This window comes from Paenibacillus favisporus, from assembly GCF_040545415.1.
GTDB classification, from domain to species: Bacteria; Bacillota; Bacilli; order Paenibacillales; family Paenibacillaceae; genus Paenibacillus_AQ; species Paenibacillus_AQ favisporus.
Genome location: NZ_JBEPLV010000002.1, coordinates 807,401 through 865,071, shown reverse-complemented (window position 1 = coordinate 865,071; position 57,671 = coordinate 807,401). Strand labels below are relative to the sequence as shown.

Below are 57,671 nucleotides of genomic sequence, written 5' to 3'. Positions count from 1 at the left end.
GAAAAGAAGACAATTCGGCGTCTTTCATGCCGGACACGTCGGCGTCCTCGATGCGTACCGTTCCTTCGGTGGGACGGTCGATGGTCGCCAGAACGTTAAGCAGGGTCGTTTTCCCCGATCCGGACGGCCCCATGATGCCGACGAATTCGCCCTCGCACACGCGTAGGTCGATTCCTTTCAACACTTGCTGAGCACTGCCCTTGCTCCCGTATGACTTGCGCAAATCCTGGGCGTGCAGCATCGTTTTTGGCGAAAAAGTTGTATTCATATTGAACCTCCACTTCAGCTATGGCCTTATTGTACCCGTCCCTTGACCGGGTTGTCGCACGTTTTAGGTGACAAGGAGCGCCCCCAGCATGACAATTTCGTCACATTGAAGCCCCTTCGTTACTTTGCGGCATTGCTTATGCATATCCATTTACGAACAAAAAGGCCGGGTTTATCCCCGGCCGGCCTCCAAACTATTTACCTGTACCTTTCTTTCTGGACCTTCTCATACGCATTAGCTGCCGTAAAAATCAGGCGCATCGCTGTTCCTTTTCCGGGAGCGGATTCCGCCTCAAGGGTCAATCCGATCCGGTCGCCAACGACCCGCGCCAGATATAATCCAAGGCCCGTTGCGGCGTTGTGGAGCCTGCCATTGCCTCCGGTAAAGCCTTTGTCAAAAATCCGGGGCAGATCGTGTGCCGGAATGCCGGGTCCCTCGTCCTTTATGACCAGCACGACGTTGCCGGCTGGCATTCTCTCCGAAGCAATCCAAATGGTGCCCCCCTCCGGGCTGTATTTCACGGCGTTAATCAGGATTTGGCGGATCATAAACCTGCACCACTTGCTGTCGGTGGTTACCTGCGCTTCGTCCCCCTCGAACTCGACAGCCAGGTTTTTGGCCATGCACCACGAGGCCAGTTCACGTACCTCCTTAGCCGCCAGCCGCTGAATCACCGTTTCTTCCGGAACGTAGTCCGATTCCAACGAAGGCAGGCGCGTAATATACAGCTGCCGGTCAACAAGGAGGTGCAGGCGCAGCCATTCAGCTTCAACGGTACGCATGGCCGGATCCCGGGGATGCGCATCGATGGCCAGCTTCATGGCCGTCAGGGGTGCTTTCACTTCATGGATCCATGAAGCCGTCATATCGTTTTGGACGAGCCATGTTTTTTTTAGATCGGAGATTTTTCGTTTATAATGCAGATCCGCCGCACGCAGCACTTCGTCGACGGTCTCGTCCCGGACATATTCAGGCCTGGGCAGCGCCTCCAGCCAATCATCCTGCATATCGCGGGCAAGCGCGTCAAGCTGCGAGGTATATTTCGTTTCTCTCAAGTAGCGCCAAATGAAGAACCCGATAAATGCCAGCAGGAACAGCAGGTTCAAATACACGAACGAGCTTCCCTGTATGGAAATTCCCCGATCCAGGAATATCAGCAGGTCGGTCACTCCCAGCAGCATCACAATGAAAAAAATCCAGCTGAGCATGCTCCGGACATAACGGATAAACACGCCTAAGTCCCGCCTCCTTCCAGCGTTACCGCCATATACCCGATTCCCTTTTTCGTGACGATCGCTCCATCCAGTTCAAGGAGGGCCAGCTTCTGGCGCAGCCGGGTAATATTGGCCGTCAGTGTATTGTCGTTAACGAAATGCTCGTCCTCCCAGAGCTTCCGGATCAGGTCTTGGCGGGTAACGATTTCATCTTTGGCATCGACAAGGACCGTTAGGATGTAAAATTCGTTCTTTGTCAGCTCCGCCTCCCGGCCGTCCCTGCGGATCACCCCGCGTTTCAAATCGAGGAGCGCCCCATTCCACTCGATGACATCCATCGTCTCTTCTCCGTAGGCATAAGTACGGCGCAGAACGGCCTGGATTTTGGCCAGCAGCACGTCCATATGAAACGGCTTCTGGACATAATCGTCCGCTCCCATGTTCATAGCCATCACCATATCCATCGGATGATCCCTGGAAGAAAGAAACAGGATCGGCACCTTGGAGACCGCCCGAATCTCTCTGCACCAGTAAAAGCCGTCATAACGGGGAAGCTGAATGTCAAGAATGACCAGGTGGGGCTGCTGCTTCAAAAAGTCTCCCATGACGTCCTCGAAATCACGGGGACCGGTGACCCGCAGCGACCATTTCTCCAGCCTTTGCCTTAATGCTTCAAATATGGAGGCGTCGTCCTCCACAATAAAAATGTTCATTTCCATACGATCAACACTTCGCATCACAAACCCTTCAGAATTACGTGTAGACCCTACCTTATCATTTCGATCATTGGTGTGTCTTAATATAAACATACAGCCTCTTTTTTGCAACCAGCCGTTTATCAGTCCTTGCCGCATCAAGGAATCAAGGAAGAAGGACAGCAATTTGGCGGGGGTATTTCCTGCGAGAGCAAGAAGACCGCGTCTTTATATCAAAAAAAGAAGCTCACCCTTGACGCGAAGGGTAAGCTTCTTCATGTTACTTGAATTTGATTTTGGTTTTGATTTTGCTCCCGCAGCCGCAAATGATCGTATGCTTCAAATTTTTGATCGGCTGGTGGCACATGGGGCATACACTTGGCTGAAGCATCATGCCGGATCACCCTCCCTTTCATTTGTTCGCACGCCTCGATCCATGCGGCTGCCGCCCTTAAGGGGCAAAAACCGCTGCTGCCGCTTTACGCTTGGACGGTTAAGCCCAAACCTTCGGCAACACGGGTTCCGTAATCCGGATCCGCTTTGTAAAAATGGGAGATCTGGCGCAGCTTAATTTCCTCCAGCTCCACCGGCTTCATCGCTTCCACGATGGTCCGGATGAGGCGGGCCTTCTCTTCTTCGCTCATCAAGCGGTACAGGTCCCCGGCTTGCGTATAGTGATCATCGTGATCGTACGCCGTTTGTGCAGCATAGCCGTCAACCTCGAACGGAGTGATCCGGGCATGCGGATCTTCCTTCGGTCCGTTGAAGCTGTTCGGTTCGTAATAGACCGATCCGCCGCCGTTCGTACCCGAATTCATGTATCCGTCGCGCTGATAGTTGTTGACCGGTACCTTCGGACGGTTGATCGGCAGCTGGTTGTGGTTCGCTCCTACACGGTAACGGTGCGCATCCGCATAGGCGAACAGGCGGCCCTGCAGCATTTTGTCCGGGGACGGTTCAACGCCCGGAACGAGGTTGCCCGGAGAGAACGTGGCCTGCTCCACTTCGGCAAAATAGTTTTCCGGATTCCGGTCGAGCACCATTTTCCCAACCTCGATTAACGGATAATCCTTCTGGGACCACGTCTTCGTCACGTCAAACGGATCGAACCGGTACGTGTTTGCGTCCTCCAGCGGCATGATCTGAACATACAGCGTCCAGGACGGATAGTCCCCTGCTTCGATCGCCTGCTGCAGGTCCTGAATATGGTAGTCGGGATTTTCACCTGCCAGCTTTGCCGCCAGATCCGGATCCAGGTTCTTCACACCTTGGTCTGTTTTAAAATGGTACTTGATCCACACGGCTTCACCCTGCTCGTTGACCCATTTGAATGTATGGCTGCCGAAACCGTGCATATGACGCAGCGTCGCCGGAATGCCGCGGTCGCCCATCAGGTAAGTAACCTGGTGCAGCGATTCAGGAGATAAGGACCAGAAATCCCATACGGCGTTCGGATTTTTCAGGTGCGTTCTCGGATCGCGCTTTTGAGTATGGATAAAGTCCGGGAATTTGATCGCGTCGCGGATGAAAAAGATCGGCGTGTTGTTGCCTACGATATCGTAGTTGCCTTCTTCAGTGTAGAACTTTACAGCAAATCCGCGCGGGTCGCGGACGGTGTCTGCGGAGCCCAGTTCTCCCGCAACGGTCGAAAACCGGATAAAAAGGTCGGTTCGCTTGCCCTTGTCATGAAACAGCTTCGCTTTGGTATATTTAGACATGTCGTTAGTCACTTCGAAATAACCGTGCGCTCCGGCACCTTTCGCATGAACGACACGCTCAGGAACTCTCTCGCGATTAAAGTGGGCTAATTTCTCCAGCAGGTGAACATCTTGAATCAGGGTAGGACCGCGATGTCCGGCCGTAATGGAATTTTGGTTGTCCCCAACCGGGGCTCCCCAGCTCGTTGTCAGTTTATTGGAATCGGAATGATTTGTACTCATTAGCTCTCCACCTTTTTCGTAAAATGATCATCAAAAAACCTCATAAACAAATGATAACACTTATCAATTTAAAGTCAATATTTATTTAGAATAATTATAAATAAGATTTTTAAAACCGTTTGAAGTGTTGGTCCGTCTGTACCACAGAGACAAAGAAAGGAGGGCTGCCCGCTTGGGCTCTCACGCAGAAATGAAAAAGGTTAGCATGGGACAAGCCGGATTAGAAACCGATGTTTATGACGCCATCATGGAGCATCGGGAAACGCTGCTGAACATCGCTTACAGCTATTTGCGCAATCGTCATGATGCCCTGGAGGCGCTGCAGGAAATGACGTGCAGGGCATGGGTCAAACGCTCGACGCTGAAAGACGGCAGAGCGCTGAAGGCTTGGCTCATCCGCATTCTCATTTATGTATGCATCGATGAGCAGCGGCGCAGGAAGCGGGCCGTTCCTACCGTGGATGAGCAGCTTGAGGAGATTAGCCAACCTCATGATGCATTCAAAGCATTCAACCACGATAAGGTCGCCATGGGGCCCCTGCTGGAAAAGGTGAAGCCGAAATACCGCCATGTGCTGATCCTGAAATACTACAACGACCTGACGCTCACGGAAATCGCCGCGGTTCTCGGCAAACCGGAAGGCACAGTCAAAACGTGGCAGCATAAGGGGCTTGGCCAGCTCCGCAAATGGATGAAGAATCGGAGGGATTGGGAATGAACACGAACCCTGAAGAACAAGCCCTGCTTGCCGACGCGGCGCAGCTCCGGCGGGAAAGGATGCAAATCGGCGACCCGGAAGCTACCGAGGCGATCCGGCGCGGGTTCGCGCATAGTCCGGCTTCGCGGAAGCGGCGTTTTCTACCCTATGCCGTCGCTGCAGTGGTGATGGCCGTGCTGCTGGGTGCCGGATGGTGGCAGGGCGGCCCGATCGGCATTCCTGCACCGCATACGGCGAAGGATATGAGTTGGGGCGCATTGGAAAGGTACAGGGCCCTATCCACCAAAGACGTGGACCATGTGACACTCGAATCCGCAGTACGCAACAATTACATCCAAATCGTCAACAAGTCGGTTTCCTCCGGTCCTTACCGAATTACCCTGGACGCCGTCACGGCTGATGAAAACAAGATCATGCTGTTGTACACCGCCACAGCAGAGTCCGGTCAGGAGATCTACAAGGTAAACAGCGCAAAAGTGACCGACTCAAATTCCGGCAAGCTCCTGAATTCCAAATTTCAGATCGGCAACGGCGACGGTCGCAGCTGGTCCGGTCAAAGCACGGTGATGCTTGACCGCAGCCAGCCTTTTCCGAGCCGCATCGAGGTCGACTTTCAGGTGGCCTCCGTAAATCCCGGAAAACTGGGCGACCCGAAAACCGGGACGGTCGCTGCGGATTTCCGTTATTCCGACCGTATGAAAATTGACGTTGATTTAGAACCAAAATTTGAAAAGACGCCGACCTTTGTTATGCAGCCCGATCGTTCTATCAGCATCGATGGCCATAAGATTGTTCTCTCCAAGGTGGAAATGTCTCCGTTGTTGACGCGCGCCACCTTCGCAATCGATAACGGCAGCGAATTGGATTTCAAAACCAAGCAATCCATCTGGGATAAACTCCGTTACATGACCATCGTCTCCACTAACAGAAATGGAAGGGCTGTGCAGCTGAATCCGGTTGCCGGAAACGGGACCGACGAGGGCTTCGAGCAAATATTCAGCAGCAGCATGCTCGACAAGCCCCGCTCGCTTGTGCTGAAGATGTACATCGATTCGGACACAGGTGCCCCCAAACCGCTAAAGGATCTGCCCGTCGTTGAACTGAAAATCAAATGATGGTTGTAATGAAAAGCTAAAAAACCGCGAATATATCGCGGTTTTTAGTCTGCTGCCTTATGATCCGGGCTCGGCCATCGGGATCTTCATCTACTCATCACCTGACCAAACTTGGCGTGAAGAAACGACGGTTTCTCCGGACTGAATCGCCTGCTGGATGAGCATACCCAAATAATGATCCTGCGAAGCATCAGAGAGACTGTAGAAACTGGGCCCGCCCGCAGCGTAGACAGCCATTTGCTGCAGGCAGCAGGCAATCGCGATTTCGTCGTCGTACAGCCTTGCAGGGGCAAACGGATTGTTATACACCCACCGTTCTCCCGCCATAATCCCCTCCAGAAAGTACCCTTCCTGATTCTCGAGCTCACCCTTATTGATTCGCTTGAAGTTTAAATAAAGCGGCGTACGGAAGTCCTTCAGGACCGTCAGCCGGTCATCGAATATTTCGCCCCGCTCCCCCCGAACCGACAGGTGGTTCGAGCGGATCCAGGAACGATGCTGGTCCGCGGTGAAATCGTAAATCCCGAGCTTGCCGCCAAAATCCAGCCAGGCCAAATCCCGCCGGGACGTCACGATCTGTTCTTCCGGCGGCGGTCCGCTCCGGGTAGGTCCTGCCACCCAGTCGGACTCAAACCGCATTGCCCGAACGCGGACGTCTTCAAATCCAATACCGAGCATCTTCCGAAGCAGGGCGGCTCCGTGGTAAAAGTGTGAAATCGATACGGTTGCCTGGGTTACGTTCCCGAGCAGCCCTTCCCGAATGATGGCCATTCTAGCTTGGTTCATCGGATGGAACGGATACTGCTCGGCGACCTGCACCCGCGCACCGCGGCGTGTCAGCTGGTCATGCAGCCGGATCAGCCCGTCCAAATCAGGTGCAGGAGGCGTTTCCGCCAATGCGGGAATGCCTTGGTCCGCCAGCTGAATCAAATACTCCGCGCAAGCCGATGCGCTGACCGATACGATCATGAAATCCGGCTTCGGGCCGGTTAACAGCTGTTCAAGCGTCCTGTATGCGGCCACCTGCCACTGGCGCTCCATCGCCTGGCCTTTGGCTGCGTCCCGGACCACCATTCCCGTGACCTGGAATTTCTCTGGAAGCGCTTGCGCAATTCTTAAAAAATATTGGGCCCGAAATCCACCGCCGCCAATGATGCCGAAAGTTGCAGGCCTTCCCATAACTACACCTCCTTTTTATTGTGAGCAGCCCGAAGGCGGCAGTACCATGAGCGACAGCCATGAACGAATCGCGGATATCGCCAGCTTCTCCTTTGGATCATAACTACCATAGCACCGGCCCTGATCATTGACAATCCGCCGATAGTCAGAAGAAAGAACCGGCCATTGACCGGTTCTTCCCCGATGAAGATGAAACTATTTTACTGTGTACCTGACATCTTTGTTCCCGGAAGAATCCCAAGCTTTGTATGATTGATTTATTCCGCCTGATACCGATCATAAGCCGCCTGATACACGGACATGTACTGGTCCAGTCCCATTTTCTTCAAGTTATTGACGTACCCGTCCCATTGATCGAAAGACGCGGAGCCGTTAATGAATTTTGCTTCCATTTCCGCGGTGTAATCCTCAATGTCCTTGCCGATGGAAGACATGACCTCCGTCTCCTCCGGCGTATAGTTAAAGTTATACAGGATGTTCTTCACCGCGTAAGGCTTGGCTTTTTCGGCCGCGGCCATGGAATTCGGGAGCGTCTCCGACCCTTTGAAATACTTCTCCGTCACGAAGCCAGGATAGCTTCCACCCAGCCAGGTGAAGTATTTGGCCAATGCCTGGTCCTGCGTCAGCCCGTCCGGATTGTTCGTGATTTCGTCCACGTATTTCAAATTGCCGCTCGCGTCACTGGTATACGTCTCACCTTCCTTGCCCATGAAATACAGCTTGGCGCCTTCATCGCTGTAGAAGTAATCCATCCAGCGGATCGTGGCTTCCGGATACGGATCTTTATTGGTAATGGCAAAAGCGCCGACATGCACCATCGGAACTTTGACATGGGCATACAGCTGGTCGCCATGCGGCCCTTTCAAGGCCCCGAGTCCCGTAAATTCCTTGCGCCCCATCACGGTTTCAGGGTTCGGCACGACTGTTGAACCGAGCAGACCGGCTTGACCCTTGGCATTCAAGGCGCTGCCCTCGATCGTAAATATTTCGGGATCGATCAGCCCCTCCTTATAGAGCTTGCTTATAAACTGCAGCACCTCTTTGTACTGCGGCATTGTTTTAATAAAGCGAAGCTTGCCTGTCCCAGGGTCCACATCCACCAGCTTATGCCCGAGGCCGCTGGTGCCAAGCCCCCACGCCCCTTTCATGTGGTCGATCAGTGACGTGACGCCGCCGGCGCTGTACGGAATCTCGTCATGCTTTCCGTTCCCGTTCAGGTCCGTCGCCTTGACCGCCTGCAGGTACTTGTAAAATTCCTCGGTCGTCTGCGGTTCCTCCATCCCCAGCTTCTTCAGCCAATCCTGGTTGATCCACAGCGGCGTGCCGATCAGCATGGAGAGAAGATCCGGGTCATAGAAGGACGGAAGCGAATAAATGTTGCCGTCCGGCATCGTCAGCCCTTTGCGGATGTCCGGATATTTCTCCATCAGCTTTTTGAAATTGGGCGCATATTTATCGATCAGGTTGTTTAACGGGATGAAGACGCCCTGCTGCCCATACCGTGCGAGCTCAGCCGATCCGACGCGCGCCGAATAAAAGACGTCCGGATAATCGCCTCCCGCCAGCGCCAGGTTCCTTTTCTCGGTCAGCGTTTCAAACGGCACCAGATTGAACTTCACCTGGACATTCGACATTTGGCTGTACGTTTTCCAAATCAGCGTATCTTCAAATTTGCTGCCGTTAGTCGGCGACTTGCCTGTGAAAAAGGTCAGCTCAATCGGTTCCTTCACGATCGGCATGCCCGTTTCGTTCAGATTCGCCAGCTTGTCGGTCTTGTTCTCCGCTTCGCCTTCCGACGCACTGCCGCTGCATCCGCTCAGCAAACCCGCAGCCAGAACGAGCGACAGCGTGAGCGGTCCCCATTTGCCCCTCATCTTATGAAGCCGTTTTTGTTTTCCCATACTCCATCTCCTCCGTTAACATTTAAGATTTGAACCTGATCAGCCCTTAATCGCACCAACCATGACACCTTTGACGAAATACTTTTGCAGAAAAGGGTAAAGAATGAGCATCGGCAGATTCGTGACAATGACCGCCGCATATTTGATCGCCTCGGCATCCATCAGACTGCGGGCCAGCGTATCATCGCTGATGTCAACCATCTCCTGCATCTGGTTCTGTACCAGAATCTCGCGCAGAAACAGCTGCATCGGGTACAAATCCCGGTCCGACAAATAGAGCAGCGCGCTGAAGTAAGCATTCCAATGTCCGACCGCGTAGAACAGCACCATGACCGCGAGTACCGGTCCCGACAGGGGCAGTACGACTTTGAGCAAAATTTTAATATTGGAGCATCCATCCATGAAAGCCGCTTCTTGAACTTCCTTGGGGATGGAGGATTGAAAAAACGTGCGCATGATCAGAATGTTCCATACCGAGACGGCGGACGGAATAATCATGGCCCAGAACGTATTGAGCAGCCCGAGGCTTTTGATCAGCAGGTATGTCGGAATCATGCCGCCGCCAAAAAACATCGTAAACACGATCAAGAACGTAAAGAAGTGCCTGCCTTTAAAGTCCGCGCGGGACAGCGGATACGCCCCGGCCACGGTCATCACCACATTGAGCGCGGTTCCGACAACCGTATACATGACCGTGTTCATAAAGCCACGAAGCAGCTCCTTGTTCCCAAACAGGCGTTCATAACCAACGAGCGAGAACCCTTTGGGCCACAGCCATACTTCTCCCCGTATCACCGACCCGGGATTGCTGACCGATGCGATCAGCACGAAGAACAGTGGATACAGAACGATCAGGGTGACACCCCCTAACAGAACATAGATGCCTATTCCCGTGATCCGCTCGGACCTGGTCTCCAGCATGGATGACCCTCCTTCCGTTGTCTAGTCAAGATTACCATAGGCTGCTTCCGCCCATTTTACCCGCGATCCGGTTTACGGTCAGGAGCAGCACGAAATTGACGACGGCATTAAACAGCCCCACGGCCGCGGAATAGCTGTACTGCGCCCCCAAAATGCCGCTGCGGTATACGTTGGTGGCAATGACGTCCGACGCTTCCATATTGAGCGAATTTTGCATCAGGAACACCTTTTCAAAACCGACGCCCAAGATCGATCCGATGTTCAAAATGAGCAGAACGACGATCGTCGGCGCGATGCCCGGCAAATTGATGTGCCACATCCGTTTGAGCCGGCCGGCACCATCCACCTTGGCCGCTTCATGAAGCTGAGGGTCAATCCCGGACAAGGCGGCCAAATAAATGATCGAGCTCCAGCCCATGCTCTGCCACACGCCTGACCAGACATAGATGCTCTTGAACCATGACGGCTCGGTCAGAAAAGCAACCGGCTGTCCGCCAAGCCATACGATAACCGCATTGACGAGCCCGCTGACCGGAGACAGAAACATCATCAGCATGCCGACCACAACCACAGTCGATAAAAAATGCGGGGCATAAGTCACCGTCTGGACGAATCGCCGGAACTTGGATGAACGCACCTCATGCAGCAGGAGCGCCAGCACGATCGGAACCGGAAAACCCGCAATCAACTCATACACCCCGATGCCGAGCGTGTTCCACAGAATGCGCGCAAAATAAAAGCTGTCAAAAAAGCGTTCGATATGCTTGAGCCCGACCCAAGGACTCCCCGTGATGCCTTTCGAGGCGATGTAATCCTTGAATGCGATCTGCACGCCGTACATGGGAATATAGTGGAAGACGATAAAGTAACCCAGAACCGGGGCAATCAACAGATACAGCTGCCAATTCCGGAGCCATGCCGCCGCCCGGCTGCTCCCTCGTCCGTTTTTCTTATACATGTTGCCGCCCTTGCCGGCCATCTTGTTCACCGCCGTTTGGCTGTCCACAACGAATTTCCCTCCCCCTTGATCTTCTGTGCAAGATTCATGCCCCATGCTGGACGCTATCTGACACGAATGCATCATGACACAGCTTTGCCACGCGCCGCTATGGACAATTTTCAAGATGCTTACCTATCTCTCAACTCTTCTAACTTGCAGTCCGGAAATCATGAATAATCAAACTAAATCATAAAATTTGCATATACAATTTTTACGTTCTCTTAACATCCGCGTCCAATCGGCTTAATAGTGAGCCGTTACATTAATGGGATAGGTATCCATGCCAAAATGGTTTGAAGGGAGCTTAAGCGGTGATGATTAGCTGGATCAAAGAACGCAGGCGCTCGCTGTTCGTCCAGATTTTTGTTAGTTTTCTTGCGCTGATCCTGCTGTTTGGCGGGGTTTATACGGCCATTTACCATATGTTTAAAGGAACGCTTCAGGAAGAAATCATCCAGTCAAACCAAAGTGATCTGCACGATGCGGCAGGCCGCTTCACCAATCAGCTCCAGCGTCTGCAGGTGCTGCTGTACGATCTGTACAACCAGGAGGACTTGATCGGCTTTAACAGCCAGCTTCACAGCGCCGAGAGCCAAAACATCGATTATCTCAAAGCCCGAAGCGTGATTCTTCAAATGAGAAGGGATGTATACAACCCCCTCTTTTACCTGGAAGACGTCATTATTTATTTTGACGAAAAAGATTTTGCCCTCAGCAAATCCGGAAGCAGCAGCGCTTCCTACCTGTTCAGCCATCTGTATGCCAGCTCCGCATACCCGCAGCATTTCTGGCAGGCCGCCTCCGATCCGTCTGATCCGCAGACGTTCCGGCTGCTGCCGGCGTCGCCGTTTCACGTCAATGTCACGGTGCCGGATGCCAAGCAGCTGCTGCCTTACGTCTACCAGCCGCCTGGCGGGCGGTATCAGGTGATCGCATTGATCGATATTGAGAAAGCGGCCAGTTCATTTTTCGGCAACACCCAGAACCGGACGGTTGGAATCATGGACCCGGAGGGAAACCTGCTGTATCAGCATGGGAAAATCAGCATGGATACGCTGCCTGAATTCAAGCCGGGACAGCTGCAGATGCTCATTGACGATACCTATTACTTCAAAACATCGTCGGACCAAGGGCTGACCTATATTACGGCGGTACCCTACAAGCATGTCTCCTCGCAGTTCAGCCGGGTGACAGGGACCGTCCTGATCATCTTCATGCTGACGTTAGCCGTTTCTGTAGGCGTTTCCATCCTCCTCAGCCGCAAGCTGCATACGCCCGTCAAGCGCATGCTGTCCGCCATGCTGGACAATAAACCCTTTGATGCAGCCCCTGCACCCTTGCGGAAGGGCGCGGTGGAATATGATCTGATCGCGGAGAGGATCCACGAGCTGCAGCGGGACAAAAACGAGATCCGGGCCAAGCTCCAACAGCAGCGGTCTGTACTGACCAGCTATTCCTATATCAGCCGCCTTAAAAACATCAACACGGATATCAACGAATGGAAGGACTTCCTGACGGCGGACGAACGCTATGTCGTGGTGCTGTATCACATCCGGTTCCGCTTGTCGCATACGTCAGATTTGCCTGTGCACGCCGATACAGCCGTCAGGCATCTGCTGGACCATATTCATATCCTGACGACCGGGCAGTTCGAGGGCTCCCATACGTTCCAGCTGGAGAAAAATGAAATTATATCTATTATTAAGGGAGCATCCTCAAGCTCGACTTATGCCTTTCTGGAAGAGATCCGCAGCATGCTGGAGGCGGAGAAGGACCAGATTCTGGTCAGCATTGCCGTCAGCGGCGATATCCACCAGGTATCGGAGTTCAGCCGGGCTTACCATGAGCTGCGGTCGTGGACGGCCCAGGCCAAATTGGTCGAGGAGGCCCAGCTGATTACCGGCAGCCGCTCCCTTCCCGCTTCCGTATCCCTAAGCCCGGCTCAGGAGCGCGAATTCACCGCTTCCCTGCAATCGGGCCAGGATGCCCGCTGCCTGCAGCTGATCGACCAGGCGCTGGACTTCATGCGGCGCAAGGAAGCCGGCATCGGCCAATTCCGCTTCTTCGCCGATTCCATCGCTTCGCGGGTAATCTACTTCGTGGAAGCCGCCCAGGTGGAACCAACGAAGATTCAGTCGCTGAAGCAGTGGACCCGCGGGCTGCAGGACTGCCAGTGCGTCACCGATTACCGACAAGTCTTCCGGCAGCTGCTCGAAGCGTCCTGCTCCCTGCTGCGTTCCAAGTGGGATGCGCGGGAAGAGCCGCTGATCTCCAAGCTGCTGAAGGTCATGCAGACCCAGTACGCAGAGGATTTGTCCCTGGATTACCTGTCGGCCAAATTCAATCTGACGAGCACCTATTTATCCGCCTATATCAAAGACAAGACCGGCTTGAATTTCAGCGACCATATGCAGGGCATCCGGATGGAAAAGGCGCGCGAGCTGCTCGCCTGCACCAGCCTGACCGTCAATGAAATCAGCCAGCAGGTCGGGTACCTCAATATCACCTCTTTCAACCGGACCTTTAAAAAGGTGACCGGCATCACGCCGGGTGCCTACCGCAAAAGGCATTGGCTTCAGAGCACCAGCCAAAGCGGTTAGCGGAACCTGGATGCGGCGCTCCGCTCTTTTCGCATGTTGACCCAACACAAAAACAGCCAATTGCCGGTTATATACAGGCGAATGGCTGTTTTTTCTTGATTTTTACATATCGCAAACAATAAAAATCTGCTCTAATCCATATGCTGTGTACACTGATGTTTCTGCGACTAAATGCTAGACCCCGATATCCTGAACGACCAGCAGGCCCGGCAGCAAGTTAAGCACAGTTGCGCTGATAAACAATACAAAATCCGCCTTAGGTTCATTTTGCTAATTATATCCTAAAGAAAAGCAGGGAAAGTGTCACGTGGCGGGGTATTTTTCGCGGATGAAGTCAAGAAAAGTTTCCGATACCGGGGTAAGCGGCCTGTCTTTTTTCCATACTACGCCAATCGGAAGCTTGCATGCCGGGTCATCGACCTTCACCCAGTGCAATTGATGATTTTGAACACCTATCGTCTTCGGCAGCAAGGCAACTCCAAAACCCGCAGAAACGAGCCCGGCCACCGTATCCAATTCGTCCGCTTCAAATACGGTGTTCGGGCGAATCTGTTTTTTTTCGAACAATTGGTTGATGGTGAAATTTAACCCGCAGGACGTCTTTAAACCGACAAAAGGCTCATCCTGCAACTCCTCCAAACTGATTTGGCTTTTGCTGCTCCACCGATGATGCTGCGGAAGGGCCAGAAATAATTCGGGCATGCCGAGCAAATGCCAGTTGAACTTGTCATCCAGCAGCTCGGGCGTGGAAAGGCCGAAATCGCATTCGTGATTGGAGATGAGCGTAAGCAATTGTTGGTTGGAGCTCTCATGAAGCTCAAAACGGATGTCGGTATAACGCTCCCGAAAGGAACCGAGCAGGCTCGGGATCAGCTGAGCTCCGAGCGTATGCAGGAAGCTAAGGGAAATCACACCTGCCTCCGGATTAATTTGATTTGCGATCTCCTGTTTGGCTTGCTCAATTTCACGAAAAGCGAGTTCGGCCCGTTCCAGAAAAAGGCGCCCGAACCGGTTCAGGACCAAATTACGTCCGCTCCGTTCGAACAAAGCCACGCCCAGCTCCTTCTCCAAGCCTGCGATGGAACGGCTCAAGGCAGGCTGGGACAGGGATAACTGCTGTGCCGCCTTCGTCATATGCTGCAGCTTCGCCACCGCAATAAAATACTCAATCTGCTGCCACTCGATTTTCATCCCCTCCTCATCCATTACATTTATGCATGATTTATATACGAATTATAAATTAGACGAAATGAATGAACAAGGATACGATTCTAACTATAAGGAGGGATCGCAGATGACGTTCGATAAGCAGATGCTAAACCACTTACGGCAGCCTGTGTCTTTTAAGGTAACTGGGGGCGGCGGCGTTAAGCTCCATGTCGAGGAATCGGGCAATGTCCATGGCCGCCCGATGCTGTTCCTGCACGGCGGATCGCAGTGCAGCTTGTGTTGGAAGAAGCAGATTCATTCGGAGCTTGCCCTGGATTACCACCTGGTAACGATGGATTTTCGCGGTCACGGGCAATCGGATAAACCGGCGCAAGGGTATGCCGACGGACGGCTGTGGGCGGAGGATATTCATTCAGTCATCCGAGAGATGGGATTGATTCAACCGGTATTGGTCGGGTGGTCATTCGCGGGAATCCCCCTTCTCGACTATATCCGGGAATACGGAGAGAACGAAATTGGAGGTATCCTGTTTGCGGGTGCCTTAACCCGGCTGGGCAGGGAAGCCTTAATAGCCGATATGGGAAGCGACACGCTGAACATGTCGGCGAGCCTCTTCTCTGACGAACCGATGGTTCGGATCAACACGCTGGACCAGTGGCTGGAGCAAAGCGTGTTTTATCACACTTTGACCCGCGAGGAACACTATCTCTTTCTCGGATCCAATGTGGTCGTTCCGGCATTCGTACATCAAGGAATCTTTAACAGGCAGATCACGAACGACGATGTATTGTCATCGATGACGAAGCCCGTTCGGATCACACACGGAGCCGAGGATTGTACCGTGAAGCTTGAAGCCAGCCGGCGAACCGCTGAAATCATCCCCCATTCCAAGGTATCCCTGTATGAAGAAGCAGGGCATGCGGTCTTTTGGGATCAGCCCGAGCGCTTTAATCTGGAACTCAAACAGTTTGTTGATTCGATCGGACCGAGCTGAATCCGAAACGCTGCATCCATGCTCAGTGCTTAATTTTCTGCAAATCATCCATCATTATTTAAGAGAGGCGGCATCAAAAATGAACACTTATCAAGCATTAACGGTAGATTGGAAAGGGGAACAGCTGAAGCCGGAAGTACGGGGCTATTCGCTGGACGAACTGCCGGAAGGGGACGTAACGATCCGCATTGCATACTCAGGCGTGAACTATAAAGACGGGCTGGCCAGCATCCCTGGAGGTAATATCGTAAGCAGTTACCCGCATATCCCGGGAATCGACTTGTCCGGAACCGTCGTCGCTTCGTCTGACCCGGCATTCCGTGAGGGAGACGAAGTCCTCGTTACGGGATACGGATTGGGGGTATCCCATCCGGGAGGCTTCAGCCAAATAACGCGGGTGCCCGCTGCTTGGGTCGTCCCCCTGCCGCCGGGTATGTCGGCGAAGGCAGCGATGGCGGTCGGCACCGCCGGGTTCACCGCTGCCTTATCCATTCACCGGATGGAGGAGAACGGACTGGCTCCCGGCCAAGGCCCTGTGCTTGTGACCGGCGCCACCGGCGGCGTGGGGAGCTGGACCGTCGCCATGCTGGCGCGGTCGGGTTATGACGTGACGGCCAGCTCCCGCAAAAGCGCTGAAGCCGAGTATTTGAAAAAACTAGGCGCAGCCGAATGCATTTCGCCCCAGGAGCTGGAATTGCCTGAAGGACGCTCTCTTCATCAGGAGCGGTGGGCCGGTGCGGTCGATCCGGTAGGCGGGGCTCTTCTGCCTCATGTCCTAAGATCGGTCCGTTACGGAGGCTCTGTCGCTGTCAGCGGTTTTACCGGGGGAATGGACTTCGCCTCATCGGTGCTTCCGTTTATTTTACGCGGCGTTAATCTGCTCGGCATTGACTCGGTGCAGTGCCCTATGGAGCTCCGGCGCAAAGTATGGGGACGGGTCGCGGCCGAGTGGCTGCCGGAAGAAGAAATGCTCGATTCCGTCGTTCACGAGATTGCGCTGTCCGATCTGCCGGATGCGTTGACTCAAATTCTTCAAGGCCGCATGCGGGGCCGGGCTATCGTGAACCTGACTTGAGCAGCATGTCATCGTAAAGCGTGAGACGTGTACTGGAACGCTGGTCGCTGTTAACGACCCATCCGGTCACGTCTTTTCAATTGTTAGGAGTTAAATCACTTATCATATAATTGAGCAGTTCTGCGTACTCGATCGGCAATCTCTGCTCTTATGTGTTCAGGTTCCAATACGAGGACATTCGGCCCAAAACTTAGAATCGTATCATATAGCCAACTATCCTCCAGAAATTCCCCTTTAACTTGAAGTGAGCCGTCAGGTAAAGGGGTGATCGATTCCGCTTTGAAGTAGTCCTGTACTCTCGTTCTTACCTGCGGCTGAAAATGTAACTCCAAATGAGTAACCGGACCGCGATCGTACCATAAAGCCTCTAAATCCTCGATCGTTTTATTTCGGCGAACAAAGCTCTCTAAGGTAATCCGCAGGTTGTTTATTCGGGATAATCGAAAGATTCGATAATTTTTCCGAGTCGTACAATACCCGTACACATACCAAATATAACCTTTTAATGCTATCGTCATCGGTTCTATTTTACGAGCATGATATTCGCCAAGCATGTCTGGGTAATCAAATTCAACCATCAGGTTGTCCTTAATGGCTCCGCGCAATCGTTCTATAATGTCTTGTTCCGATCGTCCGTGCCCCCACGGATTAAAGTCTACGATCATTTTCTGCTTATGCTCCTGCATTTGATCACGTTCCGCTTTTACGATAAGAGCTTGTACTTTATCCATTAACAGTTGGATCTTCTGATCATCCAGCGAGGAAAGCATCCCGTTCAGGGCCGTCTCAATCACAAACAGTTCTTCAAAAGTCAGCAGCTGACGGTCTAGTTTATAATGATCGATCAGTCCGTAACCCCCAGCGATCCCCGTATAGGATACGATAGGGATACCCGCCTTATTAATTGCATCGATATCTCGGCAGATCGTTCGGACCGATACCTCAAAACGTTCGGCGAGTTCCTTGCCGCTTATTCTATCGCGCCCCAACAGCAGCGTCACGATAGCAAGAAGCCTGTCGATTTTCAAGGCTCTTGTCCTCCATTTCCGCTTCACACTATAGTTCAATACACACTCATTAAAACACAAAACGTTGGCCTAAAAAACCCGAACAGTTAATGACATAATGATGTCGTAAACGGTATAGTACAATGTCACTGCACCTTAAACGAAAGGAGAGGCAAACCTTGATGAATCTAATGATTACAGACAACAAGTATTATCACGCTCCGGATCACCCCGAACTGATTGAGCTTGAAAGCAACCTTTATCTTACAATTTCCGATCAGGGTGCCCCTGGCGGATCTGCCCACCTGGCTGCTGTACAAGCACTTCACACCTCTGCATACGGAGTCAAATTACTGATGATGAAGGAAGGCAAAGATTTTATCGTGCCGGTTCTGGAGGGGCTCTGGTGGGTGGACGGCAATAAGCCTGTTCGGGAAGTGCCAATGGAGCAATGGTATTGGAAACTGCTCATACGAGTTCCCGACTACGTGACAGAGAGCCATTGGGAGAGGACCAAAATAAATGCGATCATGGACAATCCGCTCATTCAATCTGTCGTCCTAGAAACGATCAATGAGGGTAAATGCGTGCAAATGATGCATAACGGCCCCTATGATCGGGAGCAGGAAACCGTGGATTTGATTGAGGCATTTATGAAGGACCATAACCTGGTACAAAACGGGCTTCATCATGAAATTTATATTTCCGATATCATGAGCATCCCTCCGGAGAAGGCAAGGACCATTTTACGACACCCGGTAAGAAAGGGCACAACATAAACCAGAAGGTGAGCCTTGAGGTCGGATCACTTCGCTTGCCCGTAATTTGCCAAAGGAGGCGGCAATCGACGGGAAGTCAAAAATGGCGGTGCAGGGATAACCCCCTGCACCGCCATTTTGTCAATTTCATCCAAGCAAACTTACTGCGGGCGCTCAATCGTGAAAATGTCCCCGATCCGCGCGTAATGGTTGCCGGCCAGCCGGCTAACCGCAGCCAGACGACGGGCGTCGATCCTACCGTTCTCGTACAAATCCTCCTGGATATGAAACTGAACGATTCGGCCGATGATAAAGTCGCATCCGTCTGAATCCTTTCCGCCCAGTTCAAGCGCTTGTTCGAGCACACACTCCATCCGGATCTTGGCTTCGGCGACGCCCGGAACAGAGACTTTGGTGCTTTCGACTGGCGTCAATCCGGCTATTTCGATTTCGCTGTGGTCCGGAGGCAGCTTGGCTGCCGTCTCATTCACTTGCCGAACATTCTGCTCATCCACGATATGAACGACAAACTCCTGAAGGTCGCGAATGTTTCTGGCCGTATCCTTAAGCCCGCCGTCTGACCGCTGAATGGACAGGGAAATCATCGGCGGGTTACTGGACACGATGTTAAAGTAGCTGAACGGCGCTCCGTTCAATACGCCATCCTGTGATTTCGTCGTCACAAACGCGATCGGCCTGGGAATGATGCTGCCAATCAGCAGCTTGTAGTTATCCCTTTCGCTCTGGGCCCCAGGATCGATGGATATCATGCGGGCTGCCCCTCCCTTCAATTAGTCCAGTGTTCTGACTTCAAACGGAAGCAGAACCCGTTCAAGTTCAGCGCGATGAGGTTCGTATTGCGCCGGCAGCATCAGCTGCTGTCCCATCGTTTCCAAAGACTCGTCATGGGCAAATCCTGGAGGATCGGTGGCAATTTCAAACAAGATTTCGCCATGCTCTTTAAAATAGACGGCATTGAAGTAGTTGCGGTCGCGCACATGCGTCACGTGATAGCCGTTGTCAGCAACATAGCTCTGCCAGTCCAGCTGATCCTGATCGTCTTTGGCCCGCCAGGCAATATGGTGAACCGTTCCGACCCCCATCTGGCCGCGGCCTGCCGAGGCCAGCTTCAGATCGATGACGTTGCCGATATCCGCAGTAGAGCGATACCGGGCCAAATCCCCTTCTTTGCCGATGAGTTCCAGACCCATCACGTTCTCCAGCAAATCCGCCGTCTGCTCCGGATGCGCGGAATACAGGGTCGCGCCTCCGAATCCTTTGATCGCAACGTCCGCAGTTACGCCGCCAAAGCTCCAGGCATTAGGCTCGCCTTCCTCCCGCTCAACGATTTCCAAATGGAGTCCGTGCGGATCGTCAAACGTCAAGTACGTTTCGCCAAAGCGCTGCGTTGTTGTAAAAGGAACCTGAAACTGCTCCAGCCGTTTTTCCCAGAAGGACATCGCACCGGCAGGCACAACATAAGACGTTACTCCAACCTGGCCGTCGCCGATTTTGCCCTGATACGCGTTTGCCCAAGGGAAGAATGTAATGATCGTCCCCGGTTTGCCGCCTTCATTGCCAAAGTACAAATGATAGGTACCCGGATCGTCGAAGTTGACCGTTTTCTTGACCAGGCGAAGCCCCAATACGCCGGCATAAAAATCGACGTTTTCCTGCGGATGACCCACAATGGCTGTAATATGGTGAATTCCCATCGTTTTTTTACTCATTTTAAATTCCTCCCGTGATCTTCATTATTTTAGATCGAATGATTAAACCTGCACATGAAGCTGATGCTTGATTTTTCCGAGCAGCTGTACGAAGGTTCCCGACTCCTCTTCAGACAGTGATCCGAACAGCTGCTCCACCCGCTCCTGATGTCTTGGCATGATGGACTGCATGAACGCTTCCCCTTCGCGGGTAAGAACCAGATGGATCACCCGGCGGTCGTCAGGACACGGTACCCGTTTGAGCATGTTCTTGCGCTCCAGCTTATCGATCACATACGTCATGGATCCGCTTGACACCAAAATGCGCTGCGCCACTTCGTGGATCGTCTGCTTACCATGGAAGTAGAGAACTTCCAATACTGAAAATTCCGTAACGTGAAGGTCGGTTTTCGCCAGCTCGGCTCTAATGCATTCCTGGATTTCTTTAGAGGTCTGCATTAACGCCAGGTACGCTTTATTTTTGCATGTTGATTGCATCCGATTCCCACCCTTCAAAAACCTTAAATTCATTTGTCTTTAATTTGAGATATTTGATTATGAGACAATTCTATGCTTAAATGCGGTTGGTGTCAACCCCCTTTTTTTCGTCTTTCTGAATAACCCCTTCCCTGCCTCAGTTAGCCGCTTCTAGAGGGTTTGTCCAGAGTTAACGATGTTTAAATCAACCTTGCATTTCACGGTAAGATGAGCATACTCTTCATACCAGTCAAGTTTCTTCCAGGAAGCATAACTCATACTGTTGCGCACATAAGCACCAATTCCGATGCTGTCCACCTTGTTATCCTGCATAAACTTGATCATCTCTTCGGCTCTGCTCTCCAGATGCCTTGCTGCCTGCTGCAATAATGTATTTCGGTCCGCATCACTGTGCAGCTTCAATTTTCCGATATACTCGAGCACCGATCCGGACGCCTTGATATGAATCATCACCACGGGTTTGCCGCTCTTGTCGCGAAGAACATCGATCTTCCGGTCACTCTTCAAATAGTTGAAGGTGATCAGCTCTTTGTGCTGTCCTTCCGAAGCCAGATGGATCGTCATATCCGCATGCCGCAGATTATGTCGTAACAAAGCCAATATGTGCAAATCATCCGGTTTGATCCTGGTAATATATCTGTCCCCTCTAAACAGTCCTACGCCGGAGACCGTAATCGTATCTCCCGCGTCTTTGATGATGGGAGCGATCGGATCAATTCCGTCATCGTAATAATCCCGTATGAATTCGTACAGGGTAGCCTCAGGCACCGTTTGATACGCCGCTTCCTTTTCCAGCAAAGTATAAATGTACCGGTCGGTTCGGGGGTGCTCCTTGTAATTTTTTTTAAGCAAATCATAGGCATCGCCATCAGCCAGAGTAATCTTGACTTTAGGCGGAATCGATGGATCTCGGCTCAGCGTATCCATTTGGTCCAAGAGACCGCCCTCGGCTAAAGGCAGGCTGAAGAGAAGGTTCCGCAGCTGTCCGTTAACCAGCAGCAGACTGGTTTGTCTGACCAATTTCGGTTGTGAGTCCTTACTGCTGTGGGCGATAGCTTGCAGCACCTCCCGGTCCGTCTTGGAGTTCGGATCTGCCTTGGGTACGCTCAGTCCGATTTTAAAATTATGGTCCGGCAAAAGATCGTAGCTGATCGTGTGGCAAAATCCGGTTCTCTCCAATATGTGCTGATCGTCGCATCCTGTAAGCATTGCAAGGGTCAACAATAATCCGGGCCATCTTTTGTTCATGATTGGAATTCACCTCTGCTCCGTTGAATAAGCAACAACAAGATCAAAGCAATCGGGAAGCCGAAAGCAAGACCGATTTCGATGTAAGCCGCGTAATGCAGCCACCTTTGAGCCTCCATCAGCACTTCCGGGATAAAGGAGATCACATAACCGAACAATATTATCAAAAAGCTTAATACGGCAGTTTTTAATTTGGGGAACATCCTTTTCCCGACCTCAACGGCAGCCCAGCTGTTCATCACCGTCGTGATCATGGTCGTAAACAAGAGAAAACCGTAAAGCAGATTCTCAATGCGTTCAATGAGCGGAAGGTGAACATAAGCAAACAAGACCAGAATCGGGTATTGCAGCACCTTCAGATAGCCCAAACCGAAAAAGCCAAAAGAGACGAAGGCAATGAACGCATACACGATGGTCGCCAGCCCGCTGCTTATAAATGCCGACCGCATGAGATGCGTTTTTTTGTCCGCATATGGAAAAAGCAGTAGGGTCAGCTCGTATCCGAGAAAAGCTGGATACACATCGAAAAACCCTTTGATTTTGTCTGGATTTCCACCTTGAAAAATGAAAGGCGTAAGCCGGGTCCACTTAAAGTCATGATAGTAAAAAAAGAACAAAAAAAGGATCCACACCGTGATGATATAAAAAACGGTCGAAACTTTGGCAATATTGTAAATCCCCTTATTAATCAATAAATAGGCGAGCATACAAAAAATAAACATAAAGATCATCGGATGGGTCGAAGGAAAAGCGATAATTTGAAAGATAAATATGTACTCCTTCGCGGCCAAACAGCCGATCGTTACCCAGAAACAGCATAAACAAAGGTAAATCGGGAACAGAACGATTTTGGGAATCGACCTTTCTAGCGTTTCAAAGACGGATTTCCCTTTGGACAGCCGATAAACAACAGCAATGATCGCGGTGTTCAGAAATACAAAGGCCGCCAAAATGAATATCGCAAGCCAACCGTTCGTTCCAAAATGCTGGGCAAGCATTCGGGGAAGGCTGAAGCTGAATACGCCGACTTGGGTCATATAGATTAATATGGTGGCGTGAAACGCAGATAACTTCTCCTTCATGAGCCGTCACCTACCTTCTGGGCTTTTGTCTTATCCGGTTTGGAGTCTTGGTTTGCGTAGGTCTTTCATCCAGGATAAAAAATGGAGCCCGGATAAACGTATCTTTCCAATCCCTAAACTTAAACGGGGCAACGGGAGTTAAATATGACGTACCGAGGCTGAGCACTCCCCCAAGATGAATAATGATCGCGGTGAAACCGATCGCAATCCCGAAGTTCCCCCAAATTCCTGCCAATATTATGATTCCGAAACGGATGATTCGAATCGAGCCGCTCATGGCATAACTGGGAATAACAAAGGAGGAGATCGCAGAGATCGCCACGGCGATAATTAAAATATTACTTGTCAGACCGGCCTGAACGGCTGCCTGCCCGATGACAATACCCCCGACGATACCGATGGTTTGCCCGATTTTAGTAGGCAGCCGGGCGCCGGCTTCCCTTAGCAGCTCGATCGTGGTTTCCATCAGCAGAGCTTCATATAAAGGCGGAAAGGGAACCCTGCTTCTGGATTCCGTTAACGGGATCAGCAGATTTTCAGGAATCATCTCATAATGATATGTCGTGACGGACACGTAAAGGGCCGTGAAGGCGACCGTAATGATAAAGGCAACGAATCTAAGCAGGCGGATCCCTGTACCGACCATCCATCGTTGGTAGTAATCGTCCGAGGAAGAGAAAAATTCGAACACGGATGTAGGGGCGCTAAATGCTGAAGGACTCCCGTCACAGAGCCCGACCACCCGCCCGGATACCAGCTTGGATGCAATCGCGTCCGGACGTTCCGACGTAATGAATTGGGGAAACACGGATTTCGGGCTGTCCTCTATGCATTGGATGAGCATCGAGGTGTCATACACGGCGTCCATTTCAATAGCTTTAATTCTGTTTATCGCCTCATGGACATAATCCATGTTTGCAATTCCTTCTATATAAAGGATAAACACATCCGTTTTGGTGACTTCCCCCACAGACAACCGGATCACTTTCAGATGTGAGCTTCGAATTCGGCTGCGAATGAGCGCCAGATTCGTTCCCGCACGTTCTGTAAAAGCATCATGGGGGCCCGTAATGACCGTCTCCGTTTCGGATTGGGTAACGGCGCGCGATTCGGGGCCGAAAACATCCACTAAATAGGCGGATTGCCCGTAAAAGATGGCTGCCTGTCCGGAAAGAATCCCTTTAACGATTTGCTTACTGTCCTCATTTTTGGAAAATTGGCTTTGCTCCAACACGTCGGATACTTCATCTTCACCAGCTTGCAGCAGCGGGGTTAATACGTCGCGAGTCAGCTTGTCCATATCCATCATGGGACTAAAGTACACGATATCCACTTGAAGTTTGGGGTAAGTTCGATGCACCAGATCGGCGCAATTGTCAAATTGCTCGAGCGTATGTTGAAGAGAGGGCCTTTCGTTGTTTTCAGGATATGCCTCGACAATGGCTTCCTGCGATGTAGATTCATCCTTGAGCATGGCCTTCCATAGTTGTTTGAAAAATGACATTTGTCGGTCCCCTTGCAGCACGGTTTGTGAATCTTTTCATCATTCTCGCCATTTGGCGGAGGCCATATACTTGAGAATCGTTGTGCATCGTATGCGACTGAGGATTGCCAAATACGAAAACTCCTCTTCGGGACGGCTGCACAGACGCTGTGCAGCCGCGGGAAGAGGAGCAGATTCTGCCGTTATTTTAAGTCAGTTTCAATCAAAGTTATGTCCCGGCTCAAACTCGAACCGCTGTGCCGCTTCGTCAAGCTGGCCGCCAAGCGGGAAACGTCATCCGCTATCCCTTAACAGACCAGCCTGCAGCGAAGAGTTGCCTTTCATATGGTGGTTCGACAACTTGCCGTCACGAACTCAGGTCTTCCTGCCAAAGAAAATCTCAATAATGCGGCACCTTCATCAGCTGTACCGGGCCAATCAACCCGGACGGGAAGGACTTGCCGTCGTAGCGGTTGGCCAGGCTGTTCGTGATGGACACACGCAGGCGGTTCGTTCCGGGAAGCACCGCCGATTCGGCAAGGTCAAAAACGTAAGGCTTCCACATCCGGACCCCCGCCTCCCTGCCGTTCACCTTAAGCTGAACGAATTCATGAGCATCGCCGAGATCAAGCAGGAGTTCCGACCACGCGGATGGGTCTGCGAGTTCAAGGCTCCGCTCGTAAACTACCGTTCCCGAGAAGTGGTCCATCCCTTCCCAATGAATCCATGACGACAGTGAAGGGAGCTCCCCGGTCCATGGACCATCCACCACCTGCCAGCCCTCCGACAAGTCCTCCACCGATACGTCCCTATCCCTTTTACTCTTCGCCTGCTCCGATCTGAAGCTCGCCCCCTGTTCATCCGAGGCCGGATCCACGGCAAGAATGATGCATTCCCTGCGCTCTATATGTAAGTCAACGACCTGTCCATCGTCTGTTCGAAGCGTCCTCGCCGCTTCGCATTCCCCCGTCCAAGGCCGCCAATATTCCGCCGTACCGGTGTGGTTGATCCGCAAGGCACCTTCGTATCCTTCTTCGCCCTCATTGACGATGACATAGAAACAGATACCGTCCTTTATCACCCGGCTGATCCGAATCGCTTCCGCGGCGGGTTCGAGCTTATGCTTCCAGCCCAGCCTGCGCTCCAGCGCTTCCGGAACCTCTTCAGCACGGCTTACCGCGACCTGGCCGATGTTTGCGCTATCCTTGCCTTCAGGACTCCATTCGATGATCACCCCGCCCTGATCGACAAACGCCCTTAGGAACTGCAGGCTGGACGGTGCAAGCCTTAGGGAGTTCTCGATCAGGACCGCTTTATACCGGTAACCGGCAATCGCAATCGTCCCGTCCTCTAACTCGCAGGAGGTATTCAGCAGCGATTCCTCCAAGTAATTGAACTCGATCTGCTGCTCATACAGCGGCTTGACGATTTGCCAAGGCAGGTGCTTGGCCCCTGCCAATACGGCGACCTCCGCTCCGTTGACACCGCCCGTCATCATCCAGCTCATCCGCTTGATGTACCTTGCGAACCGGCCGTATTCCGTCCACCAAATGTTATGAGGTCCGACATCCGGCGGACGCTCGTCCCTGCGCTCCCCGCGGATGGAGTAATAAAAGGCATGCGGGCTGATCAGATTGACACCCCGGACGAACAGCCAGTCCAGGTACCATTTCATATTGTCGGCGCTCAGCGACCAGCCGCCTTCGATTCCGCAGACGCCGAAGCATTCGTTCAGGTTTCTTCGTCTCCCCCGGTGGCGGGCGGCATCCGATGAGCACTTGCCCATGGTGCTGTGCACGCCGGTGAGCGACTTGCCGTCTTCGGGGGCGATGTACCTCCAGACGACATCCTGCCCGGGAATATGAAAATGCTCCAGCAGCCCGATGTCGTCGCTTCCCGCCGGATGACCGGTAAGGCTGATGCCGTGCGCTTCGCACCAATCGGCGATTTGCTTATAATACGTGCGGCCCAGCCGGTTCCGAACCGCCGTTTCGTAAGCTTCGCGGACCGAAGGAGCCGAGTCTCCCGTCTCGAACCACAGCGCCGGCAAATCCTGCTCATGAAAGCCGCCTTCGATAAGCTCATTCAGGAAGTCGTTCGTCCATGGCTTCAGCCCCTTGATATGGCCGCGGCCGAGCAAATCCGGTTCGTCGGTGAAAAAGGCGAATACGGTCGTTCCAAAATAGCGATGCAGCCTTTGGTAGTATCTTTCATGCGTTATCGTAATAAAGCATTTCACCGCATCCGGATTCAGCAAATCGGCCGCTAATGGAGCGTCCGGCTCGCCATCGTCCTGTCCGGGATGAACGCCGCGGATGGTTCCCCGTGATGGAGTCTCGATGAACAATAAGACCGACCAGTTTCCTTCGGCCGGCGGCGTGAACGACACGCTGTCGTTCTCATATTCGAGCACGATTGCCGTTTCAACTTGGGCCTCACCTGCAGACGGCTTGATGACGGCTTGGGCCGACACCAGCGTCTCCCCTGAGGACAGCGCGATGGGGACCCTCACGGGGCCTGATCCTTTATCGCATGGGATCTCCTGAAGCCGCAACCCCCGGCTGGCAAACCCGGGATTCTGCTGCACGACGAGTCCGCAGGCGGAGCCCGAAGGATACATCCCTTCATCATACAGAATGACCCGCATCCCCAGATCGGCGGCTTCCGATACGGCGGTTTCGATCAAGTCCATGTACTTCTCCGACAAATAAGGGATCTCTCTGGGCATGCCCATCCGCGGGTGAATGACGAAGCCTGCCACCTCTTTGGCATAAAAATCATGGATTTGGCGGATGATTTCCTCCTCGGTCAGGGCATCGTTCCAGAACCAAAAAGGAATAGGGCTGAATTCAGCAGGCGGATCGGCAAACTGTTGTTTAAGATTTTCGATTTCCGTCATGAACTGCACCTCATTTTCACGTTGATCAGCAATCCATACCTGTAGAAATACGCATATGGAATTCTTTTTAGGAAGCGGTTTCAATTCAAACTACAACGATCTTACCGTCATGCAGTGGAAAGGACAATATTAAAATAGTGCGAAATCATATAATAATATGGACTTCAGGGCTGCGCCTCCCCAGAATATCACCTGCTGCCGGACGTGAAAATAATCAAATTTTATGATTATCCGCTGTCATGAGTATCCCCGTGCATCCTATTCCCCAGTAAAACATAAAGCCGCCGCACCGGGCAGCATGTGCTCCAGTACGGCGGCACCCTTGCCAATACCGTATTACTTGATGACCATATCCCCTGGTCCCCAGTATGCCTTCATCGAAGCGATGCTGCCTTGTTCGTCGAAGGTCATCACTTCAATGACCGGTATGGAAATGGTTTTCCCTTCAGCTGAGGTCGTAATTTGCAGCGCCATAGCGCCCGAATTGCTGTGAGAACCCCGTATGGGTCCCTCAAGCCGGATTCGGGTATTTCCATTAACCACCTTTTTGTAAAATTCAGCGATTGCGGATTTCCCTTCTACAGCCGGTGAACCGACCGGATCTTCCACGGTGGCTTCTTCCCCGAAAAGGGAAAGCACGCCTTCCACATCATCCTGATTGAAGCGGTCAATGTACTGTTTCATCACGGTTTTGATCACATCTTCCTGCGGCATGGTCCCCCTCCTATGAACAGATTTTCATGGGTTATTTGCGATGCTCGCCCAAATGGTATTGTATACCTCCCGTCGTCCGTATGCCAATGGAGTGCACCTTATTCCATGAAAAACAGAGATCGACTTCCTGTTAACAGGCGCTCACTTTCCATCGTTTTTTTATTTTCGGACTATTTAGTCAAAATATTATTGACCATTTGGTCCGGAATCGTTATATTAGGTCTATACCTTTAGCGAATTGCTAAACAGGTCCAATCCACCGCAGAAAGCGAGGCATCTGAAATGGGCACGATTTCTTCCGCACAGGCAGAAACGATCATGCAATTGTTCACAGATCGTATTAAGAACAAAGATTATGAAGGTTTTCTCGATTTATTTGATGAGGATGTCGTATTCGAATTCCCTTACGCGCCTGAAGCGCTACCTCAACTTTTGAAGGGTAAAAGGGCTCTGAAGCAGCACCTGGATATGCTCGACACCCTGATTGAGATTCGCTCCTTTACCAAACCGGTGATCCATGTTTCGGCGGAATCCCCGATATTTATTGCCCAGTACGAAGGCAACGGGACCGTCTTCGCGGATGGCAAACCATATGAGCAGAAGTATATTTCAGTCGTAGAGGTCAAGGACGGCAGCATCGTCCGCTTTCAGGACTATTGGAACCCGTTAGCACTTTGATCATCACCCAAACGATAAAAAAAGGAGCTGTTCTTATGCATACCGATTCATCCAATCGCATTCTAATCACGGGAGGACAAGGAAAAACTTCCTCTCGTCTCGCCCAGCTATTGATCAACCAAGGCTACTCCATCCGGACTGCCGGACGAAGCCCGTCCAACATGGAGAATGCGCTGGCCGACCATGTACGTTTTGACTGGTACGACGATTCCACCCACGACGCAGCCCTGCAAGGTATTGGTGCGGTTTATCTCGTCGCCCCGACGGGCATGCACCCGGATAAAGTCATGATCCCTTTGATCCGCAAAGCATTGGGCGCCTCTGTCCGCCGCTTTGTCCTGCTGTCCAGCGCATCGGTAACGGAGTATGGGCCGGTCTTCGGCCCCGTCCATCAGTACCTGAAAGAGCACGCGCCCGAGTGGGCCGTGCTGCGGCCATCCTATTTCATGCAGAACTTTACGGAAGCAGGACATGGCCATACGATTCGCCAGCAGGGAGAAATCATCACCGCAGCCGGAGACGGCAAAATCGGCTTCGTTGATGCCGATGACATATCGGCCGTCGCCTTCCATGCGCTGACGGATAAGGAACCGCACAATACGGAGCATATCATTACGGGACCCGAATCGCTCAGCTATGATGAAGCCGCAGCGGTAATCAGCCGGGTTACCGGCCTGGCCGTCAAGCACAGCCGCATTACGGAAGAGCAGCTGGCGCAGTCGCTTACAGCTGCCGGTGTTCCGAATGATTACGCTGAACTGCTGGCTGATCTGGATCGCCGTATTCGGACAGAAGGCGTGGAAGATCAGGTTACGGACACGGTACTGCGAGTAACCGGGCGGGATCCGCGTTCCCTTGAAGATTTTATCCGGAGCCACCGGAGCTGGTTTGAACAAGGCTTAACGGCCGGAGAAATGGTCTAAGACAATAACAGCATAAAAAAGAGGCTGCCCCACGGTCATGATAGATGACACGGGACAGCCCTTTTTTTACCAGTCTGTGTTATTCATTACTGCTTTCATTTGACTTGAGGACAGACAGCACCATCCGCATAATACCGTAAAGGTTCTGTTCGTCCATCCCCATCTTTGCCGCAACGACCAAGGATATCCGTTCATGTGCTAGAAACCGGGCCAGCTCGCGGATATTGGTTTCAGGATCGATCTCGCCCCGCTCCTTCCCGCGCTCCAGCATGCTATAGAAAGCCTGCTCCACCTGTTCGGTGTTGGAGCGGATATAGGCGGCCAGCTCCTCGTCATGAGGCGCTTGCTCAATCGCGCTGCTGATGATAAAACACTCCCGGCGCAGCTCCGGGTCCGCCAGAGCGCTGATCATCGCCGTGAAAGCCAGCTTCACTTTATCAATAACCGCACCCGGCTGGTCCATCAGTTCCAGCAAATCGTGATTTTTTCGATCCATATAATATTTGACTGCCGTCACGAACAGGTCACGCTTCGTACCGTACGTGTCATACAAACTCTGGCGGGCGATGCCCAGCCCGGTTAACAGGTCCGGCAGCGTAGTGCCTTCATAGCCCTGGCTCCCGAAAACCTTCATCGCTTTATGCAGAACTTCATTCGTATCAAATGCTTTGGTTCTAGCCACGTTCAGCTCCCCTTTTCTCTCTCATCATAGGCCAAATTACGGGGAGCTGCAACGTCAGCGGCGGTTTTGCTCAACCAAACGTTCCCGTGGATTCAGCATCGTTCGGTTTGGATGGAGCCATCCTGAAGATCGTGAGCTTACAGGATAGCCTGAAGCTCGGAAGGCGCAAGTTCAACCTGCGGATCAAAGTCTTCGGATCGTACATATTCGATCAGGCTGTGCAGGAACTGCTTGCCCTCCGGCGTACCAATCACCGCTTCCGTATTCAGCGGACAGACGAGGAGCCTGCCGGCGCCGACCCGGCACTCGAACAAGAGGCCCAGCTTATGGTTGCGCTCAAAATTGTCAATCGTCTGAACGATCGGCGACAAAGCTTGGGACAGGTTGTCCAAAATGATCGGACGCGAGTGGGTCGCGATGCTCCACCAAGGATACGTCGAATGCGATGCGCTTGGAAAATGCCGCAGTGCCGGATGCAAGTGATCGATCAGCAGTCCCATCGTACCGACAGGCACGGGCTTGTTCATGCTCTCCGATATCGACCGGAACATCGGGTAACACCAGAAATCCGTACAGTATGTGCCGTCTACAGCGGATTCCAGCCGGGCCGGGTCCGGCGTAAGCAGCAGAGACTCCCCCTTCGCAAGACGCGCCAGGACACTAGGGTCCAGTGCGGTTACCCATTGCTGTGCAGTTTCATCGACAATCACTCCAGACGGGTAGAGCCAGAGCGGGTAGGTTTTACGGATATCCGTCCCGGTGATGGCGAGTGACAAGGTGACCTGTGTCATACCTGCAGGTTCCGGAACTACAAAGGAGATATCCCCGAAATCGACGTAGTTATCGTCTTTGGATGCTTCTGCAGCCAGCGTTCCTTCCGCCAGAATCGTCCCGCCTTCTGCAACGTTCCAGACCACTTCAGCCGCGTTTAGCGGTATGCCGCGGAAATAAGCCAGCTCGACGTGCGCGTCGAAACGCTCGCCGGCTGTAAAATGATATTTGTCAAAACGCGCCAGCAGCACGGCGTCGGAGCAGAACGTCCGCCACTCCTCCGGAGTCACCGAGCCCTTGCTGTCCATAAAAGCATCTAGCACACCCACAAGCGCCGTCCCTTGGCCGCTGAAATCCTGGAGATCCAATAGCTGGAACCCTGCCAGCCGTCGGGACCGGAAAGCAGCTTCCAGTTCCTCCTTATAGCAGTCTACCGCCAGCTGCCCGGAGTTCCAAAAGTAAGCTTCCGCCAAATGGCCAAGCCCCTTGTCCTCGAGCCGTTTCCGGAACGTTTCAAAATTGCGGGCTTTGAGGGGACCCGTGTATTTCTCGATCTCGGCAAAATTCGGGAAGGTGGCATACTGACCGATCTCGTGCGAAACAACCGGAATGCGGGGGATTAATTGTTCTTCTACGGCCGACGCCTGCACGGTCTTCGTACCTGTGCCGTACTGGATCTGGATGCTGTTCCCCGATCCTTCCTCTGGTCCTTTACCGAAGACGGACGGCTGGATCTGCTCGTCATAATCTTTGCGGGTGCTTGGCATGTCCGTCTGCACGTGGCCCTGCGGCGCGTCACACATAGCGTAGGAGCCGCGGAAGAGACGATCCCGCGAGAAGCGGACGCCACAGAAAAAATCCTCCTCCGGCAGAATGTCCGGCACGAACTGGAAGTTGTTCGAGCCTTGCGTATACAATGGGCGGTCATCGAACGCTTTGTAAGCGGCAAGGATCTCACTGAGGCGCGACTTGCTCCCCCACAGCTCGTTCCCGAGCGACATCATGACAAAAGACGGATGATTGCCGAAGCTCTCCAGCATGGAGAACCCTTCCTGGATCAGGTATTCCTGTTCGGCGGCGTTATGATTCGGATCGGATTCGTCGGTGACGGTTCCCCAGAACGGCAGCTCCGGCTCCATATAGATCCCCAGCAGATCGGCCGCGGTAAAAGCGGCCTCCGGCGGGCAGCAGGTATGGAAGCGATAATGGTTGATGCCGTACGATTTGGCAATGGTAAGCACCCGCAGCCATTCGTCAACAGTTGTCGGCGCATAGCCTGTCAACGGGAAAATGAGGCCGTCATGCTTCCCGCGCAGAAAAGTCCGGACCCCGTTAATCGTAAACTTATCGCCGTCAGCCTGGAATGCCCGCAGTCCGAATACGATTTCGGTCACGTCCAGCAGCGTTCCTTCCTCGTCCTCCAGACGAAGGTTCAGCTTGTACAGGTAGGGATCGAACTCGCTCCACAGTCTGGCGTCTTCACCGAGCGGGTATGTGATAACGACCTCGTGATCATCGGAAAGGCTGAACGTTTGCGCCTCCGGCCGGTGCTCGGAATCGCCGTTGAATCCGGATGCTGACACGACCAGCTTGTCTGCGGAGATGCCTACGCGGCGGGCCTTGACGGTGACCGAGCGGCTTGCTGCATCCGGATAGACCTGGACATTTTGCAGGTAACGCTGGCCCGTAAATTGCAGCTCGATCCGTCCGGTGATGCCGTTCCAGTTCGTCTGCGTATCCGGGGATGTGAGATGGCCGCCTTTGGTGGGGTAGTTCGTGTTGTCGACACGAATAAGGATCGTATGCGTCCCTGCCGCCAGTCCTCCGGAGATCTCGTACACATGGGGGGTGCTCAGACTGTTACGGCTGCCCAATTCCTCACCGTCGATCCAAACGGTTGTCACACGCGTACGCTCCAGGTAAAGGAAGCAGGGTAACCCCGCGAGTGATGCGTCCACTTCAAACGTCCGTGAAAACCAGGCATAGCCTTCAAAACGATACTCATCCGTCAGCGAGCCGATCTCTGCGGCTTCGTTCCGCTCCCCTTTTCGCGCATGGGATGTCGTGCCCGGGAGCTCCATCGTATCGGTGAACGGTGTTTGCAATCCGGACTTCTCCCCATCCAGTTGGAGTTCCCAAATTCCGGCTAGATTTAATGTAGTAAGCAAATGATAACCTCCTTGAGATCGTTACGCTGCATGCAGCGTTATATGTAAGAAAAACTCTCGTTTTCCTGCTCTTGCCGAGCTACGAAAACGTATTCTGAAAAATTGAATAAAGTATACCCCTAGACCTTGACGAAGGTCAATCGGCTTCTCAGATACAGTACAAAAAAGCCTGAACTCCCAATGGAGTCAGGCTTCGGCATTGCGGGTCATGAATTCCGCACTTTGGCTGCTTAGAACGTTTCAATCAGGCTGGTAAAGCTGTTCCCGGCATATCCTTGGTCCATTCCCCGCCTGAAAATCTGGAGAACGGCAGCCGGTAAAGCAGCATCAATCCCCGCATCTTCGGCTGTATGCACGACATGCTGGACGCTCGCCACACCCATGGCCAGTCTGTCCACATCGCCGGGATGCAGCCCTTCGTCAAGGCGAGGCGTATAGAACGCGATAAAGCCCGGCAGCGACGACAGGGTCGCTGAAGCATACGGCAGAAGCTGTTCCGCCGAAATGCCGTTTGCTTCAGCCAGCGCAAGCGCATGTAAGTAGCTGAGCATGGATGTCCAAAACATGTCCATTTGGATCTGGTAATACACCATGGAAAGTCCGGGATCCTCTCCCCTGTAATCGGTGCCGGTCAGCACCTCCAGCGTCTCCTTATAAGCCTCAAACGCCTCCCTTGGCCCGCTGTAATACGTGTAGGATCCGGATTGGCCGATCCCTGAAGGAGGAACCTGCACGCCGCCTGTGACGAGACGGGCGCCGCGGTCCGCTAGCCACTCCGCCGCCTTACGGGCGTTCGTCGGCGTGTCCGAGCTCAGGTTGACGATCGTTTTGCCTGCCAATTGCTCTGAGGCCGGTTCGAAAATAGTGTACATGACGTCGTAATCGGTGAGGCTGAGTATTGTAAGCTCATTCGCATCCAAAGCGCCGCCCACCGTCTCGGCCCGGACGGCACCTTGCTGGACAAGCTCTTCCACCTTGGCGGGGGTCCGGTTCCACAAGGTCACGGCATAGCCGCGGTCAAGCAGTATGCGCGCCATCGCCTGTCCCATCGGGCCGAGTCCGATGAGGGTGACTGATTTGGAGTTGCCTGCCGCATACGAATCGCCAGCATGACGGTTGTCTTTTGGAAAGCCTGTATTCATAGGTAAAACTCCCTTCATCACGAGATTAAGCCCATCATAAAGGTTTACACTAGTGTCAATGTCAACATAAAAAAAACCGGAGCTTGCTCCCTGCGCTCCAGTTTCTGTCAATGCTATACGATGTTCTTTTTCCCGTTGGTGAAGGCGATTTGCCTTTCCAGTAATGTTTTCAGCCCGTGCAAGGCTTCGATCTGCTCATTTACCTGCTGCAGCTTTCCCTCATACGTGGCCAGCATCTCCTCGCAATATTCATAACCGTCAGGATCGGCCACTTCCGTTCTGAATAACGCTTTGATCTCTTCAACCGTCAATCCCAGCTTCAAGTACAGCTGGATCGCCTTGACCCGCCCGACGGCCGATTCAGGGAAATCCCGGTAATCGTTATCCAGTCTGTCGGCGATTAGAAGACCTTGATTTTCGTAATGACGGATCGAGCGGGCACTGACATGGGTTAATTGCGACAATTCGCTGATTTTCACTCCGGGTCACCCCTTTCCTAGTCATCTTCTCTCCATTATACAGTCAGGGTGGCTACAGCCACAATCCATTGTCCCCGCCCGGTTACTCTATGTTCCGGCCGCTTTACGCTCTTGGCGTTATTTATCTGTGCAGGAATACTTTGGATAACCTTGGTTCACAATAAGATGCGACTTTACGCTGAGAACGGAGGCTTCTTATGGATAACGTTATGCTGGCACGGTCACTGTTCGGATCGTCCATGGCGTTTCATATCATCTTTGCGACACTCGGGGTAGGCATCCCCTTCATGATCGTCATCGCGGAAATTTTGTACCAGGTGAAAAAGGACAAGGACTACGCCACGCTCGCCAAACGCTGGACCAAAGGCCTCGCCATTCTCCTTGGTGTCGCCATTCCGTCGGGAACCCTGGTCGGCGTGATGCTGTCCCTCTTGTGGCCCGGCTTTATGGAAATCGTCGGCCAAGTGATCGCGCTTCCCTTCCAGATTGAGATCTGGGCATTTTTCCTCGAGGCGCTGTTCATGTCCATCTATGTCTACGCGGCGGATCGGCTTCCGCCAACCCTGCGGATTCTGAGCGTCATCTTTGTTGCGATCGGATCCAGCATGTCCGCTGTTCTCATTACCGACGCCCACGCCTGGATGAATACGCCCAGCGGCTTCCGGATGGAAAACGGCCGGGTGTTTGACGTCCATCCATGGGCGGCCGTGTTCAACCCGAGCCTGCCGACGACGGCCATGCATGTCCTGCTCTCGGCCTATATGACCGGTGCGTTTGCGGTCGCTTCGGTAGCCGCCTATAAGCTGCTTAAGCGCGGATCGTCGGAACGCGAGCGGTCCTATCACCAGAAGAGCCTGTTCCTGGGACTGCTCATCGGCGGGATCATTTCGCTGATGACGGCGCTTAGCGGCCATGAAACCGCGCAAATGCTGCATGAGCATCAGCCCGAGAAGCTGGCGGCCGCCGAGGGACTCTTTGAGACTCAGGCCTATGCGCCGCTCGCGATCGGCGGTGTCAGCGATAAAGAAACCCGCAGTATTAAAGGTGCCATCGAAATTCCGTGGGCGCTCAGCTTTCTGGCGGGCAACCGGTTCGACACGGTGGTGAAGGGTCTGAACGATTTTCCGGAGGATCAGTGGCCCCCGCTGATCATTCATACGCTGTTCAACGTCATGGTCGGCATCGGCACACTGCTGATCCTCGCATCGGCCTTTACGATCGGTCTGCGGCTGCTGACCAAGCGTCCCTATCCGAGGTGGCTGCTGGCCGGCCCGCTGTCCATGATCGGCATTGAAACGGGCTGGGTGTTCAGCTGTACGGGGCGTCAGCCGTGGACGATCTACCATATGCAGACGACGGCGTCGGCCGCGACGAAGGCGCAGCATCTCGGTTCGCTGTTTGTCCTTTTCCTTGGCCTGTATGTTTTTCTGCTCATCGTCACGGCCGTGGTGATGTACTACTATTTCAAACGGCATCCGGTCACCTTCGACGGGGTAGAGGGCGTCAACGGAGAGGGGAGAAGCCTATGAGCGACACGCAGCTTGCGATCACGATTCTCTGGTGCTTTATTTTCATCTATTCCATCGCCGGTTCCATCGACTTCGGCGCAGGCTTCTGGTCCATGGTGTTCAGCAGACGGAATCCGCATGCGGCCGACATCGCGAATCGCTTCCTGTCCCCTTCCTGGGAAGTCACCAACGTCTTCCTCGTCCTGCTCGTAGTCGCGCTGGTCGGCTTTTTTCCCCGGGCCGCTTATGTCCTGGGCACGCTCCTGCTCGTGCCGGTGAGCCTGGTGCTCGTCCTGCTGCTGTTTCGGAGCGCGTTCATCGTCTATTCGTACTCTGTCCAGAAGCATGAACTGGCGCTTCGGATCGTGTCCGGCGTCACCGGACTGCTGATCCCCGGTCTGCTCGTCAGCGTGCTGCCGATTTCGCTCGGCGGATTTATTCACATGAGCCAGGGTTTTCCCCAGCTGGAGTTCGGGAAGCTGCTGACCAGCGCCACGCTGTACGCCCACGTCGGCTTCGGCATTCTGACCGAGCTGTTCCTGTCCGCCTTGTTCCTGTCCGACTACGGCCGGGAAGCCGGCGACGAACAGGTCTCGCAGCACTACCGCTCCATCGCGGTCGTTCTGGGGCCGCTGGCGCTGGCGATGGCCGTCCTGGCGACGTTTACGATGGTTCCGGAAGCGTTATGGATCGTCGCCCGAATGCAGGAGCAGTCGCTGTGGTTCTTGCTGTCGGTCGTCGCTTTTGCCATCGGGTACGATGCACTGTGGATCCGCCGGAAAAACGGCAGAAAAGGCTGGCTGCGCCTGTCCGTTGTCGCCGTGATTCTGCAGTTTGCCCTGGCGAGCTACGCCTACGGGAGAGCGCATATGCCCTACATCGTCCACCCCGACCTGACCGTGGAGGCCGGTTTTACGAACCACTCGATGTTCGTGTCGCTGCTCTGGGGCTACGGCTTCGGCACCGTCATTCTGCTGCCGGCGTTTATTTTGTTCTGGTGGTTATTCCTAAAGGACAAGCGGTATTTGCGGACAAAATAATACGACCTGCAGAAGCTGACCGGTGCCCATTGCCGGTCGGCTTCTTTGGCATGGCATACTGCCGAAATATTGCGGCGTTGGAGCATAGGGAAATTGATGACAACTGTCATATCAAAGTCATGACAACCGTGAATACCGGGGGGTTCGGTCCTTTTGATATGATGAATCCAGTGAAGATCATATCCATTCGGAGGAGTTAACATTATGAAAAAACCATCTGGCACCATCCATAGTTCCGCCATACGCGGAACGGCAAGCGGCGTTTTTTTTATGGCCTTATTCGGTACACTGTGGGCGTATACCGGCATCATGGGATTGCAGGAGTTGGCAGCTCCTTTGTGGTTAGCCGCAGCTGTCGCCATTGGACTTGTGCTGTTCATCGGAGGTGCCTCGCTGATCCGCGGGTCGCGGAAGATCAAGGATCAAAGCGCAGTAGCTGATGTAAGGACCGGCAAACGGATCGCCATCCGTTTCAATATCGTCTTTGCGGCAGAGGGCGCCGCAATCGCCATTGCGGTTGCCGTCTGCAATGCCGCCGGCCGCACGGCGTTGATCCCCATCGTCACCGCTCTGATTGTCGGAATTCACTTTTTTCCACTGGCCTCTTTGTTCCGGGTCAAGTTTTATCATCTAACCGGGGCGTTACTGTGTCTGCTCGCGCTCGCAACACTGTTGTTCCTTCCTGTGGAGGCCAGCTTTGGCGCCACTCACATCAATGCTTATATGTCCGTAGTCGGCCTTGGGTCCGCCCTGATTCTGTGGGGCACTGGCACTGTCATATGGCTCATGGGAAAAAGATTGCTGATGATAAGCAAGCTGTAACATCTGTCTTTCATTCCGCCACTCGCCGCATTAGAAAACGTCGATCAACGAATCTTCAAGGAAACCAGGCTGCACTTAACGGAAGCTTTCCTTGCGATATCGGAAACCCAAGTCTCAGATACACAGACTTATCCTTAATCCAGGAACCGGCTAAATGCCGGTTCTTTTGTGTTACCGTCCTGCTTGAAACGTAGAAAGTAAATATCGGGCGCAATATGGGCATACATAGAATGTAATCCAAAATAGAAACCGCTGCGAGGTTAATGATATGCCGGAAATTCATTTAGGGCCCGTAACCCTCAAACTAATCGTCGGATTTTTTTTATTGTTCGTGATCGTGAGATTTGCCGGAAGAAAAATCATAAAACAAATTACGCCCTTCACCTTCATCGCCTCCATCGTGTTTGGAGAACTGCTCGGAAACGCCTTATATGAACCGAAAGTCGGGCTGTCTTATATCATCTATTCCATCTGCCTGTGGGGAGTGCTGCTTGTCATTATCGAATACCTGGGGCAAAAATCGCTGTTTTTCCGGGGGATATTTGAGGGCAAGCCTTCTGCATTGATCAAAAACGGCGTCCTGGATCTTCAGGCGCTGAAGAAAAACCGGATGAACATAAACCAGCTGCAAAGCTTGCTCCGCCAGAGCGAAACCTTCTCGATTCGGGAGGTCGCCTTCTGCTATTTGGAGGCCGACGGCTCCCTCAGCATTTTAAAAAAATCCAAGTATCAGAAAACGACCGGGGAGGACTTGAATCTGCCGGACAAGCCGGTGTACGTTCCCGTAACGATCATCCGCGACGGAAAAGTATTGTGGGACGAAATCAAGGATCTCGGATTTGACGAATCCTGGTTGAGAGCACAGCTGGAACCGTATCACATAACCGATTATAAAGACGTTCTGATCGCCGAATGGCAGGAAGGGGACGGTATTTACGTCCAGACTTATGACAAAGACGCTAGCGGCAGGTAGGACCTGGGTTCCATCATTCGATTTGCCAACCTTCGGATCCTGTAGAGGATAGCAGAACGAGGAACTTCATAAAAAGAGCCAGTCGTTGGATATTCTCCAACCACTGGCTCTGCATATCTGCCAAAGTTTGTTGTTCGCTGACAGCTACATTCATTTGTTAATCTAGCTTCGACTTTACGGATAACAACATTCGCTTCGGTCGTCTTACTTCAATAGACCGTATAAGTTTGTCCGGTCTGGGCACCTTCCACACTTTTCCGGAACGCTAAGGCAGCTCTTCTAGCAGGTACAGGCTCAAAGCCTGGGAAATAAGGTCCATAGGTAACCATGGACTCCTCCAGTACGTTCGGGCTGACATTGTTGATCCGGATTCCTCTTGGCATTTCAATGGCTGCCGACTGTACGAAGGCTTTGATGGCACCGCCCGCCATCGCTGATGAGATTCCGCCCACAATGGGACTGTCCATAATAATACCGGTAGTCAGGGTGAAGCTTCCTTGATCATTTACATGATCCAACCCCAGCAGCACAAGGTTGATTTGTCCTTTCAGCTTCCCTAAGACCGCGATTTCATTACGTTCCGGTGTTAATTCCTGCAGCGGACCGAAGTAAGCTTGTCCGGCGGTGCAGATCACCGCATCGACCTTGCCGACAGCATCATACATGGCGATGATGCTTTCAGGTACTGACATATCGACGGTGATGTCAGCCCCTTTGCGTCCGGCCGTAATGATCTCATGGCTCTGCTCCAATTCACGGCGAACCGCCGTTCCAAGCGTACCCGTTGCGCCGACGATCAATATTTTCATGTTCGAACCCTCCTGTGCCAGCTATTATTCGGCAATCTGATTGAACAAACACAAGAAATTTTAACACAATAGCAGAATTTCCATCAATGTGGGCTGCACTGATTTGGCTTGGCGTCCCATTAAAAAATCATCTCACGGATGCCTGTACGATTCGGAACGTCATTTCCTTCGGCCTCGTAATGGCACCGCCTACGACGGCGGCGTATGCGCCAAGCTCGAGACAGCGGCTGAACATGTCCGGCGTGATGACATTGCTCTCGTTACCCAATCACATTCACGGGCGAGCCTTTCAGGTACGCATCGATCGCCTCGACGATGCCGCGGAAGTAGGCGCGGTAGGTCGCTTCGGTCACGTAACCGATATGCGGCGTGGCCAGCACGTTCGGCATCGTCCGGAGCGGGTCGTCTATAGGCAGCGGCTCCTGCTCGAATACGTCCAGGCCGGCACCCGCGATCTTGCCGCTGCGCAAGGCTTCGATCAAAGCCTCGCGGTCAACAATCGGTGCCCGGGAGGTGTTGATGAGGTAGGCGGACGGACGCATGAGTCGAAGCTCCCGCGCACCAATCAACCCTCTCGTGCGGTCACTGAGCACGACATGGATGGAGACGAAGTCGCTGCTTTCAAGCAGCTCGTCCTTCGACGATGCGAGCTTCACTCCCGCGGCGGCGGCTTTGTCGGCGGTCAAGTTCTGGCTCCAGGCCATAACCTCCATGCCGAACGCCTGCCCGATGCGGGCGACGTTGCTTCCGATATGGCCGAGGCCGAGCAGCCCTAACCGCTTGCCGATCAGGTCTACTCCGATCGTGCTTTGCCAGGCTCCGCCGCTGCGCAGCGCTTCGTTCTCCTGTACCAGCCTTCTTGCGAGCCCGAGAATGAGCGCCCAGGTCAGCTCCGTCGTCCCCTCGCCGCCTCCTCGCGTCCCGCATACAACGACGCCTCGTTCCGCAGCCGCGGCCAGATCGACCGAGGCGTTGCGCATGCCTGTCGTGACCAGCAGCTTCAGGCGCGGCAGACGCCGGAACAGCGATTCCCGGAACGGCGTCCGCTCCCTCATAATGACGACGATCTCGCAATCTTCGATCGCAGCAGCCAGCTCCTCCTCGTCATCGAAATGATGATCGAATACGCGGAGCTCGACGTGCTCCGCAACGGCCGACCAGTCCGTCATCGATAAGGCAACCCGTTGATAATCGTCCAGAATTGCGCATTTCATATCCGTTATTTCCCCTTTCCGATTTTGGTTAGTCCAAGCTCTGCCTACTCCACCCGGACAGCCTGAATATAGACGGATTCTCCGGAAAAGCTGGAAAGCCTGCCGTTTTCATCTGAAAATATCGAGAAAAACCGACGCACATCTTCTGCAGACTGAAGCATCTTGTTCTCTAGAGTCTCTCTCTCCGCTTGCGGGAGCCCTGCCCGCTCGCACCAATCCTGAAACCGGAACGGTTTCGGGAAGCAGACGGCCATCTCGATGCGGAAGCCGGTGCTTTCGAGCAAATGAATCCACTCCGATTTCTTCCATGCCCGGACATGGCTCGGGTCCCGTAACTTTTCGATATCATTATAAAATTGATCCAAAGGGTCCTGCTCGGGAGCTACGTTGTCTATGAAGAGCAGTTTCCCTCCAGGTTTGGCAACCCGCAGAGACTCGGCGGCAAACGCCGGAACATCTGTGAAATGATGCGCAGCGATCCGGCAGGTCACCAGATCGAAGGATTCATCTTCAAAAGGCAGCTGCTCCGCGTCTCCCGTTATGTAGCTTACGTTCGTGTGTCCATTTCCGCCGATAAAGCGTTCTGCTGCCGCCAGCATTTCACGGGTTAAATCGCAGGCTGTTACATGCCGAACCAGCGGGGCAAGCGCATTGGCAACATGCCCTCCCCCTGTTGCGATATCAAGCACATTCATATTCGCATTGGCTTTGGCGCATGACACGAGCCAGGCCAGATCTTCGCCTTTGGCATGGATTGCGCTCGTCACGTACTTATCCGCATTCCGGGAAAACTGCTGCTTAACCTGGTTTTTCCTCGACTCATCCATCATAGACTCTCCCCCTTAAATCGTGATCAGCATCCAGATCAATTTGTATACAATAGCCACTAATATGTTTCATAGAATGAAACTAAATATCACTTGTTGATACAAGATTAAATTTAACACAGTACTTCTGCATTGTAAATGAACCAAGAGTCGTGTTTGAGCAGCGGTCACAAATGCCAGCCTTACCTCGTTATATGTGTAAACCCACGAAAGAAGGTTGATCCATATGATCGCAGCGGAAAGTAAAAAAGAAGAAATTTTAAAGGCTTTTCAATTCAGACATGCTTGCCATGTATTTGATACCAGCCAGAAAATCCCGGATGAAGACTTTCGTTTTATTTTGGAGGCAGGGAGATTGTCTCCGAGTTCGGTTGGCCTTGAGCCTTGGAAGTTCGTCGTGATTCAGGATACGGCGCTCCGCGAAAAGTTAAAACCTGTCACGGGCGGTGCCCTGGGACAACTGCCTACGGCGAGCCATTTTGTTGTGATTTTGGCCAGACAAGGCTTAAGGCATGATTCGGCTCATGTCATTAAAATGCTGAAAGACATCCAGCATATGCCTGATGAAGTGGTACAGCGGGTTTCCGGGTTCTATAAAACCTTCATTGAAACGGAGCTCGAAAATAATGACCGTCTCCTGTTTGAATGGGCATGCAAACAAACGTATATCGCACTGGCGAACATGATGACAGCCGCGGCTCAAATCGGCATTGATTCCAGTCCCATCGAAGGTTTTGATAAAAAGCAGGTGACCTCTATTTTACAAAACGAGGGTATTATCGGTGACGGCGATTTCGGCGTGTCCTGTATGGTTGCTTTCGGATACCGGCAAGAGGACCCCAAACGTCCAAAAGCAAGGCAGCGTCTCGATGAGATCGTCGAGTGGCGGTAAAGATTGTATAAAAGCCCTGATTCCTTTAAGGTGAAAATAGAAAATCAGCTGCGGAAGGAGCAAATCGGATGCAGGATCTTTACAAGCAGTACAAGAAGCTGTTATTCAAGCTTGCTTATCAATTGACAGGTTCGGTTTCCGATGCGGAAGACGCCGTGCAGGATGTTTTTGTGAAGGTACATGATGTCCCACGGGAACGTTTAACGCAGCCCAAGGCTTTTTTGTGCAAAATGGTCACGAACCACTGTAAAGATATGATGAAATCGGCACGAAAACAAAGGGAGGAATATTATGGGGAATGGCTTCCCGAGCCCTTTCTCATGTTAAACGACGATTCAACCGAAGCATTGGAAAGGGATGATCTCCTCTCTTATGGAATGCTTGTTCTGCTGGAAAACCTGACGACCTCCGAGCGTGCCGTGTTCATCCTGCGCGAAGCGCTGGGATTCAATTACAACGAGATCGCCGAGCTTATGGAAAAAAGCGAAGTGAGCTGCCGGAAACTGTTCAGCCGTGCGAGTGCAAAAATGGGACGGGTAACCGACGAGCCCGTTCAGATTCACCCTGAAAGCCAGCAGTGGGTTCATGGATTTATGGGAGCGCTCAAGAAAGGGAACATGGATCAGCTTTTATCGCTGCTGGACCAGGATGTCGTGCTGGTTGCCGACGGTGGCGGCAAAGTGGTTGCAACGGTCCATCCGGTTGTCTCCCGTGAACGGGTCGGGCGTTACCTTCTCGGCGGTATGCGCAAAGCAGCCATGTTTGGAGAAGGAACGACGGTCGAAATGGGGCAAGTCAATGGAGAAGCTGCCATACTGCTCCGTTCGGAAGACAGCGCAGTCAATGGAGTGTTGCTCTTTCACTTCGAAGATGGGAAGATCCACAACATCTATATTGTTCGAAACCCCGACAAGCTGGTGCATATCTTCTAGCGTACGAACTGGAGCACCGGTCATCCAAAAAAGTCATAGCCACGATCTGTGGTTATGACTTTTTCGCTTGAGTGAGAACGGGGTATTACTGTCCCTGGAGGCGCACAAATGTAATATAATCCACGTTGACCGGCTCCATGCCGGCGGAGCGCAGCTTCATGTTGATTTGCCCCCTGTGATACTGGCCATGGAGCGCAAGATGAGTCAAAATGTCTTGAACGGATGTCTGATACGACCTCCCGTACTGGTTGGTGTAGGTAATTACATCGTCCAGACGTTCGTCGGTTAGCTCAGCGAGATATGCGCTGAAGGCTTCCCGCATCTCTTGCGCAAGACGTTTACAGTCATCAAGACTGTCGTTTGGCCAAAGCGGCAGGTGGTTGCTGTCCTGTCCCTGCAGCCGGGTGAACCATACCTGTTCCGCACGCAGAGTATGACTTAGCAGCCGGAGCGCTTCGGCTTCAGATTCCCCATCCCCGCCAGCTTCCAGCGCATCCAGTATGCGCTTATCGGCCCAATACAGCTGTTCGAACATGCTGCGAATCGTTTTCATTTCCTTAAACGCCCCCTCACACCATAATTTTCCTTATCTAAATTCAGGTTATCTGAGGAATTCGCCAGCCTGGACCCATTTCCTTCTATGCTCAGTTCGCATGACATAGCGATGATTATCTTAATACATCCGCATAATTTGGCGGAAAGTGATCTTTGTCAGGACCTTTTAAATGCTGGGTCCCTATGACCTTCACCTTTTTTAACGGATATTTCAAAGGTAAAGCGATCTTTGCCTACAGGGATGTGCGGACCAACAGTAGGGACAACCTCTATCGTGCATATGAAAGAGTATCCTCGGAAACCATTTGAGCGTCTTACCTCAACCACTTCCGCCATATAAGGATATAACATTGGAGTTACCGTCAATAAAGGCTCGTAAATATTCGGCAGCCGTTCTTCTATGTATGGTAATAGAAACAGCATCAGCATGTCTTGATACTGTAGCTCTCTAGAGTCCTCATCAGGATGACCGGCCACCACAATGCAACTTGTTCGTAAACTAATGGCCAGCATAAGAAGCAACATCCATACAACCAAAAATTTCCTCCCCATACCTTCTCTCCCTCTTATGTTACTTTAGCGATTATTCTCCATAGCTAAATAGCCGTTTATTCATTCGGGCAGCACACAAGTTAACACCACATCAAAAAACTCCAGGCACGAGGGCTTGGAGTTCCTATACTTAAAATACTATTGGCGAGGCACACAGATCGTTAATCTTCCTGATGTTGTTCCTGAAGAAAGGACAATGTTGACACAACGTCTCCCGTCTTGAGCTGTAAAGAACGAGATGGAAGACGGTCTGGGGAGTCCGAGAATATTGCGGACGGCTTGTGCATTTCGCGTACGTACAGCCGCTCTGAATGCGTCTGTATTTAATGAAATGTTTTGTGAGTACAACGCATAGGCATCGGCAACGATCATCAAGTCGTCCCCTTGCTTCACGCGTGGTTTTTTCGGCATGGATCTCACCTCCTCGAAATCTATGATGTATTCTATTCGCGAGAATGATAGATTTCTTGGATGCGAGCATATCCCAATCAAAATACACCGACATACAAAAAGACGATGAAATCCCCTTCCCTCCAGTGTTATGAAAATATTGCGAACGCATCAAAAAATGTTGCTTGCCTTGCCTATAAGACCCCATTTACCATCAATCTTGCGGAAGGGTGTCACCATGGCTTACACCTATCAGATCGAATCGCAGTGAGGGGGTGACGGACAGTTTGATTCGAAGAAAATGCTGAACAAAATTTGAAAGCGGTTTCCTAACTCGAGAATGGAAAAGGAGCTGAACTTGATGAGTTGGTATAAAAGATGGGCTTCGGTCGCAATGGCTGCGGTCATGATGGTGTCGCTGGTTCCGGCTGCCCAAGCGGGCGAGCTGTTTCCGACGGTGCAGGCAAAAGGGGTTTCCCCGGCGGGAGACCCCACGATGCCACCAGATGAGGTGCAGCCGGAGTTCCGTAATCTTGCCCTTGGACTCCCTTATGAATGGTCTGAAGCCCCGGATCCGTCGCATCCTGATGCCGGGAATAAGCTCACAGATGGGAAATATGGACAATTGGATATGAATGACCCGGCCTGGGTAGGACATGTTCGCGGCAAAGCGCGCGAAGTCGTGTTCGATTTGGGTGAGGAAAAGTCGATCGGAAAAATCACCGCCCATTTTTTTCAGGATTACCCTGCCAACTCGATCCTCGTACCTTTGACGGTATCAATGTATGTCTCGGACGATAAGGAGAATTGGGGCCTTCTCTCCCATAACGCCACCCAACTGCTCTGGGGAGAAGGACCGCCAAGGCAGGAAATGTTTGCGTGGGACGGCAGCCGGGACGGAATCGAAGGCGGGAGTGCGGACGGCAAGCTGGCTTATGCCCGCTATGTAAAAGTCATTTTCACGATGCATCCTACCCTTTGGGAATACATTGACGAAATTGAAATTATGGGCACGGACGGAAAGATGGACGGAGCGGTAAAGGTTCCCGCTGAGCAGCCTCATTTTTTAGAGCCGGGCGAAGCTACGGGCGGAATCCGGAATCTGAATCTGCTGTATAACGGACAGTATGCGGATGGTTTGGGGGACTGGACCAAGGAACGGATCATCCCGAACATCAGTTACGTGGATCAGAACGGGGAACCTGCCGACTGGCTTTTTGACGGTATTTTATATCTCGGGCTTGCTTCCCCTGCCGGCCGGGATTTCGGTCTTGGACAAACGAATCTGGGGGACTGGACCTGGTATTTGGACAAAACCTTTGCAGCTGCGGGAGATATGCAGCAGTTGAATGAGGCGACCAAGGAAGTCGGGGCCAAGCTGAACCAGCCTGATTATAAAGAGAAGGTTGTGCTCATGATTCCGAATCCCGGGGAGTCTTTAAATGATTTTGGCGATGTAGATGGCTCTGGAGAATCGTTAAGCTTCAATGACTCTGTCGTGGGGCAAGAGAAAGCCCTCGAAAACAGGGAAAAAGCGGTTCAGTGGTGGCTGGATCAGGTACGGCAAAGATGGCAGGCCGCGAATTATTCCAATCTGGAGCTCGTCGGCATGTACTGGCTGGAAGAACAAATCAGTACAAGCGAAACGGGACCCGGCCTGATTAAAGCCGTTAGCGGCAAGGTCCATGACATGAATCTGAAATTTTTCTGGATCCCCCACTCTTTAGCTTATAAAAGCTATATGTGGAAAGATGTAGGATTTGATGCCGCGGCGCTTCAACCGAACTATTTCTTTGGCGGTATGGATCAAGACCGGTTGAAGGATGCCGCAGATACTGCAAAGCGGTACGGAATGTCGAATGAAGTCGAATTTGACGATCGGATGCTGCAAGACGGCGTATTCCGTGAGCGTTATATCGATTACTTGAACAGCGGCGCCGCAACCGGCTTGATGCAAAAGGGATTCAGAGCTTATTACCAGGGAAATAATGCGGTTTATAATTTGGCGGTGAGCAAAGATCCCGGCCTGCGTCTCATGTATGACTGGCTGTATCAATACTTGAACGGAACATACGAAATTCATAACAGTACACCACCTGAAGCAGACGTATTTATCAACGGACAAAAGTTAAATGGCGATGTGGTTGTACCCAATACTGAAACGATAGCATTCACATGGGAAGTCCAAGACGATGACAGCGGTTTGACGAGGGTTACGACCACTTTCGACGGCAAACCCTACGCCCCTGGAACGCCGATTGATCTGAAGGGAATGCCGGGTAAGCATCAACTGGCCATTACCGTGGCGGCTGCCAAATCCAAGACGACTGCTTACACCATCCGGGCGGCATCTACCGCTGACACGATGAAAGCTCATGTGAGCCTCTTCGCCGAGCAAAAGCAGTTCACGACACCCGGGGCTCCCCGCTCGTTGCACGCGCAGCTGGACCAGATGAAGCGTTTTGAAGGAAAGAATGCTGCGCAGTTTGATCAATTACTCAAAGGTTTCAATGCAAAGCTGGATCAACTGTACGCAGATCGTATCGTATCCGAGACGGCTTATGCCTCGCTGAAAGAAGAGGTGTATGATCTTGCCGGTAACCTGGCGGAAAATAAAACCGTAACCGCCTCTTCTGTCGAAGGCTCTGTTTCTACCTTGGCGCCGAAATATGCCGTCGATGGGTTTTCATCGACAAGATGGGCGAGCAACTACGTGAATGACAGCTGGTTTCAGGTCGACCTAGGTGAAGCCAAAGCATTCGATACGGTCCGGATCGAGTGGGAATTCGCCCGGGCCAAAACCTACAAAATCCTTGTCTCCGACGACCAGCAGAACTGGAGCAGCGTGATCCAGGACAATGATGGCATCATTACGGCCCATGATGGCAAAGAAACGGTCCATTTTGCCCCCGTTACAGCCAGGTACGTTAAATTTCAGGGGATTGAAAGAGCCACGGATTATGGATATTCCTTTTATGAGTTTGGGATCTATAACCTCTCGGGGTCAAGGGAGTAAGAACTTTGGTATAAGATAAAAGATAAATCTCCTCTTTTCATCCATATAGTCCTTGTGAGAAGAAGACTGCCGTTTAACCGGTAGTCTTCTTTCTTGCTTGCTTCGCATCGGTGTAATCCCACCCTTTTCCATATATCTGGACTTGGCTTTCAAGCGAAGATTCTATTCATTTCATTTACATATGAACAAATGATCATGTATTATATAATAAATATTAATTTCTTGGGGGAATTTCTATGCTGGATGTCTTGATTATTGGTACCGGACAGGCTGGTCTTGCAACTGCCTACTTCTTAAAGCAAAAAGGAATACCATTTATGTTAATCGATAAAGCCAAAGCCTTAGGCGATTCCTGGCGCAACAGATACGATTCCTTACAATTATTCACACCCAGGAATTACAGCCGTTTACCTGGTCTTGATCTGCCTGGGGATCCGAATGGTCTTCCAACAAAAGATGAGGTTGCCGCATACTTATCGGAATACGCTATAACCTTTGATTTTCCGATTCAATTGGATACGGAAGTCAAGTCGTTAACCTCCATCCCAAGGGGATTTGAGGTGGAGACAAGCCGAGGAACAATTCAATCCAAAAATGTAATTGTGGCTACAGGGCCTTTTCATAAACCGTATGTTCCAGCCATCAGCCAGTCCATTTCCCATGATACGACTCAGCTTCATTCTTCCGCATACCGGAATCCCGGCCAGCTTACACCAGGAACCGTGTTGGTCGTAGGAGCAGGAAATTCAGGTGCACAAATCGCTGTAGAACTGTCTAATGACTTTGATGTCTATTTATCCGCATCAAACCAGCTCCATTTTAAACCTCTGTACATATTGGGAAAGAGCATTTTTTGGTATTACGACAAATTGGGTTTTTTACTGGCCGGAAATCACACCAAACGCGGGGAATGGTTACGCCAACAACCTGAACAAATCTATGGATTCCATTTAAAACAACGATTAAAAGAAGGGAAAATCAAGTTATTCCCGAGGGCAGTCAGCGCGGAGTCACGTACTCTGTTTTTTGCGGACGACCAACATGTTGAGGCTGACAATATCATTTGGGCAACCGGGTTCCGACCGGATTTCTCCTGGATCCATATCAATCATCTGTTTAATGAACAGCAAGAAATTACCCAGTTCAATGGTATTTCTAATATCCCTGGCCTATATTTCATCGGTCTTCCGTGGCTGTCCTGCAGAGGGTCTGCTCTTTTGGGGTGGGTACAGCATGATGCCAGACGTATCGCCGAATACATAAATAATGATTTAAAGACAATGTAATTCTCGCCGGGACTTATCTAGGTTAAGCTTCTCTTTTTTTCGCTCGCAAACAAAAGTCTGAAACCAGCTTCCCGTGTACCGGCCACTCTCGACGTATCAACCTTACCTAGAAGTATGCGTAATTATTTCTCAGGAAACTATTTATGATATACTAAAAAAAATGAGTCGAGGAGCCAGCATGAACCATGGACACTGCAGATAAAAGCAAAGCCGTAATTCATGATTTTTTTATTCAGTTTCTTCAGCAAAAAGAAGAATACGAATCCCGAATATCCGCAACCTATCTCGAAGATATCCGGAAGCATATCGGTGCCGAATTCAGTTTGAACATGACAGAACTCCACACCATTGCGTGCATCGGGGAGCAGGAGCCGATCAATGTCACTTCCATCGCGGAAAAGATGAATTTGAGCAAAGGGAACACCTCCAAGATCGCGAACAAATTACTTAAAGCCGGTTGGGTGCGGAAAGCCCAGCTCAACGATAACAAAAAGGAAGTATACTTTCGGTTAACTCCTGCCGGCAAAAAGCTGTTTGCTGCGCATGATGAGCTCCATATGATGGAAAAGCAGAGAATGTACGAGTTTTTGGGAAGATACAGCGATGCCGAGCTTGAATTGATCAAGCGCCTGTTTGCAGATATGGTTGACTTCTATCGCTGACATGTACCACCGGCCAAAGAATCCAAAATCAAAAGCAACCGGTAGCCGCCGGCTGCTTTTTTGTTACTCGATGAAGTGAGCACAGCGCCGAGAGCGCTACATTGATCAAACGATTCTTCTCACACGCTACATTTTCAAAGCCCCCTGCGTCATGCCCTGAATGTAATATTTCATGCCGAAAGAGAAAATCAAAATTAACGGAATCGAGGAAATGGCGTATGCTGAAAACTGAGTTCCCATATCGGTGATGCCGAACTGCTTTGTAAAGACGGTAAGGCCAACGGCAACCACCTGAAGACTGCTGTCCCTGATCGTAAGCAGCGGCCAAATATAATCATTGTACACGCCAACGGCCTGCATAATGAACAAGGTGGCAAGGATCGGCAGCGACAGCGGGATGACGATTTGAAAAAATACACGAAGCTCCGATGCTCCATCGATCCGGGCCGCTTCAAACAGCTCGCTGGGGATGCCGGACATAAAACTTCTGCACAAGAAGGTTCCGAAGATTTGCCCGCCGGCTGCACCGGAAATAATGATCACCCAAGGTGTATTCGTTAGTCCCAGGTTATTATACAGGACGTACGACGGAATCAGCGTCAGCACACCCGGAATCATCATCATGGCCAGCATCATCATAAACAGCAGTTCTTTGCCGGGAAAGCTTTTTTTGGCGAATATATATCCTGAAATGGAAGAGAGCAGAATGACACAAGCACTGGCCGCGACCGCATACAAGATGGAATTCACCATATATCGCCAAATACTGGTGAACGCAGCGCCGTAATTATTCCATTTGGCCGGAGAAGGCAGCCCCCAGAAATTGCCGAGAATTTGCGCATTGCTTTTTAAGGAGCTGACGATCATGAACAGAATGGGCACCAGCATCAGGATGACCAGCACGCACAGCAGCACGATGATGGTGATCTGGGGGAAACTGAGATACTTGATGAGCCCGCCTTCGCTTTTTCTGAGCTTTCTCACGGGGCTGACGCTTTCATCGGTTGTATCCGTTTCGGTATACATCGATCCCTCTCCTCCTTCCTTAATCTTCTGTTTTAATAAGCTTCATGTTCACAACCGTAATGGCAAGGATCACCAGGAACATGCTTACACCGAGCGCCGAGGCATACCCGAGATCGTTGAACTTGGTAGCGGCATAATACATCTGCAGTGCGGGTACATAAGTCGAGTCCATGGGACCGCCGCCCGTAACGATCATGATGCCGTTAAAATCCTGAATAATGCCAATGAGGGTTAAAATGATCAGAAACTTGAATTGACCGCCCAGCAGCGGCAAATGAATGGAACGGATGATCCGCCAAAGATTGGCCCCATCGATTTTTGCGGACTCGATCAGCTCGTTCGGAATGGACAGCAGACCTGCATAAAACACCAGCAGCTGCAGGATGCCTATAAACGGAAACCCGATAAAAATAATAGCCCATAAGGCGGTATTAGGGTCACCAAGCCAACCATGCGCCCAGGAACCAAGCCCGATCAGTTCTAATACGTTATTGATCAGACCCACGTTAGGATCATACAGGTTTTGCCAAATCAACAGCAGGGCCACACCCGGAATCACCATCGATGCGGTAAATGCGGTCCGAAAGCCGTATTGCAGACGTTTACTGCGTAGATGGAATATGAGTTCAGCGGTAATGAGTGCAGGGATAATCGCTTTGATCAAACCGGTGATGATCAGAATGACCAGGTTGCCCATCCCCTTAATGACATAAGGATCATGAATCATTCGTTCAAAATTGGCCAAGCCGACAAAGGTGGTCCTGCCCCCTGGCTGCCAGTCATATAAGGAATGGAATAAGCCCGAAAAAGCCGGGTAATAGAGAAAGACGAACACCAGAATAAAGGTCGGTGCCAAGCCCAGGTAAATATATTTGCTTTTCCATATCTGGCGGAAAATAACCAGCCGATTGCGCTTCTTCAAATAATTCAAGTACAGCAGAATAAGGACGACCGCCAAGACACCGGCTGCAGCCCATAGCATAGCATTTAAGCGTGCCTTGCTTGCCGCTTTATCGATGACACTGCCTACATCGTACTTAAAAATCCTTCCGTCATTGGTGCCCGAATACAGCGTCTTGCCCTCCCGGTCAAATTGAACGCCCCGGCCTTCCCCAGTGATCTTTGACTCCCACAGCTGCTTTCCGCGCCCGTCGAAAATATAGTAGTTACCGGATAAATCCGAGACGCCGATCCGTTCCCCATCGCTTGAGAAGGCGACATCGGTCACGATGTCCCGCGTGTTAATCGAGCCGGTAACGCTCCCTTTCTGATCAAACAATTCCACCTTATTGGAAGCCGTACCCACAGCAGCCAGGCCATTCTCTGAAACGGCCACCGCCTGGATTTGATTATCCGCGCTGAATTTATACAGCAGGCTGCCATCCTTGTCCAGGAGATAGGCGAATTGGTCGCTTGTTGCGGCAACGATCCACTGTCCGCTGCCCGATACGCTCACTTCCTTCAATAGGGAACCGATGGGGATGCTGCCTGTCTGTTCTCCGTTATTTTGATCCACAACGATGAGATCTTTGCTGCGCTGGGTAACGAGAACGATGGTGGACCCGTCCTGCGATGCGGCCAAGCTCTTGACCTGCCGCTTCAGATCCGAATCCCACAGTTGACCTCCTGTCTCGTCATATGCATACAGATGCCTGTCATCCGATGAAACCAGAAAGGTGCCGTTACTCAGAAGCGCTACCCCTGTAACGACATTTCCGGCCTCAACCTCATAGATGGGATTGCCTTCGGAATCGTAGAGAAATGCCTTCGCATTATGACCCCCAACGGCTACACGGCTCCCATCCGCTGATACGGAGAGGGAGGTGATATTCCCCGCTCTTTCAATGGACCAATGGTCTTTGGCAAGTGCTGCGACCGGGACAAGCCCTAGAAGCAGGATCAGTGCAAGAAATATCCAAGGGGCTTTCCTCATGATGAACCTCCCTTTTTATCCGTCATCCTTACGAATTGCCTGTTTTCCTCGGGTAATCATACGTGGTCTGCACATGCAAATGCATGTGCAGACCTGTGTGAAAAAGTGATTAACGCTGCGGCGGACGCCGCTCGGGGTGATCCAAGTCGGAGAGTTCTTTCTTGGCTTCTTTCATAGCAGGTTCCATATATTTATCGATATTCGCCTGCAGCTGCTCCAAATATTGATCCGTCGTCAGCTTTCCGCTGAAGTACCGCTGTACGAGCCCTACCCAATCCTGCACGGACGGCTGGTAATCCCACATTCCGCGAGCCAGGTTGTTGGCGGCGCTGGTGTAGCCCTCGGTATTTCCAATCGGCTTGAAGTCGGCGAATGCCGCCGCCATCTCATCCGGGAGTGTAATGCCTTTAATGGCCGGTGCGCCTGAGAGGGAGGCGTCGTCACTCTTCTGGATCGCATCCAAATACACGGCATAACCTTCCGGACTCGTCAGGAACATCATGAAATCCACATTAAGTTCATTTTGCTTCGCATCTTTATTGACGAAACCGTAGAATCCGATCGGAATCTGGATCGTACGGGCCGGTGCCATCACCTCGGGTCCTTCCATGGAAGGCATGTTGAAGAATCCGTATTCGAAAGGCTTCACCCCGCCAGTAGCACCCGTTTTTTCCTCATCCGCGAAATCTTTAGGAAGCTGCCAGTAGGAGGCCGGCGTACCTAACATCGTCGCCGCCTTCCCCGTCAGGAACAGATTGTAAGCCTGGTCCTCTTTCACTCCGAAAAATCCGTCCGGCACATAATCGAACAGTTTTTTCAGATTTTCCGAGTAAGCCTTCCACTGGGAATTGCCGGCAATTTTGAAGGGACCTTCTTTGTCTTTAACGGCTTTCCACAGCCGCATTTCGTTTTTGGTCACTTTACTGTTGGAATCGTTATACGGATCCGTCAGATCGTATTTCCACTGCTCGTCGAGCTCAGGGACGTAAGTATAGTCCTGCTCCTGGGACCGGATGATGTTAATGTAATCGCGCATGTACTGATCGGCATAGATCCGCACCAGCCATCCCGCCTGACCGCTCCACATCGATTTGGAGTCTCCGCCGAGCGCCAGCGGCGTATATCCGGCTTTTTTTATTTTATTGAAAGCGTCGATCATTTCGTTAAACGTTTTGGGAGCTTCAGTAATGCCGACTTTCTGGAAAATCTCCTTGTTGTACACCCATACGATCTGCACGGATTCAAAGTTCAGGTTGTACAAATGGTCTTCGGCTCCAATGCCTTCGAGATTAATGCCCATCGCTTTCAGATCCAGGGTGTCCTGCCAAGGCTGGTTCGTATAAGGATTGACCTTATCGAAATAAGGGTAAAAGTCCATAAATTTTTTACTGTTAACTAGGCCACCGACTTCGTTATTCGTAACCAGGTCAACGTCCGGCACACCTGCTGCAAATTGAGCTGTCAGCCATTCCTTGTAGCCTTCCGCCGGCTTGTTGTCGACTTTGACCTTCACTCCCGGATTTTTCTTCATATACGCTTCGGCAACCGCATTCCACACTGACGCCGATGCATTCGGCAAGGAAATGTTAATATTTCCTGTCAGCTGCGACGCGGCCGGATCCTTCCCGGCGTTTTCCTTACCCTGATCCTCACCCGTTGGATTGGATTCTGCGGTGCCTGGATTTTCTGGTGCTGTGGGGGCTGCTTTGGTGCATGCCGACAATAAAGCCAAAAGCATCACAATACTCAAGAGAACGATGAATCCCTTCCTTTTGTTCACATTGATCTCCCCTATTTTCGAATGGTCATGATCTAAAGCGCTTTCAATTGCAATAAACTTGAACGAGTACGCTTCAGCTGTAAGTATACGTTTTAAATTTTGTATACTTTAATAAACAAAGTATACTGTAGGTGTTTGCCTATTGCAATAGTTTTTATTGCGAAACACGTTGAGGAAAGCCGAAGTTTTGCTGGCGGGATCAGGATGATATATGACCGGGGAACATGTTCTTCTTTCTTAAGAAAAACGTCTATCGACGTACATTCAAAGAAGACAGACCGCGTTTAAAGGTAATTTTTCTTGCAATATCAGGAAGCCATGGCTTTGGAGTTTATACTTTCTGATATTATTAAAAAAAGCTCCCGTTAACCGGGAGCCCTTCAAATTAGTTATTCTTGATGCGCTGCTTCGTCGATAAGGGAGCGGTGCTGTCGCGCAAGATCAGCGTCGGAACGATCTCGTCTTTTACCAGGGACGAATGATCCTCCTCCAGTTCAAACAGCAAAATCTCCGCCGCCCTCTGACCCATCTTGCGTGTATTCTGATTCACCGTGGTGAGCCTCGGATAGGAATACTCGCCGAGTTTCACATCATCGTAACCGATAATGCTTATATCTTCGGGGATGTTCATCCCGGATTCTCTCGCCGCGTTCATCGCACCGAAAGCCTTATAGTCGCTTGTGGCGAATATCGCCGTTGGCGGCTCCGGCAGCTTCATCAGCCTTTTGAACCCTTCCTCCCCCATCTCCGCCCGTTCGTCTTCTCCGTCGACGACGGTGATCAGATCCGGATGGAAAGGAATATTATGCTGGGTCAGCGCCAGCTTATAACCTTGGAGGCGAAGGGAGAAATCCTGGTTTAATTCCAAAAGCGAACTGCCTGTCAGTATAATCCCTATTCGCTGATGCCCCTGAGAGATCAGATGCTGGGTGGCCAGATATCCTCCTGTCAGATTATCCGCGATGACATAGGGAATGCCCAAATGCGGATAATAGAAATGCACCGTGACAATGCGCCGATTCTCTTCCTGCCAAGCCGTTAAACGCGAAAAGTCAAAATGCCCTTTAACCGTCAGGAGGATGATGCCGGCGCCAGGATCCTCAGGCAGCTCATAGTTTTCCCCGATATCCCAAATGTGGAACGCGACGCCGTTTTCATCACATACCTCTTTAATGCCTTCAAACATATCCGTAAAAAACGGGTGGTTCAGGATGCTCACTTCATGATTCTGATGGGCAAAATACAAGGTGCGCAGCCCTTTGGAATCGGCTTGAGCCGGATTCTCATGGACGAAGCTCCCCTTCCCCCGGATCCTATACACGAATCCTTCCTGAACCAGATCCGACAGTGCCCGCCTGGACGTAATTTCACTGGTGTTATACTCTTTTGCCAGCTCAATCTGAGTGGGGAGCGGGTCATGCGGCTTGAGTTCTCCGGAGGCGATCTTTCGTTTAATATCGTTCATTATATATTGATACATCGGAGTCTTGTCCGATTTTTCCATATCCATGAAGCCATCACTCCTTACCAAATTGAGTTAAGTATACTTTAAACACGGTCACTCCTGCAAGCAAAAAGGCAGTCTCTGATCCTGACGGAAGAGAGACTGCCTTTACATTTCAAATCCTTCAACCTAAGGTTACCCGCTGCAATCGACCAATGGTGTCCGCTTTGGTGCGGCCTCATGAACCGGAACCGTTCCTCGAACGTGAACATGATCCTGATCCATAGACACGGATATGTCGCGCAATCCTGGCGCCTTCCATATCATTTGCGCGGGCAGGCGAGCCTCAAAGCGGTACACTCCGTCCTTATCTCTTTTCCACTGGGCGCTGATTTTTCCGTAACGGGTGACCACCGAACCTTCCGCCCACTCAACTTCCGTCACTGGGCTAGGACGGAGCGTAACTTGCCCGTGCCCCGCCTTAGAAATATCAATCCCAAGCAGCTCCCTGTTCAATAAATACGTTGGTGATGCTCCCCAGCCATGGCATAAACTTACCGGAACAGCGTCCTCCAAATAGGTTGGCGTATGCCCAAGATAGGGGCTTGGCGTAGTCGAAAAGGGTAGGTTCGGATCAAAGGTTTCCCACCAGGTTGTCGCGCCCCGATCCAGCATCTCGCCCCAATAATTTCGGATGATGCGTACGGCATCCGCAGCATAACCGTAACGGAAAACGGTCTCGAGCACGATATGATAGAAGAACGCTCCGCGAATTTGCGGAAGCCGTCCTCTCAGGTAATACTCCTGCAAGAACACGGATATTTCCTCATCATCCATGATCCCTGACCAGGCAGCCGCAAAATTGGTCTGGGCCGTGATACTGGAGGAAAGACCATCTCCGTTCAAACAGTCAGCATAAATGGCCGTATTCGGTACCCGGAGCAGGTTCCGGACGGACTTGCGAAGCTCTGATGCTTGA

The 57,671-nt window shown here is 51.8% G+C and carries 50 protein-coding genes and 1 pseudogene (2 of these 51 running past the window's edge); 17 read left to right on the top strand and 34 right to left on the bottom strand.

Annotated features, from left to right (window positions below; genetic code table 11):
• The 4 genes from ABID47_RS11925 to katA form a co-directional block, all read right to left on the bottom strand.
• Window positions 1–268, bottom strand: the 5' end (the start) of a protein-coding gene (locus ABID47_RS11925; RefSeq protein ID WP_251674152.1) for an ABC transporter ATP-binding protein. The gene continues 518 nt to the left of window position 1, outside the view; the window shows 268 of its 786 coding nt (coding positions 1–268); it begins with the start codon at window positions 266–268; the stop codon falls past the left edge of the window.
• A gap of 197 nt (window positions 269–465) precedes the next feature.
• Window positions 466–1,500 (bottom strand): sensor histidine kinase, encoded by a 1,035-nt coding sequence (locus ABID47_RS11920; RefSeq protein WP_354496899.1) that lies wholly within the window; start codon window positions 1,498–1,500, stop codon window positions 466–468.
• A 2-nt stretch (window positions 1,501–1,502) separates the two neighbouring features.
• Window positions 1,503–2,201, bottom strand: coding sequence for a response regulator transcription factor (locus ABID47_RS11915; protein WP_354496897.1), 699 nt, complete (start codon window positions 2,199–2,201; stop codon window positions 1,503–1,505).
• A 455-nt stretch (window positions 2,202–2,656) separates the two neighbouring features.
• On the bottom strand, window positions 2,657–4,117 hold the full coding sequence (katA, locus tag ABID47_RS11910) for a catalase KatA (protein WP_116231479.1): 1,461 nt from the start codon (window positions 4,115–4,117) through the stop codon (window positions 2,657–2,659).
• A 172-nt stretch (window positions 4,118–4,289) separates the two neighbouring features.
• On the opposite strand from katA, the gene ABID47_RS11905 reads away from it, so the two are divergent.
• Both ABID47_RS11905 and ABID47_RS11900 read left to right on the top strand, forming a co-directional pair.
• Window positions 4,290–4,835: a sigma-70 family RNA polymerase sigma factor gene (locus ABID47_RS11905; protein WP_354496895.1), complete on the top strand. Its 546-nt coding sequence runs from the start codon at window positions 4,290–4,292 to the stop codon at window positions 4,833–4,835.
• Window positions 4,832–5,950 (top strand): DUF4179 domain-containing protein, encoded by a 1,119-nt coding sequence (locus ABID47_RS11900; RefSeq protein WP_354496893.1) that lies wholly within the window; start codon window positions 4,832–4,834, stop codon window positions 5,948–5,950. Before ABID47_RS11905 ends, ABID47_RS11900 begins: the two co-directional genes overlap by 4 nt.
• A 90-nt stretch (window positions 5,951–6,040) precedes the next feature.
• On the opposite strand, the gene ABID47_RS11895 is transcribed toward ABID47_RS11900, so the two are convergent.
• The 4 genes from ABID47_RS11895 to ABID47_RS11880 form a co-directional block, all read right to left on the bottom strand.
• Window positions 6,041–7,129, bottom strand: coding sequence for a Gfo/Idh/MocA family protein (locus ABID47_RS11895; RefSeq protein WP_354496891.1), 1,089 nt, complete (start codon window positions 7,127–7,129; stop codon window positions 6,041–6,043).
• A 257-nt stretch (window positions 7,130–7,386) separates the two neighbouring features.
• Window positions 7,387–9,030, bottom strand: a complete 1,644-nt coding sequence (locus ABID47_RS11890; protein ID WP_354496889.1) for a type 2 periplasmic-binding domain-containing protein — start codon at window positions 9,028–9,030, stop codon at window positions 7,387–7,389.
• A gap of 39 nt (window positions 9,031–9,069) precedes the next feature.
• Window positions 9,070–9,951 (bottom strand): carbohydrate ABC transporter permease, encoded by an 882-nt coding sequence (locus tag ABID47_RS11885; RefSeq protein WP_354496887.1) that lies wholly within the window; start codon window positions 9,949–9,951, stop codon window positions 9,070–9,072.
• A gap of 31 nt (window positions 9,952–9,982) precedes the next feature.
• Complete coding sequence (locus tag ABID47_RS11880) at window positions 9,983–10,909, bottom strand: ABC transporter permease (RefSeq protein ID WP_354497307.1); 927 nt, start codon at window positions 10,907–10,909, stop codon at window positions 9,983–9,985.
• 356 nt (window positions 10,910–11,265) lie between these two features.
• On the opposite strand from ABID47_RS11880, the gene ABID47_RS11875 reads away from it, so the two are divergent.
• Window positions 11,266–13,551 (top strand): helix-turn-helix domain-containing protein, encoded by a 2,286-nt coding sequence (locus ABID47_RS11875; RefSeq protein ID WP_354497305.1) that lies wholly within the window; start codon window positions 11,266–11,268, stop codon window positions 13,549–13,551.
• A gap of 303 nt (window positions 13,552–13,854) precedes the next feature.
• Here the strand turns inward: ABID47_RS11875 and ABID47_RS11870 are convergent, their stop codons facing one another.
• Entirely contained in the window at window positions 13,855–14,742 is an 888-nt protein-coding gene (locus ABID47_RS11870; protein WP_354496885.1) for a LysR family transcriptional regulator, read from the bottom strand.
• 103 nt (window positions 14,743–14,845) lie between these two features.
• Between ABID47_RS11870 and ABID47_RS11865 the strand changes: the two genes are divergently transcribed.
• Together ABID47_RS11865 and ABID47_RS11860 are read left to right on the top strand one after the other, a co-directional pair.
• A complete protein-coding gene (locus tag ABID47_RS11865) occupies window positions 14,846–15,715 on the top strand; it encodes an alpha/beta fold hydrolase (RefSeq protein ID WP_354496883.1) in 870 nt (289 codons plus the stop codon).
• Between the two features lie 79 nt (window positions 15,716–15,794).
• Entirely contained in the window at window positions 15,795–16,790 is a 996-nt protein-coding gene (locus ABID47_RS11860) for an acrylyl-CoA reductase family protein (protein WP_354496881.1), read from the top strand.
• Between the two features lie 95 nt (window positions 16,791–16,885).
• On the opposite strand, the gene ABID47_RS11855 is transcribed toward ABID47_RS11860, so the two are convergent.
• Window positions 16,886–17,818 (bottom strand): helix-turn-helix transcriptional regulator, encoded by a 933-nt coding sequence (locus tag ABID47_RS11855; protein ID WP_354496879.1) that lies wholly within the window; start codon window positions 17,816–17,818, stop codon window positions 16,886–16,888.
• A 161-nt stretch (window positions 17,819–17,979) separates the two neighbouring features.
• Between ABID47_RS11855 and ABID47_RS11850 the strand changes: the two genes are divergently transcribed.
• Window positions 17,980–18,576, top strand: coding sequence for a GyrI-like domain-containing protein (locus ABID47_RS11850; protein WP_354497303.1), 597 nt, complete (start codon window positions 17,980–17,982; stop codon window positions 18,574–18,576).
• A 140-nt stretch (window positions 18,577–18,716) separates the two neighbouring features.
• Here the strand turns inward: ABID47_RS11850 and ABID47_RS11845 are convergent, their stop codons facing one another.
• The 8 genes from ABID47_RS11845 to ABID47_RS11810 all read right to left on the bottom strand — a co-directional run bounded on the left by ABID47_RS11845 (window position 18,717) and on the right by ABID47_RS11810 (window position 28,188).
• Entirely contained in the window at window positions 18,717–19,325 is a 609-nt protein-coding gene (locus ABID47_RS11845; protein WP_354496877.1) for a flavin reductase family protein, read from the bottom strand.
• 21 nt (window positions 19,326–19,346) lie between these two features.
• Window positions 19,347–20,285 carry a ring-cleaving dioxygenase gene (locus tag ABID47_RS11840; protein ID WP_354496875.1) on the bottom strand — a complete coding sequence of 313 codons (939 nt, stop codon included), beginning with the start codon at window positions 20,283–20,285 and terminating at the stop codon, window positions 19,347–19,349.
• A gap of 42 nt (window positions 20,286–20,327) precedes the next feature.
• Window positions 20,328–20,762 (bottom strand): MarR family winged helix-turn-helix transcriptional regulator, encoded by a 435-nt coding sequence (locus ABID47_RS11835; protein WP_145156529.1) that lies wholly within the window; start codon window positions 20,760–20,762, stop codon window positions 20,328–20,330.
• 150 nt (window positions 20,763–20,912) lie between these two features.
• Window positions 20,913–22,010, bottom strand: a complete 1,098-nt coding sequence (locus tag ABID47_RS11830; RefSeq protein WP_354496872.1) for a Ger(x)C family spore germination protein — start codon at window positions 22,008–22,010, stop codon at window positions 20,913–20,915.
• Complete coding sequence (locus tag ABID47_RS11825; protein WP_354496870.1) at window positions 22,007–23,092, bottom strand: GerAB/ArcD/ProY family transporter; 1,086 nt, start codon at window positions 23,090–23,092, stop codon at window positions 22,007–22,009. Before ABID47_RS11825 ends, ABID47_RS11830 begins: the two co-directional genes overlap by 4 nt.
• 10 nt (window positions 23,093–23,102) lie before the next feature.
• Window positions 23,103–24,596: a spore germination protein gene (locus tag ABID47_RS11820; protein WP_354496868.1), complete on the bottom strand. Its 1,494-nt coding sequence runs from the start codon at window positions 24,594–24,596 to the stop codon at window positions 23,103–23,105.
• Window positions 24,597–24,975: 379 nt separating this feature from the next.
• The gene (locus ABID47_RS11815) at window positions 24,976–27,474 is read right to left on the bottom strand and encodes a glycosylhydrolase-like jelly roll fold domain-containing protein (protein ID WP_354496866.1); all 2,499 of its coding nucleotides are present in this window, start codon (window positions 27,472–27,474) and stop codon (window positions 24,976–24,978) included.
• A gap of 336 nt (window positions 27,475–27,810) precedes the next feature.
• Window positions 27,811–28,188 (bottom strand): nuclear transport factor 2 family protein, encoded by a 378-nt coding sequence (locus tag ABID47_RS11810; protein WP_089546311.1) that lies wholly within the window; start codon window positions 28,186–28,188, stop codon window positions 27,811–27,813.
• Window positions 28,189–28,470: 282 nt separating this feature from the next.
• On the opposite strand from ABID47_RS11810, the gene ABID47_RS11805 reads away from it, so the two are divergent.
• Both ABID47_RS11805 and ABID47_RS11800 read left to right on the top strand, forming a co-directional pair.
• On the top strand, window positions 28,471–28,866 hold the full coding sequence (locus ABID47_RS11805; protein WP_354496864.1) for a nuclear transport factor 2 family protein: 396 nt from the start codon (window positions 28,471–28,473) through the stop codon (window positions 28,864–28,866).
• Between the two features lie 35 nt (window positions 28,867–28,901).
• Window positions 28,902–29,789, top strand: coding sequence for an ergot alkaloid biosynthesis protein (locus ABID47_RS11800; RefSeq protein WP_354496862.1), 888 nt, complete (start codon window positions 28,902–28,904; stop codon window positions 29,787–29,789).
• A 79-nt stretch (window positions 29,790–29,868) separates the two neighbouring features.
• Here ABID47_RS11800 and ABID47_RS11795 read toward each other — a convergent pair whose 3' ends face one another.
• From ABID47_RS11795 to ABID47_RS11780, 4 genes are all read right to left on the bottom strand, one after another.
• On the bottom strand, window positions 29,869–30,471 hold the full coding sequence (locus tag ABID47_RS11795) for a TetR/AcrR family transcriptional regulator (RefSeq protein WP_354496860.1): 603 nt from the start codon (window positions 30,469–30,471) through the stop codon (window positions 29,869–29,871).
• A gap of 137 nt (window positions 30,472–30,608) precedes the next feature.
• Complete coding sequence (locus ABID47_RS11790; RefSeq protein WP_354496858.1) at window positions 30,609–33,410, bottom strand: glycoside hydrolase family 2 TIM barrel-domain containing protein; 2,802 nt, start codon at window positions 33,408–33,410, stop codon at window positions 30,609–30,611.
• Between the two features lie 230 nt (window positions 33,411–33,640).
• Window positions 33,641–34,552 carry an NAD(P)-dependent oxidoreductase gene (locus ABID47_RS11785; RefSeq protein ID WP_354496856.1) on the bottom strand — a complete coding sequence of 304 codons (912 nt, stop codon included), beginning with the start codon at window positions 34,550–34,552 and terminating at the stop codon, window positions 33,641–33,643.
• A gap of 113 nt (window positions 34,553–34,665) precedes the next feature.
• Complete coding sequence (locus tag ABID47_RS11780) at window positions 34,666–35,031, bottom strand: MerR family transcriptional regulator (RefSeq protein ID WP_076168931.1); 366 nt, start codon at window positions 35,029–35,031, stop codon at window positions 34,666–34,668.
• Between the two features lie 197 nt (window positions 35,032–35,228).
• Here ABID47_RS11780 and ABID47_RS11775 point away from each other — a divergent pair, with 197 nt between their 5' ends.
• The 4 genes from ABID47_RS11775 (at window position 35,229) to ABID47_RS11760 (ending at window position 39,374) form a co-directional block, all read left to right on the top strand.
• Window positions 35,229–36,560 (top strand): cytochrome ubiquinol oxidase subunit I, encoded by a 1,332-nt coding sequence (locus ABID47_RS11775; protein ID WP_354496854.1) that lies wholly within the window; start codon window positions 35,229–35,231, stop codon window positions 36,558–36,560.
• On the top strand, window positions 36,557–37,579 hold the full coding sequence (locus ABID47_RS11770; protein WP_354496852.1) for a cytochrome d ubiquinol oxidase subunit II: 1,023 nt from the start codon (window positions 36,557–36,559) through the stop codon (window positions 37,577–37,579). Before ABID47_RS11775 ends, ABID47_RS11770 begins: the two co-directional genes overlap by 4 nt.
• A 204-nt stretch (window positions 37,580–37,783) precedes the next feature.
• On the top strand, window positions 37,784–38,401 hold the full coding sequence (locus ABID47_RS11765) for a hypothetical protein (protein ID WP_354496850.1): 618 nt from the start codon (window positions 37,784–37,786) through the stop codon (window positions 38,399–38,401).
• Between the two features lie 268 nt (window positions 38,402–38,669).
• Window positions 38,670–39,374: a DUF421 domain-containing protein gene (locus ABID47_RS11760; RefSeq protein ID WP_354496848.1), complete on the top strand. Its 705-nt coding sequence runs from the start codon at window positions 38,670–38,672 to the stop codon at window positions 39,372–39,374.
• A gap of 209 nt (window positions 39,375–39,583) precedes the next feature.
• Here ABID47_RS11760 and ABID47_RS11755 read toward each other — a convergent pair whose 3' ends face one another.
• The 4 genes and pseudogenes from ABID47_RS11755 to ABID47_RS11740 all read right to left on the bottom strand — a co-directional run bounded on the left by ABID47_RS11755 (window position 39,584) and on the right by ABID47_RS11740 (window position 42,224).
• On the bottom strand, window positions 39,584–40,183 hold the full coding sequence (locus tag ABID47_RS11755; RefSeq protein WP_354496846.1) for a short chain dehydrogenase: 600 nt from the start codon (window positions 40,181–40,183) through the stop codon (window positions 39,584–39,586).
• 127 nt (window positions 40,184–40,310) lie between these two features.
• Window positions 40,311–40,442, bottom strand: a pseudogene (locus tag ABID47_RS11750) (N-acetylmannosamine-6-phosphate 2-epimerase); the annotation flags it as partial.
• A gap of 1 nt (window position 40,443) precedes the next feature.
• Window positions 40,444–41,397 (bottom strand): D-2-hydroxyacid dehydrogenase family protein, encoded by a 954-nt coding sequence (locus ABID47_RS11745; RefSeq protein WP_354496844.1) that lies wholly within the window; start codon window positions 41,395–41,397, stop codon window positions 40,444–40,446.
• Between the two features lie 44 nt (window positions 41,398–41,441).
• Complete coding sequence (locus ABID47_RS11740; RefSeq protein WP_354497301.1) at window positions 41,442–42,224, bottom strand: class I SAM-dependent methyltransferase; 783 nt, start codon at window positions 42,222–42,224, stop codon at window positions 41,442–41,444.
• A gap of 226 nt (window positions 42,225–42,450) precedes the next feature.
• Between ABID47_RS11740 and ABID47_RS11735 the strand changes: the two genes are divergently transcribed.
• Together ABID47_RS11735 and sigJ are read left to right on the top strand one after the other, a co-directional pair.
• Window positions 42,451–43,116 (top strand): NAD(P)H-dependent oxidoreductase, encoded by a 666-nt coding sequence (locus ABID47_RS11735; RefSeq protein ID WP_354496842.1) that lies wholly within the window; start codon window positions 42,451–42,453, stop codon window positions 43,114–43,116.
• Window positions 43,117–43,184: 68 nt separating this feature from the next.
• Window positions 43,185–44,048, top strand: coding sequence for an RNA polymerase sigma factor SigJ (gene sigJ, locus ABID47_RS11730; protein WP_354496840.1), 864 nt, complete (start codon window positions 43,185–43,187; stop codon window positions 44,046–44,048).
• Window positions 44,049–44,133: 85 nt separating this feature from the next.
• On the opposite strand, the gene ABID47_RS11725 is transcribed toward sigJ, so the two are convergent.
• The 3 genes from ABID47_RS11725 to ABID47_RS11715 form a co-directional block, all read right to left on the bottom strand.
• On the bottom strand, window positions 44,134–44,601 hold the full coding sequence (locus ABID47_RS11725; protein ID WP_354496838.1) for a DinB family protein: 468 nt from the start codon (window positions 44,599–44,601) through the stop codon (window positions 44,134–44,136).
• A gap of 158 nt (window positions 44,602–44,759) precedes the next feature.
• Complete coding sequence (locus tag ABID47_RS11720; RefSeq protein ID WP_354496836.1) at window positions 44,760–45,140, bottom strand: DUF3888 domain-containing protein; 381 nt, start codon at window positions 45,138–45,140, stop codon at window positions 44,760–44,762.
• 153 nt (window positions 45,141–45,293) lie between these two features.
• Window positions 45,294–45,566, bottom strand: a complete 273-nt coding sequence (locus tag ABID47_RS11715) for a hypothetical protein (RefSeq protein WP_251674092.1) — start codon at window positions 45,564–45,566, stop codon at window positions 45,294–45,296.
• Between the two features lie 340 nt (window positions 45,567–45,906).
• On the opposite strand from ABID47_RS11715, the gene ABID47_RS11710 reads away from it, so the two are divergent.
• From ABID47_RS11710 to ABID47_RS11700, 3 genes are all read left to right on the top strand, one after another.
• The gene (locus tag ABID47_RS11710) at window positions 45,907–48,561 is read left to right on the top strand and encodes a DUF4855 domain-containing protein (RefSeq protein WP_354496834.1); all 2,655 of its coding nucleotides are present in this window, start codon (window positions 45,907–45,909) and stop codon (window positions 48,559–48,561) included.
• Between the two features lie 236 nt (window positions 48,562–48,797).
• Window positions 48,798–49,847 carry a flavin-containing monooxygenase gene (locus ABID47_RS11705; RefSeq protein ID WP_354496832.1) on the top strand — a complete coding sequence of 350 codons (1,050 nt, stop codon included), beginning with the start codon at window positions 48,798–48,800 and terminating at the stop codon, window positions 49,845–49,847.
• 185 nt (window positions 49,848–50,032) lie between these two features.
• The gene (locus tag ABID47_RS11700) at window positions 50,033–50,509 is read left to right on the top strand and encodes a MarR family transcriptional regulator (protein WP_354496830.1); all 477 of its coding nucleotides are present in this window, start codon (window positions 50,033–50,035) and stop codon (window positions 50,507–50,509) included.
• Window positions 50,510–50,635: 126 nt separating this feature from the next.
• Here the strand turns inward: ABID47_RS11700 and ABID47_RS11695 are convergent, their stop codons facing one another.
• From ABID47_RS11695 to ABID47_RS11675, 5 genes are all read right to left on the bottom strand, one after another.
• Window positions 50,636–51,535 (bottom strand): carbohydrate ABC transporter permease, encoded by a 900-nt coding sequence (locus ABID47_RS11695; RefSeq protein ID WP_354496828.1) that lies wholly within the window; start codon window positions 51,533–51,535, stop codon window positions 50,636–50,638.
• Between the two features lie 19 nt (window positions 51,536–51,554).
• Window positions 51,555–53,468 (bottom strand): DUF5711 family protein, encoded by a 1,914-nt coding sequence (locus ABID47_RS11690; protein WP_354496826.1) that lies wholly within the window; start codon window positions 53,466–53,468, stop codon window positions 51,555–51,557.
• Between the two features lie 109 nt (window positions 53,469–53,577).
• A complete protein-coding gene (locus tag ABID47_RS11685; RefSeq protein ID WP_354496824.1) occupies window positions 53,578–55,248 on the bottom strand; it encodes an ABC transporter substrate-binding protein in 1,671 nt (556 codons plus the stop codon).
• A gap of 385 nt (window positions 55,249–55,633) precedes the next feature.
• On the bottom strand, window positions 55,634–56,758 hold the full coding sequence (locus tag ABID47_RS11680) for a GntR family transcriptional regulator (RefSeq protein ID WP_354496822.1): 1,125 nt from the start codon (window positions 56,756–56,758) through the stop codon (window positions 55,634–55,636).
• A gap of 129 nt (window positions 56,759–56,887) precedes the next feature.
• Window positions 56,888–57,671: the 3' end of an alpha-L-rhamnosidase-related protein gene (locus ABID47_RS11675; protein ID WP_354496820.1), read on the bottom strand. It continues 1,616 nt past the right edge of the window; the window shows 784 of its 2,400 coding nt (coding positions 1,617–2,400); the start codon falls outside the window, past its right edge; its stop codon occupies window positions 56,888–56,890.

What these genes read in the sequence shown, in the direction of transcription:
- ABID47_RS11915 (WP_354496897.1), bottom strand. Translation starts at nt 2,201, where the DNA reads ATGGAAATGAACATTTTTATTGTGGAGGACGACGCCTCCATATTTGAA.
- katA (WP_116231479.1), bottom strand. Translation starts at nt 4,117, where the DNA reads ATGAGTACAAATCATTCCGATTCCAATAAACTGACAACGAGCTGGGGA.
- ABID47_RS11900 (WP_354496893.1), top strand. Translation starts at nt 4,832, where the DNA reads ATGAACACGAACCCTGAAGAACAAGCCCTGCTTGCCGACGCGGCGCAG.
- ABID47_RS11895 (WP_354496891.1), bottom strand. Translation starts at nt 7,129, where the DNA reads ATGGGAAGGCCTGCAACTTTCGGCATCATTGGCGGCGGTGGATTTCGG.
- ABID47_RS11890 (WP_354496889.1), bottom strand. Translation starts at nt 9,030, where the DNA reads ATGGGAAAACAAAAACGGCTTCATAAGATGAGGGGCAAATGGGGACCG.
- ABID47_RS11885 (WP_354496887.1), bottom strand. Translation starts at nt 9,951, where the DNA reads ATGCTGGAGACCAGGTCCGAGCGGATCACGGGAATAGGCATCTATGTT.
- ABID47_RS11880 (WP_354497307.1), bottom strand. Translation starts at nt 10,909, where the DNA reads ATGTATAAGAAAAACGGACGAGGGAGCAGCCGGGCGGCGGCATGGCTC.
- ABID47_RS11875 (WP_354497305.1), top strand. Translation starts at nt 11,266, where the DNA reads ATGATTAGCTGGATCAAAGAACGCAGGCGCTCGCTGTTCGTCCAGATT.
- ABID47_RS11870 (WP_354496885.1), bottom strand. Translation starts at nt 14,742, where the DNA reads ATGAAAATCGAGTGGCAGCAGATTGAGTATTTTATTGCGGTGGCGAAG.
- ABID47_RS11865 (WP_354496883.1), top strand. Translation starts at nt 14,846, where the DNA reads ATGACGTTCGATAAGCAGATGCTAAACCACTTACGGCAGCCTGTGTCT.
- ABID47_RS11860 (WP_354496881.1), top strand. Translation starts at nt 15,795, where the DNA reads ATGAACACTTATCAAGCATTAACGGTAGATTGGAAAGGGGAACAGCTG.
- ABID47_RS11850 (WP_354497303.1), top strand. Translation starts at nt 17,980, where the DNA reads ATGAATCTAATGATTACAGACAACAAGTATTATCACGCTCCGGATCAC.
- ABID47_RS11845 (WP_354496877.1), bottom strand. Translation starts at nt 19,325, where the DNA reads ATGATATCCATCGATCCTGGGGCCCAGAGCGAAAGGGATAACTACAAG.
- ABID47_RS11840 (WP_354496875.1), bottom strand. Translation starts at nt 20,285, where the DNA reads ATGAGTAAAAAAACGATGGGAATTCACCATATTACAGCCATTGTGGGT.
- ABID47_RS11835 (WP_145156529.1), bottom strand. Translation starts at nt 20,762, where the DNA reads ATGCAATCAACATGCAAAAATAAAGCGTACCTGGCGTTAATGCAGACC.
- ABID47_RS11830 (WP_354496872.1), bottom strand. Translation starts at nt 22,010, where the DNA reads ATGAACAAAAGATGGCCCGGATTATTGTTGACCCTTGCAATGCTTACA.
- ABID47_RS11825 (WP_354496870.1), bottom strand. Translation starts at nt 23,092, where the DNA reads ATGAAGGAGAAGTTATCTGCGTTTCACGCCACCATATTAATCTATATG.
- ABID47_RS11820 (WP_354496868.1), bottom strand. Translation starts at nt 24,596, where the DNA reads ATGTCATTTTTCAAACAACTATGGAAGGCCATGCTCAAGGATGAATCT.
- ABID47_RS11815 (WP_354496866.1), bottom strand. Translation starts at nt 27,474, where the DNA reads ATGACGGAAATCGAAAATCTTAAACAACAGTTTGCCGATCCGCCTGCT.
- ABID47_RS11810 (WP_089546311.1), bottom strand. Translation starts at nt 28,188, where the DNA reads ATGCCGCAGGAAGATGTGATCAAAACCGTGATGAAACAGTACATTGAC.
- ABID47_RS11805 (WP_354496864.1), top strand. Translation starts at nt 28,471, where the DNA reads ATGGGCACGATTTCTTCCGCACAGGCAGAAACGATCATGCAATTGTTC.
- ABID47_RS11800 (WP_354496862.1), top strand. Translation starts at nt 28,902, where the DNA reads ATGCATACCGATTCATCCAATCGCATTCTAATCACGGGAGGACAAGGA.
- ABID47_RS11785 (WP_354496856.1), bottom strand. Translation starts at nt 34,552, where the DNA reads ATGAATACAGGCTTTCCAAAAGACAACCGTCATGCTGGCGATTCGTAT.
- ABID47_RS11775 (WP_354496854.1), top strand. Translation starts at nt 35,229, where the DNA reads ATGGATAACGTTATGCTGGCACGGTCACTGTTCGGATCGTCCATGGCG.
- ABID47_RS11770 (WP_354496852.1), top strand. Translation starts at nt 36,557, where the DNA reads ATGAGCGACACGCAGCTTGCGATCACGATTCTCTGGTGCTTTATTTTC.
- ABID47_RS11765 (WP_354496850.1), top strand. Translation starts at nt 37,784, where the DNA reads ATGAAAAAACCATCTGGCACCATCCATAGTTCCGCCATACGCGGAACG.
- ABID47_RS11760 (WP_354496848.1), top strand. Translation starts at nt 38,670, where the DNA reads ATGCCGGAAATTCATTTAGGGCCCGTAACCCTCAAACTAATCGTCGGA.
- ABID47_RS11755 (WP_354496846.1), bottom strand. Translation starts at nt 40,183, where the DNA reads ATGAAAATATTGATCGTCGGCGCAACGGGTACGCTTGGAACGGCGGTT.
- ABID47_RS11745 (WP_354496844.1), bottom strand. Translation starts at nt 41,397, where the DNA reads ATGAAATGCGCAATTCTGGACGATTATCAACGGGTTGCCTTATCGATG.
- ABID47_RS11740 (WP_354497301.1), bottom strand. Translation starts at nt 42,224, where the DNA reads ATGGATGAGTCGAGGAAAAACCAGGTTAAGCAGCAGTTTTCCCGGAAT.
- ABID47_RS11735 (WP_354496842.1), top strand. Translation starts at nt 42,451, where the DNA reads ATGATCGCAGCGGAAAGTAAAAAAGAAGAAATTTTAAAGGCTTTTCAA.
- sigJ (WP_354496840.1), top strand. Translation starts at nt 43,185, where the DNA reads ATGCAGGATCTTTACAAGCAGTACAAGAAGCTGTTATTCAAGCTTGCT.
- ABID47_RS11725 (WP_354496838.1), bottom strand. Translation starts at nt 44,601, where the DNA reads ATGAAAACGATTCGCAGCATGTTCGAACAGCTGTATTGGGCCGATAAG.
- ABID47_RS11715 (WP_251674092.1), bottom strand. Translation starts at nt 45,566, where the DNA reads ATGCCGAAAAAACCACGCGTGAAGCAAGGGGACGACTTGATGATCGTT.
- ABID47_RS11710 (WP_354496834.1), top strand. Translation starts at nt 45,907, where the DNA reads ATGAGTTGGTATAAAAGATGGGCTTCGGTCGCAATGGCTGCGGTCATG.
- ABID47_RS11705 (WP_354496832.1), top strand. Translation starts at nt 48,798, where the DNA reads ATGCTGGATGTCTTGATTATTGGTACCGGACAGGCTGGTCTTGCAACT.
- ABID47_RS11700 (WP_354496830.1), top strand. Translation starts at nt 50,033, where the DNA reads ATGGACACTGCAGATAAAAGCAAAGCCGTAATTCATGATTTTTTTATT.
- ABID47_RS11695 (WP_354496828.1), bottom strand. Translation starts at nt 51,535, where the DNA reads ATGTATACCGAAACGGATACAACCGATGAAAGCGTCAGCCCCGTGAGA.
- ABID47_RS11690 (WP_354496826.1), bottom strand. Translation starts at nt 53,468, where the DNA reads ATGAGGAAAGCCCCTTGGATATTTCTTGCACTGATCCTGCTTCTAGGG.
- ABID47_RS11680 (WP_354496822.1), bottom strand. Translation starts at nt 56,758, where the DNA reads ATGGATATGGAAAAATCGGACAAGACTCCGATGTATCAATATATAATG.